Consider the following 57671-nt stretch of genomic DNA (forward strand, 5'->3'; position numbering starts at 1 on the left):
TTCTTAATCCGGCTCATATAGTATAAGGACAAGGCAGAGTGGGTTGTCTGCATGCACCGTTCTCTGAGCGGGGAATGGTGACCTGTAATTTTGCAGGTAGAAAGGAACGATGTGTTATGGCGGTAACGGGCATATTCTCATCCTTGGGCCGATTGAGTGTAGATGGCTTCGGAGGTTTTGATGATATGAGTGGTGTACCGGGATTTGAGGGCAATCAGAGCGGTTTTTTTTCGGGCTTTAATGAATTTGGAGCCATGGGTGCATTTGTTCAAATTGTTATCGCCATTGTGTTTCTGGTGGTGGCGGGCGGCATTGTTTATGCTATTTTTTCCAGTGTGCGAACCTGGTCCTCCAACAATGCGGCTGCGGTGCTGACGCTGCATTCCAGAGTGGTGACCAAACGAACCGAGGTTAGTGGGGGAAGCGGAGACAGCAGCGCCACAACGATGTATTATGCAACCTTTGAGTTTGATAACGGGGAACGGGTGGAGCTGAATGTTGGCGGGCAGATGTACGGTATGCTTGTGGAGCAGGATCGTGGCATGCTGACGTATCAGGGCACCCGCTTCAAACATTTTGAACGGGATATCCAGCCGCAGTCCGGGCAAACCGAAACCAGAAGTGGGCAATTTTATATGTAGAAGCATGCAGCGGCTCCTCCCGAACAGGGAGCGGGCCGTTTTGTTGTGGGAGCAAAAAAGCGAATTCATGGGTATTCAAACGCTTACAAAGATGATATACTCAAAAAATAAAACTAAACAGTATTAAACAAACATAAACAAACAATGTTTTAAGGTGGAAGTAAAGAGTTACGGGCGTTGATGCTTGAAACTATAACGTGCCGAAAAGGTGGGAAAAGCAGTGAGTGTACTTGCTTATGATTTAGGTGCAGGCAGCGGCAGAGCCATACTCGGGCATCTGAACGATCGAGGCATGGAAACCCGCGAAATTCATCGTTTCAAAAATGAACCGGTGAAGGTTGGCGAGCGTATGCATTGGGATATTTTGCGGCTGCACCATGAAGTGCTTCAGGGATTGACGATTGTAAAACAGCACGGTGAAATGCCTGAGAGTCTGGGAATCGACTCATGGGGTGTGGATTTTGGTTTGCTGGGCAGCAACGGCGAACTGCTTGGCAACCCCTATCATTATCGTGATACACAGTTTAATGGCATGATGGATCAGATCTGTCAAGAATTATCGGCAAAACGTATTTTTGAACGTACAGGCATACAGTTTCTTCCCTTTAACACCTTATATCAGCTGGCGGTGCTGAAGCGCAATGCTTCTCCACTGCTGCGTGAAGCTGAGCGTTTTCTGATGATTCCTGATCTGCTGCGTTATTTCATCACTGGAGAAGCGGTGAATGAGTTCACCAATGCTACCACCACCCAGCTCTACAATCCGGTGCTTGCCGAGTGGGATGGAGAATTGCTTGATCATATCGGTGTCTCCAGGCAATGCTTCGGCGAAGTTGTAATGCCGGGTACTTCGGTTGGACAGCTGCGCAGCAGCATACGCCATGAACTTGGTCTTGCATCTATTCCTGTCATTGCGGTAGCAGAGCATGATACCGGCTCGGCTGTCGTGGCGGTTCCGGCGACGGAACGTGCGTTTGCTTACCTTAGCTGCGGAACATGGTCACTGATGGGCACCGAACTGGATCAGCCTGCGATAAGTGCCGAGAGTCTTGCGCTGAACTTTACGAATGAAGGTGGGGCGGGAGGCACGTATCGCCTGCTCAAAAATATTATGGGGCTCTGGATTTTGCAGGAAAGCATGCGTCAGTGGGAGCGCGAAGGAAAAGGCATCAGTTATGCAGCTTTGCTGGCGAAGGCAGAGGCCGCGCCTCCGTTTGCAAGCTTGTTTGACCCGGATGATGATCTGTTTCTGCCTGCAGGAGATATGACGGAGCGCATTCGTCAGTATTGCCGCAGCACTGGGCAGGTGGTACCCGAGGATCAAGGTAGTATAGCTCGTGCCATACTGGAGAGTCTTGCGCTCAAATACCGCAGAGTCCTGGCATGGACAGAACAGCTGTCAGGTCAGTCTTTCAATGGTTTACACATGGTGGGTGGAGGCATCCAGAACCAGCTGTTGTGCCAGTGGACGGCAAACTCGATCGGCAAGCCGGTATGGGCCGGGCCAGCGGAGGGGAGTGCCATCGGCAATATGGCCGTGCAATGGATGGCGAGTGGGGCATTCAAGGATATATGGGAAGCACGCCGCGTCATTCGCGATTCATTTCCGGTAGCGGAATATGAGCCACAGGACAGATCGGTATGGGCGGAAGCTTATGAGCGATTTATGCGAATCACGGCTGCCGCATCCCCTGTATCGCCGGGTTCAGACGGCGGGAATGAGGTGTAGGGATGCTGGCAGCAGAGCGATATGATCGAATTGTGGAACTTGTGAATATCAAGGGCAGCATGCGTGTATCAGAGCTTAGCGAGCGCTGCCGTGTAACGGAAGAAACCATTCGCAGAGATCTGGACCGGCTGGAGCAGGCCGGGCGACTGCGCAGGTCACACGGCGGGGCCGTCAGTGTGAAGGAGGATCAGCCGGAGATTCCTTATCGAATTCGGGAAACGACACATGCGCTGGAGAAAAAACGGATTGCTGATGCAGCCTTGGCCTTCATTGCAGCGGGAGATCGTATTTTGCTGGATGCCAGCACGACGGCAGGGTACATGGCAGCCAATATGCCGGATATATCGCTGACGGTGCTGACCAATTCCATTCAAGTCGCTACGGAGCTAAGCAGCCGGGACAACATCGAGGTCATCTCCACTGGAGGACAGCTGGCGGCTCGCTCTTTATCCTTTGTTGGCCCGCTGGCAGAGCGTTCACTGGAAACCTACCATGTTGACAAACTGTTCTTGTCCTGCAAGGGGGTTCATGTTGAGAGCGGCGTCATCAGTGAATCAAGTGAACTCCAGGCCAGATTGAAACAGAAGATGGTGGGAATCGCGGATCAGGTGATTCTGCTGGCGGATGCAAGCAAGTTTGGTATTCGGGCTTTCGCACGTGTGACGGGACTGGAGGCGGTGCACACCATCATTACGGATCAGCCTTTGAGTGAAGAGCAGAAGTCCTTGTATAGTGCCTATCATCTGGAGGTCCATACGGTGTAACGGAAACAGGATGCGGCTGGCTTGATTCCGACATTCGTTGATGTCAATAAAGCAATGAGCGGCTGCTTTTCAGTATAAGCGGCATGAACAATATATTGGTTAAGTTGGAGGTGGGATGATGAAGGTTGTGGAGCGTGGGATGATAAATGTTTCGGAGCAGGAGATGATGAAGGTTTCCTTGTTTATAACCTGTCTCAGCGATGCCATCTATCCCCGAGTGGGAGAGGCGATGGTCCGTTTGCTGGCGGCCTACGGTGTTCGCCTGGAATTTCCGCAGGTGCAGACCTGCTGCGGGCAGCCCTCATATAACAGTGGATACTGGGACGAGACAAGAACAGCGGCCAAGACCATACTTGAAGCGTTTGATGACAGTGATTTTGTTGTCTGTCCGTCAGGCTCATGCACCTATATGATTCACCATTATCCCGAGTTGTTTGCAGAGGAGCCGATCTGGCTGGAAAAAGCGAAACGGCTTCAGGCCAAGGCGTATGAATTTACGCAGTTTCTTGTGCAGGTGCTGGGCATTACCGATATCGGTGCTTCCTTTCCCCATAAAGTGACATACCATCCTTCCTGTCATGGCAGTCGTCTGCTCGGCGTGAAGGATGAGCCGCTCGCCTTGCTTGCCAATGTCAAGGGACTGGAATTGGTTCCACTGCCTCACGCTGAAGATTGCTGCGGATTCGGAGGTACGTTTGCTATCAAAATGTCTGATATCTCTGGGGCGATGGTGACCGAGAAGGTGGATCATGTCAAAGAAACACAAGCGGAGGTGCTCGTCGGACTGGATATGGCCTGTCTGATGAATATTGCGGGCAATCTCAGGCATAGAAATGAGCCTGTGCGCGTGATGCATCTGGCTGAGCTGTTATATGAAGGGGTGCAGACAAGATGAGTGTACCTGGTGTTATGGCTGAAACGGTCAAATCCCGAGCGGAATTGGCGCTGAATGATGATTTTCTTCGCAAAGCTGTGAAGTTTACAACAGAACGTTTGCGTAACGGCAAGAAGGCCGCTTCGGAAGAGCATGGCAACTGGGAAGAGTGGCGGGAGCGAGGACGTCAGATTCGGCTGCATACGATCGCACATCTCGATTATTATTTGAATGAATTTGTGAACAACGCACGTGCGAACGGTGTGCATATTCATTTTGCAGACACTTCTGCAGAAGCGGCGGCCATTGCGCTGGATATTGCCGAGCACAAGCAGGCTTCAAGCGTGGTCAAATCCAAATCCATGGTTTCCGAGGAAGTGCATCTTAACCATGTGCTGGAGGAGGCTGGCATTGAAGCGATCGAAACTGATCTTGGCGAATATATCATTCAGCTTGCGGGTGAAGCCCCGTCTCATATCGTTATTCCAGCCATTCACAAAAACCGGTATCAGATCGCAGAGCTATTGTCCAAAGAAGCCGGTGAAGTGCTGGAGCCGGATACAACCGTGCTTGCCGGGTTTGTTCGCAAGAAGCTGCGCGAGAAATTTCTGGAGGCCGACATCGGCTTGACGGGCTGCAATTTTGCTATAGCAGAGACGGGTTCGATGGTTTTATTTGAAAATGAAGGCAATGCCCGTATGGTTTCTACCGTTCCTCGGACACAGATTACACTTATGGGCATGGAGCGCATCATCCCGTCCTGGGCAGACCTGGAGGTGATGGCCACTTTGCTGCCACGTTCGGCTACCGGACAAAAGCTTACGATGTACATGTCGGGCATTACAGGTCCTCGCCGCACGGCAGATGGAGACGGACCTGACGAGATGCACATCATTATCGTGGACAACGGCCGTTCGCTGCAGCTTGGTGATCCCGAGTTCCAGGAGCTGCTGAATTGTATACGCTGCGGAGCCTGTCTTAATGCCTGTCCAGTGTATCGCCATATTGGCGGCCATGCTTACGGCGGGACCTACAGCGGACCTATTGGGGCAGTGCTGACCCCGGCATTAAACGGCAACATTGATGAATGGAATGATATCGCGAGTGCATCCAGTCTGTGCGGGGCCTGTTATGAAGCGTGCCCTGTCAAAATTCCACTGCATGACATGCTCGTCTATTTGCGCAGGCGCAAGGTGGAGGACGGCCATGGAAACAAGCTGGAAACGATGGGCATGAAGGGCTTCGCTGCTGTAGCGGCGAACTCCAAACGTTTCGCTGCTGCGATCCGGCTGGGACAGCTGGGACAGAAGGCTGTGGTGCTGAACGGGGGCATTACGTTAAAGCTTGGGCCGCTGAAAGGCTGGAACACCTACAGAGTGGCTCCAAGTCTGGCGAAAAAGTCCTTCCGGCAGCAGTGGAGCAAGCTGGAGCAGGAACTGAGTCAGCAGCCTACGGTTATGGATTCCGCTGTACATGAGCGAATGCAGCAGATCATCCGCGAGCGCGGGGAAGGGGGCGGGAAGCATGGAAAGTGAGCATCGGCAATGGCTGGAAGCCATGGAGGTAAAATCAAGGCGCAGGCAGGAGCAGTTCATGGACGACATCGCCGCTAAGCTGAGAAGACCCAGACAGCGCAGCGCACCAACTCATGCCTTTCGAGGAGCCCCGGACTTCTGGAACGAGCTGGAGTGGGATGTAGAGAAGCGAATTCAGGCGTTTACAGATAACTTTGTCAGTGTGGGTGCTTATATTGCGAGGGTTCAGAGCATGGACGAGGTTGCACAATTTATCACCAACAAAGCACATGAATTAAGTGCCAGATATCTGATTCGTCAGAATGAGCAGGCACTGACCGCTCTGGGACTGGAGGAAAAGCTTTCGCATGTACAGGTCTCTGTCTGGAACAGTGAGCCTGATGTGAACTGGAGAGCACGGGCGGCAGAAGCGGATATTGGTGTAGTGATGGCTGATTATGCCACAGCCTATACAGGCTCGGTTACCGTGCTTTCTTCCCCGGAGAAAGGCCGCTCCGTCAGCTTGCTGCCAACGGTGCTGATTCTGATCATTCCGGTCGAGAGGCTGCACACCAGATTGGGCGAGACACTAGATCGCTTTGACGAGGCGGGAAGAGAGCAGCTGCCTGCGGGCATTCACTTTATATCAGGTCCCAGCCGTTCTTCCGATATCGAAAATGATCTGACCATCGGAGTTCACGGCCCCGGAATTGTATACGGTCTAATTGTAGGATAGCAGGGCTGAGCAGCATGTAAATGTTGAATTGCATGACTGTCCCGATGGCGTTTTATCACCCGGGACAGTTTTTGCATTTTTTTACATATATCAAAACAAGCCTCAGGACCTACGACTTTGGTGGAGTTGAAGATTGGAACAGTAGATGCTATTGTAAAGATACATAAAGAGAAACGCCCATTTTTTTTACTCGAAAATGACTGGATTACGAATTTGGTCAATCGGTACTGTCTGTAATATTTTAGAAATAAGATTGATCATGAATCAAGTGAAATGGGAGTCACCATGCTATAAGCCGAAGGGGAAATGCAAGCAAGGTTGCTATGTCGCAGCACTCATCATTTACATTTTTTGAAAAAAAGAAGGAGTGAGAGTTATGCCATCCGTTTCTGTGCCTCAGCCCAAAAAGTACGGTCCACTGGGTAATCTGCCCCATCTGGATCTGGATAAGCCAACGCAATCTCTGGTCAAATTAGCAGAAGAATACGGTCCTATTTTTCGAATGGAGTATGCCGCGCGGAGTGAGCTGTACATTTCAAGCGAGAAGTATGTAGCCGAAGTTTCCGATGAAACCAGATTTGATAAAAGAGTATGGGCACCGCTTGCCAAGGTACGTGCTTTTGCAGGAGATGGGCTGTTCACGAGCCGTACAGATGAACCTAACTGGAAAAAAGCGCATAATGTGCTGCTCCCCAGCTTTAGCCAGCGGGCAATGCAGGGTTATCATACGAAAATGGTGGACCTTGCCGTGCAGCTTGTCCAGAAGTGGGCAAGACTGAATCCGGATGAAACGGTCAATGTGCCTGAGGACATGACTCGGCTTACGCTGGATACGATCGGTTTGTGCGGATTCAATTATCGTTTTAACAGTTTTTATCGGGAAGAGCCGCATCCCTTTATTGGAAGCATGGTCCGTGCGCTTGATGAATCGATGAGCTCGCTGCAGCGTTTGCCTTTGCAGGATAAGCTGATGTTCGCCAAAAAGAAGCAATTTGAACAGGACATTCGCTCTATGTTCGAACTGGTGGATCACATCATTGCAGAGCGCAAGGCGCATCCGCAGGAAGATGCAGACGATCTGCTATCCCACATGCTCAGTGGTAAAGACCCGGAAACCGGGGAAACGCTGGATGATGAGAACATCCGTTATCAGATCATTACGTTCCTGATTGCAGGACATGAGACGACAAGCGGTTTGTTATCCTTTGCGGTATATTATTTGATGAAAAATCCCGATAAGCTGGCAAAGACTCAGGCCGAAGCGGATCGGATTCTGAAAGATCCGGTTCCTACCTATAATCAGGTTCGGCAGTTAAAGTATGTACGCATGGTACTGAATGAAGCGCTGCGTCTGTGGCCAACAGCCCCGGCATTTTCTCTGTATGCGAAGGAAGATACAGTGCTCGGAGGTCAATATCCGCTGCAGAAGGGCGACAGCGTTAACGTGTTGATCCCCAGATTGCACCGGGACAAGGAAGCCTGGGGGGACGATGTGGAGGAATTCCGGCCTGAGCGCTTCGAAGACCCGAGCAAAGTACCGCATAACGCCTACAAGCCGTTTGGCAACGGACAGCGTGCATGTATCGGACAGCAGTTTGCCCTTCAGGAAGCAGCGCTTGTGCTGGGCATGGTACTGAAGCATTTTGATTTCATTGACCACATGAATTATCAGCTCGATGTCAAGGAATCTTTGACGCTTAAACCGGATCATTTCATCATTCGTGTGCGCGCTCGTGGAGGGCAGCCAGTGATGGCTGTGCCTGGTGGTGGTGGTGGTGGTGCGGTGCAAGAATCGACTTCAGCAGCCAAAAAGAGTGAAATGCAGGCTGTGGACTCACACGATACACCCTTGCTTGTATTGTACGGTTCCAATCTGGGTACGGCGGAAGGCATTGCTCGTGAGATCGCTGATACTGCCACGTATCAGGGCTTCCGCAGCGAAGTGGCTGCTCTGGATGAACGGGTAGGCACACTTCCAAAAGAAGGGGCTGTCGTTATTGTCAGTGCATCGTATAATGGTCAGCCGCCAAGCAATGCGAAAAAGTTCGTAGAATGGATCGAACAGGCAGATGGCGACGCCTTTAAGGGTGTGAAGTATACAGTGCTGGGGTGTGGTGACCATAACTGGGCCAGCACGTATCAGCGCATTCCACGTCTGATTGATGAGCAGCTGTCCTCACGCGGGGCGAAGCGGCTTTCCTCCCTTGGTGAATCGGATGCCAGTGGTGATTTTGAGAAACAGGTGGAGGATTGGACAGAACAATTATGGCCAGACCTTGCGCGTACGCTGGAGCTGAAGCTGAATACCCGGTCCAATAATGAACGCAGCTCCCTGTCCGTGCAATTTGTTACCGGGATGGCTGTTACGCCACTGGTGGATACGTATAATGCTCATACAGCTTCCATCGTGGAGAACAGAGAGCTTCATGACGAGGGCAGTGAACGCAGTACAAGACATCTTGAGATTCAGCTGCCAGAGGGCATCACATACAAGGAAGGGGATCATCTGGGCATACTGCCGAAAAATTCACCTGAGCTTGTGGAACGAGTGCTTCGCCGCTACGGATTTACGGGCGCGGAACATCTGGTGCTGGATGCATCAGGCCGAAGTGCAGCTCATCTTCCGATACAGCAGCCAGTGAATCTGTACGATCTGCTCAGTCATAGCGTGGAACTGCAGGAAGCTGCAACGCGTGCACAGCTGCGAGAGCTTGCCGCCTACACCGTTTGTCCTCCGCACAAGAAGGAGCTTGAAGCGCTGCTGGATGAATCGTTGTATATGGAGGAAGTACGTAACAAACGTATATCCATGCTTGATTTTTTGGAAAAGTATGAAGCCTGTGAATTGCCGTTTGAACGTTTCCTTGAATTGCTGCCTTCATTAAAGGCCAGATATTATTCCATCTCCAGTTCACCGCGGGTACAGTCGACGCAGGCGAGTATCACGGTAAGTGTTGTGCAGGCACCTGCATGGAATGGGAAAGGCATTTATAAAGGCGTAGCATCCAATTATCTGGCGGGTTTGAAGGCTGGTGATGAGGTTGTGATGTTTGTCCGCACCCCTGAATCCGGCTTCCAGCTGCCAGAGCGCTCAGAGGTACCGATCATTATGGTAGGCCCTGGAACCGGTGTGGCGCCATTCCGTGGTTTCCTGCAGGCCCGATATGTAATGAAGCAGCAGGGGCAGAAGATTGGCGAGGCTCATCTCTACTTTGGCTGCCGCAATCCCGAACATGATTATCTGTACAAAAACGAGCTCGAAGCTGCAGAGCAAGAGGGACTTGTCCAGCTTCATACGGCATTCTCCCGCATTGACGGGCAAGAGAAGTGTTATGTACAGCATCGAATGAAGCAGGATGCTCAACTGCTGATCCCTTTGCTGGAGAGCGGTGCACACCTCTATATTTGTGGAGATGGCAGCCATATGGCTCCTGATGTAGAAGCAACACTGAAACAAGCTTATGCCGATGTTCGAGGCAAAACTTCCGAAGAGGCGCAGGTCTGGTTTGAGCAGCTGGAGGAGCAGTGCCGTTATGCCAAGGATGTGTGGGCAGGCAACTGAGTGGAGATAAGGGTGTGTTGGGAAGTAACTGACGGAAGTTAGGTGGTTTGCAGGTGACATGCCACGCGGTGGGAACTGGAATGAACCGGTTCTCACCGCTTTTTGCTGGAGCCGTTTCAATTGAGCTTGGAAAAGGATACCTGCTCTAACGTCGCCGGATACAAGTACGTTTCAGCTTATAGCTTTGTCGGTGGGGACGATAGATTGACTCCACACTGGAGAGTGGAAACAGAATGCGGGACGGAAATCTGCCCTTGCCCTGCAGTTCGATATAGTCAATCCCTACACCAACCAGTTTCATATTTCGGAACGCATTGCGGGAAGGGAAGGTCGTACGAATCCCTACTCTTACACCTCTCCGTGTGCGTGGTATATCGAATACACGAATGGAATTCAGGCTCAGCGGAATAAATAACTGATGATTTACTTTGATAAAATTACGCGGGAATACCTGCCGAATGCGTCCAGGCTCCAGACCGGATCGCGGGGTGTTCAGTTCAGCGACATGCCCCTGGAATTGGGCCAAGCGCTGTTGAAGGGTTTTGCCTGTACGAAGATGATGCCAGCTCATAAGTCATCCTCCGTTCATCATTTATAGCTAGTATATGAATGAACAGGGGAGGAAGGTGAGCAATTGAGAGCCCATGTTCGTAGTGCTCTGTTTATATAGAACATGGAAAAAGTTAATAAGGAAAAGTGAATAACAAAAGGTGCAAGCTAGAGATCAAACGTCTCTCTCTAGCTTGCACCTTTTGTTTAGGTTGAGATGATCCAGTCTCGAAGACAAGTAACGACACTAAAATTGAACGAGCGTATCTACCTTGACCGGAAGGCCGGTTGCAATCGCACGATTGGCTGCAATGCCTGTCAGAATCGAACGGGCGCCGTCCACATGATCCGCCGCGCGATGGAATGGATCTTCTGCCGGCTCACCAAACAGGTCGTTCAGCAGCACAGGGTCACCGCCGCCGTGACCGCCTTCCTTTTCCTCCACTTCAACTTCATAAGGGGCACCGAACATGGGAAGCACGCGCAGTGTTTTGCCGATTAATGCGCCTTCCTTGCTCTTGTCACCCAACGAGTTGACGTAGGACTGTTCTACAATGTTCATCTCCATCCGGCCTTTTGTGCCGTTGATGGCGATGCGATAACCTTCCCATGGCTGGTAAGCGACAAGGGAGTAAGTCAGAATGGCTTTGTTGCGATATTTGACGAGAACACCCATCGTATCTTCAATGTTGATGCCATCTCCGAATACACTTTGATCCCGCTGATATCCGTCCTCGGTTTCGGCATCCAGATACATCGATTTCAGATGTGCATCCGAATCCAGATGCAGGGCGAACGGGTCTTCCTGCGCAAGCGGGTTGCCTGTTGCACGATTATAAAATTGAGTCACGCCGCGATCCTCGGCGTTTTCTCTGCCGTAGAACATCAGGTCTCCAAATGCAAATACCGTCTCCGGCTGCGAACCGATCCAGAAGTTCACCAGGTCAAAGTGGTGAGTGGATTTGTGCACCAGCAGACCGCCGCTATTTCGCTTGTCCCGATGCCAGCGCCGGAAATAATCTGCACCGTGGCGGGTGTTCAGCAGCCACTCGAAGTGCACGGAGGTTACTTTTCCAATCGTATCGTTCAGAATAAGCTCCCGGATTTTGGTGTGATGCGGTGCATAACGATAGTTAAAGGTTACGCGTACATGCTGTCCTGTACGTTTAACGGCGTCCAGAATCTCCTGGCATTTCTCTTCGTCAATGGTCATCGGTTTCTCGGTAACAACGTCACAGCCCAGTTCCATCGCACGAATAATGTACTTGTGATGCGTCCGGTCTACGCTGGTAACAATGACGTAGTCGGGCTTCTCTTGTTCAATCATCTGATCGAACTGATCTGCCGTGTATGTTGGCACTTCAGGGTAGTTATACTTTTCTCGCAGCAGCTGATTGGCATAATTCATACGAACCTGATTAATATCGCAAAAGCCGACGAGCTCGGAAGTTTCGCTGAAATCCCGGGTCAAGGCTCCATAGAAAAATTCAGCCCGGCCGCCAGTACCGACCAATACATATCGTTTCTTGTTACCCACGCATATCGCCTCCTTGAATATAGGTCTAGCCTATAACAAAGGAACACTTCTTTCGCCGCATTTTTTGCGTAATCGCTTTCAAACACCGCATATTTTGCTATAATTGTGAAAAAGGAGAGACCGAATATGACGGAAGCCATTCGTGCCGAATACCGGGATGAAACGGGTTATTTACATATGGAATACGATCGTCGAATCGGGTATTTTTCCATGACGGACGATCATTTTCATGACTATTATGAGCTTTATTACTTGCTGTCTGGTGAACGTATTTATTTTATCAAAGATCGCTCGTATCGGGTGAAGGCAGGTGATCTGGTGTTTGTCGATCGCAACACGGTGCATAAAACACTGGAAAGCGGCATGCCCGACCATGAACGGATTGTTTTGTATGTGAAGCCTGAGCTGTTTGCCGCTATGGCCGTTGCATCAGCATTGACAGATGCGCTGACAGAGCCGTTTCGCTGGGACGTGCCGATTGTCAGGCTGCCCGCTCAGAGCGCGAAGGTAACTGAGGGGATTGTGACTGAAATACTGAAGGAGATGCGTCATCCTGATGAGGGCACGGGCGTGGTGCTTCGTCACCGGGCGCTGGAGCTGCTGCTTCATACGTATCGTTACCGTCACTTGGGCCGTATACATATGAGTGAGCAGGACCCTGTTCTTCACCCGAAGATCCAGACCGTAGTCCGCTATCTGAATGACCATTATGCTTCAGCATTGACATTGCCGGAGACCGCAGCCCGGTTTCGAATCAGTCCACATTATCTCAGCCGGCTGTTCAAACAAACGACGGGTTTCACCTTCAGTGATTATTTGAATTTGCTGCGGGTGAAAGAGGCTCAGCGTCTGCTGCGTGAAACGGAGCAGTCTGTCACAGATATCGCCCTGCTTGCGGGATTCGGGAATTTTTCACATTTTGGCAAGATGTTTAAGCGTATCGTGCAGTTGTCCCCTAGAGCATACAGGCAGGAGTTCAAGAGCGGGGTGGAGTCAAGGAAATAAAATTAAAATCAGGGGCATATCCAGTTTTGGTGCATTGCCCAAACAACTTCCATGTTTTACATCGCATTATATAATCATGTCAGGATGTATTTTATTTAATTGTACATAAAGGAGATGGAATTCTGTTTATGAGTAGAATCGATGCCAGACTGCAGGAATTAGGAATTACCCTTCCGCGCTCCAGTGCTCCTGTCGGGAAATATGCCAATGCCGTCATTGTGAATGGAATGATGTTTATTGATTCTGTTTTTCATGTGGAGGCGTAAGTTCTGATGACAGATAAAGGGGCAATTAATCCGATAATGCTGGACTTTCCCGAGAGTTTTCAGACGGAAAGGATGACCATTCGTGCTCCGCGGTGGGGAGACGGTAAAGAGATGAACGAAGCCATTTGGGAAAGCGCCGAGCAGCTGCGGCCCTGGATGCCTTTTGCCGAGAATATCCCATCCATAGAAGAGTCCGAAATCGTTGTACGCAAAGCCAGATTGAAATTTATGGACCGCAGTGACCTGATGCTCCATTTGCGTGATCAAGCTTCGGATGAGTTTATAGGCTGCAGTGGTTTGCACCGGATTGACTGGAATGTGCGCTGCTTTGAGATTGGCTACTGGATTCGGACCTCAAGGTCAGGGGAAGGTTTGGTGACAGAGGCTGTGCAAGGCATTGAGCAGTTTGCCATCACACATCTGCAGGCCAATCGGCTCGAAATTCGCTGTGATTCCCGAAATGTCCGCAGTGCAAAGGTGGCTGAACGGGCAGGGTACACGCTGGAAGGGATTTTGCGTAAGGTTCAGCAGGACCGCACAGGTTCATGGGTGGATATGATGGTTTTTGCCAAAGTCAGAGGCAGTGAGTTTAAAAAGGAAGAGGTATAGAGAGAAATTCAAGTTGGTGTGATATTGTGACCATGCAGAATAAACAGATCAAGAGTATAGGTTCTTACTCTGGGGGAATCCATTGACTGGAATGTCAGGAGGAAAATGAATGGAATGCATGGGTCAAGGAAGAACAGCGGAGATTTATCCGTATGCGGACAATCTGCTGCTGAAGTTATATCGTCCAGGTTTTTCTAGGGAAGCCGTAGAAACTGAATTTCGTATCAGTGAACGGGTCTATGAGAAGGGGCTCCCTGTACCTCGTGCAGTGCAGCTGCTGGAAAAAGAGTCACGTCTGGGCGTTGTGTTCGAACGTTTCGAAGGCTCAACGCTGTTATCCTTAATGATGCAGCAGCCCGAAGAGCTGGAGCAGCTCTCATCCCGCATGGCGGGCTATCATTACCGACTCCACAGGTTACAGGATGAGAGCAGTACAATGCCTGCGCAGAAAAATATGCTGAAGCATGCCATCCAGCGGGTGTCCAGCTTCTCTGAACGTGAACGGGATTACCTGATCAACTACTTGTCCCGCTTGCCTGAAATGAGTTATATCTGTCATGGTGACTATCATCCCGATAATATCATGCTTGCCAGAGACGGTGAGCAGTATTGTATCATTGATTGGATGACAGGTATGACGGGTGATCCTGCGGGTGATGTGGCCCGAACGTGGGTAATATTAATGAGCGGCAATCTACCGGATGATGAAGCACCAGCAATTCGGGAAGCATTCGATCGGGCCCGTAGCATCATGCTGCAGCATTATTTAGAGCGGTATGTTGCTCTTTCAGGAATCACTCGTGAACAGATTGAAGCCTGGATGCTGCCTGTAGCAGCGGCACGGCTGGATGAAGATCTGCCGCCCTCGGAAGCAGCGCAATTGCTTGAATTTGTGCGAACCCGATTACGGCTGCTGCCCGAATCAATATAAACAACTCCAATCTAAACAACATCATGAGATAAAGAGGTGAGGCTTCATGCTGCACGCGCTAAAAGCAATCCGAATGTACAAATCTAAATCAAAAGATACACATCAGCATATAACAGCCGAGCCGCAGTGGCTGCAGCTGCTGGCAGCGGCAGAGAAGCCGCGCATCAATCTGGAGCGTGTTCACTCGATGGCTGAGCTTGAGCACACCAATGCGGTCATGGATTACACGGAGCGCACACTTCAGGTACTGGAGGGACTTCGGCTTTCCTTTTGGATCCGTGAGCTGCTCGAGGAGGTGCTGGCCTGGTCGGAGGCAGCGAAGGGTGGTTCGTTGGAACAGCGCAGAGCGTGGCAGCAGCAGGGCATTAACCTGTTTGTACATAATATTGGCTCAGCCCAGTTATACGAGCTGTATGCAGCATCTGCGATCCGGACACCAAGACATGAGATCATTTGCATCTTGATTGCAACGCATGGACTTATTGGACAGTATATTCGAGGCGAGATTCCTTTTGTGGAGAACCTGCCTCTGCGCTCACTGACTGCCGAAGGCTGGGTTACCGATGGTGAACTGCGTGAAATATTGATGGCCTTGAACGAATGTATCATTGCAGGGGTGCATGAGGAGCTGTGGAGCCAGGTTCGGGACGAGGTGCAGCAAATCATAGGCTGGATTGTGGATGGAACGGAGCACAGGGATTGGACTGTGAAGGAGCGTTTGTCCCGTCTGAGAAGCGGTTCGATCCGGCATGGTGAAGCTATGGATAAAACGTATGCAGAGCTAGGAAAGCAGATTGCTGTAGAGCAGCAGTTAGCCCCCCTTGCTTCGCGTACCTTATGGTACGTCGAGTCAGCCATGCGGGATTTTTCGCTGGAAGAGATGGTCAAAGTGTTCATGCTCGCACTTCATAGTGAAGAATGGAACCAGGGAAATATGAAGCACACGATTACTACGGGGAACGCGAAGAGCGCGGAAATCACGGAGAGCAAACAGATAGAGCAGCAAGATGAAGGTTGTTCTGCGACTTCAATTCATCATATCAGCTTTGAGCCGTTAATGAACACGATGTATTACGACTACAAAGGTGTCAAAAAGCTGAATATTTACAAGAAACGCATGATTGAAAAATATCTGGAGCAGTATTCGTGGGAGCAGCTCATTACGGGGCAGCAGCTGCCTTATCCGCATCTCGGACATCGCATTGAACGATACCCGGACGTTCCGGATACGCTGTTTGTGACGTTTAAATTCTCACCTGCCGCAGAAAAACTGATTGCGTTCTGTATCGAAGCTGAGAAATCTCCATTGTATGAGCAGGCAGTGCTGTTGTTATTTGACCTGTTCGGGCTGCGACGGGATGCATATGACCGTTTCCACAACGAAGAAACCTATCTTGCAGACATGAACAGCTCGGGGGATTACAAGAAGGTGCTGCTGGACTATATTGTTGGCAAACGCGTGCTGGACATCGGCCCAGGCGGGGGTGTTCTGCTGGATCTGATTGAACAGGAAAAGCCGGAGGTGGAGCCGATCGGCATTGATATTTCGTCCAATGTAATTGAAGCGCTGGAGCGTAAGAAGCAGCTGGAATCCCATCGCTGGCATGTAATGAAAGGGGACGCCCTGCAACTGGATCAATATGTCGAGGTTGGTACGGTAGATACGGTCATTTTTTCCTCGATTCTGCATGAGTTATATTCATATATTGAGCGGGACGGACACAGATTTAATACAGATACGGTGGCCGCTGCGCTGCGCAGTGCTTTTCAAGTGCTTTCTCCGGGGGGAAGAATTCTTATTCGGGACGGCATTATGAGTGAGCCGGAGTCATTGAAACGGCGTATTCGTTTTCTGGAGCCGGATGGCATGCAATGGCTGGAGCGTTATGCTGCGGATTTCAAAGGCCGTGTGATTACGTATGAACGTCTGTCGGATCATGAGGTTATGCTCCCGATAAATGATGCGATGGAGTTCCTGTACACGTATACCTGGGGCGAAGAAGCTTATGTGCATGAGATTCAGGAGCAGTTCGGCATATTTACACCACAGGCTTATGAGCAGTGCATCCGGGAGACGCTGGGGGAAGAAGCAGATATTTTGATGTTGCGTCATTTTCTGCAAGATGGTTATACCGAAGCGTTGGCAGAGCGGATTATGATCATGGATGAGCACGGTGAGCCTGTGACCTTGCCCGACAGCACCTGTCTGATTGTGATTGAAAAAAAGGGAAGGATACGTGCATGAGCAAGGAAGCTCACACACGTCTATATTTTGTAAGACATGCGGAATCCCGATATGTCGAGGGCAGGGAGCGTGAGCGTGGGCTCACGGAACAGGGCTGTCTGGATGCCCGGAAAATTGCCAATCTCATGCAGCAAGAGGCTGTAGACATTTTTTACTCGAGTCCATATCTCAGAGCTGTGCAGACCATCCAGATTTGGGCTGAGTTCTGCGGGAAATCGGTGTGCATGGAGGAGGATTTACGTGAGCGAACGCTGTCTGGTCCTCATGTGAAACATGAGCATTTTCATGAAGCCAAACGGCGTTTGTACCTTGACGCTTCGTTTGCTTTTCCAGGTGGAGAATCCGGGCAACAAGCAAGGACAAGAGCCTTAGGTGTGATAGAACGGATTGTGAAGAAGCATGCAGGCCAGAGCATTGTGATCGGTACGCATGGGGATGTGATGACCCTTATTTTTCAGCATTTTGACCCGGCTTACGGGTTCGAATTCTGGGAAAGCACAACGATGCCGGATATTTACAGACTTGATCTGGATAGGAATCACCACATGCTGCGGATTGCTCGAATGTGGAAGTAATCCATAACGGACAAGATGCAACGACTATCTGACTGTGTACGCAAGGGTACATGACAACAGAATGGAGCAGCTCATATGAAAATTACGTTTGAATCGGATACATATACAGTCGAAGGCTTTAGTGTAACACCGCTTCAAGACAGGACGTACTGTATATTTGATCTGGAAGGAACCGGGATCGATACAGCTGTGGAGAGTGTGACGCAGTTTGGTGCGATGTATTACAAAAGAGGAGAAGGGGCCGATAAGGCAAGCTTTGCTTCTCTGGTTCGGGCGTGCAAACCGATACCGGAAGCAGTAGAGAAGCTTACAGGCATCAAGAACGCAGCGATGCTGCAGGCGCCGCATTTTGAACAGGTATATAAGCAATTTTGCAGTTTTATCGGGGATCAGGTGCTGGTGACTCATGCGGGGTATGAATATGATCTGCCCATGCTGGAGCGTCATTGCAAGCAGTTTGGATTAACGATGTTCACGAATAAAGTGCTGGATACGAAAGCGATGTTCACTTATATTCATCCAGAGGTAACGGATGTGGTATCGACAGATTTTCTTATTCATTATTACAACCTCAATACAGAAGGCATTCATAGACATGATGCACTGGAGGATTGCGGGATCATTGCCCGAATTTTCGAATGTGTACTGGAGGAATATGAGCAGCGTGGTGTAGATCATTTTACAGCGGATTCAGGAAAACGAATGAAACGTTTTGTCATACCGGAGATGTATTTGACAAAAGAGAAAGGAGATTGAACAGCATGGACAGAGATGATGTGCACACCCTGCTCGCGGATTTGAAGGATGGACATCTGCTTGATGATCAGAATTTCAAAGGGCTGGATGTAGATGCGTATCTGGATGAACGTGATGAACCCTCCTTTGCAGACGAATGGATGCAGGCTTATGAACGATACGCGGGTGATTCGGCTGTGGCCGAGCAAGAGGTGCTGCGGAGTATTCGAGAAACAGCATTTAAACGCACGATTACGTTGACAGGTGAGCCGGAGCTGGCGGGGTATGTTAGTGATGACTTTGGGCTGATCGGCTGTTATTTGCTGCAGAAGCACGAACAGAATGATTTTGTGAGGCAATTGTTAGGATGTTATCGTCAAGGAAAACTGCCCCTGGGTTGATTACCAGGGGTTGTTTTGTTTCATCCGTCTGCTTTATTTGTATAAAAAAGAGGCTTCATATGTGTATTGTGTGCTGATGCCAACTTCATGTACAATTCACCTATCATGTTATATGAGAATGATTATCATTATAAATTAAAACATTCTCATAAGCACAAAAACAGATTAGATTTAGGGGGAAGGGCATTATGGCAAGGCTCAGTTACAATATTCAAGGGTGGATACTTCTGCTGCTGATCGCAGGATTGGTGTTATCCGGGTGCGGAGTAAATACAGCTTCCCCTGCTGCTCAGCAGGGGAATGGCAGCAACAGCAGTGAGGAAGCGCAACCGACGAATGCGGACACTCGCGTGGTTCAGGATGAATACGGGGAAGTTACAATTCCGGTCCATCCGCAGCGAATTGCAGGCATATACGTAGAGGACTATCTCAAAGCTCTGGATATCACTCCGATTGTGCAGTGGTATCATCCCACATGGGGTGTGCAAGAATATCTGAACCTGGATGTGCCTCAGTTTGATATCACAGGAAGTGTTGAAGCACTGCTGGAATACAATCCAGACCTGATCATTGTGGATGGCGGGGTAGATGCTGCACAATACGAACAATATAAAAAGGTAGCACCGACCTATCGTATACCCGACAAGGTTCTTCAAGACTCTAATCAAGTCCTGGCAACCGTTGCCGATGTCGTTGGACAGCCAGAGAAGGGTAAAGCATTTAGCGAGCAGTTTAAACAAAAAATTGCAGATGCCAAAGCTTCACTGCATAATTCCATTGGCAATGAAACGGTTGCTGTTGTAAGGCTCAATGTTGCGGATAAAGGACTGGCATTATTCGGAGTCAAAAACAGGTATACAGGTTTCATCTATTCTGATCTTGGACTGACACCTCATCCGCTGGCTCGTGATATGCAGGAATATCAGGAGATTCTGTCCGAAGAAGCCATCCCGAGTCTCGATGCCGATCATATTATTGTGTTTCCTTCCAATGGAACCTGGGATTCCAAAGAAAATCAGGAGGCTGTTCATATTTTGGACGGAAAACTGTGGCAGTCCCTTCCTGCAGTCAAAAACAAACATGTGTATTTCATGGAAAGATCCCACTGGCAGTCAGGAGCAGTTATTGCAAACTCGATGAAGATCGATGATCTGTTGAGTAAGATGACACCATAAAAGAAACGTTCTGGCTAAGGAAGTTCTTCAGTTTATATTGAAGAGCTTTCTTTTTTCGTTTACACTCATCTAAATGATAACTATTCTCAAATAAGGAAGATGAATAAACATGCACTCGCCATTGTTACACATGACAAACACACCTTGGCTCTTTTCCCTACAAGCGATACAACATATTGAATTTTCATCGAATATGTATGCAAAGTATGCCTGGAATGCAGACGACGTATATTCGTTTATCGTTGTCATTCAAGGAAAAGGCGTTCTGGAGTACAAGGATGATAAAACAAGCATAGAGCCGGGTTCTGTCTATATGGCAGCGGGGCCAGAAGATGTAAAGTTCTCTGTAAGAGCTGATTCTGGGGCAGAGTTGGCATTGAAATTGTACAAGATCGATATGCAAAACATGGCTGACAAGCATCGTAAACATCCAGATCCGGGTGAGAATGCTTGGGAACAACATAATGTTGTTAAGCCCAATGTTAATGTCCAGGTTGATTCCGATGCCGGTCCCAGATTGAGCACTGCAAGCATTCCAATGGTCAAGACGTTTGCTTATGTGCCATGGAGTGCATGTCTGGAGTATATAGAGCAGCTATATCGTCAGCAATTCTCCGCAGATTGTTATGAAAAATGGGATGTACAGATTCGGTTTCAACAGTGGTTCAGGGACATGGTTCGTCAAAATGATGCCAGGCTTGAGCTGCATAACAATCGCCTTTCTCTACAGGAAACCGTTCATTACATAGATACACACTATGATCAAATGATTACAGTGGATGAACTGGCTTCACGCGCTGGTCTTTCCAGAGCAAGTTATACACGCCATTTCAAGAGATCGACGGGACAGCTTCCACTCGACTATGTGAACAGGGTTCGACTGGAGCGATCCAAGCAGCTTTTACATGTAACCGATGATCGCTTGCATGAGATTGCGAGTCGTGTGGGCTTCAGCAATGAATATTATTTCAGCCGTCGTTTCAAACAGTACACGGGTGTTTCACCTGGTGTATACCGCCGCAATCATCGGCAGGAAGTGCGTGTGTTTGCTCCTTATCTGGAGGATTTTCTGCTGGCGTTGGGAATCAAGCCGATCATTCAGGGCTCACATCGTGCTTGGGGAAGACAGCGTTACCTGCAGCTGGATGATGTACCTGAATTTGACGTAAGTCAGCTGGATGCTGGTTTTCATACAGAACATACCCCCGAATTCATTATGCTGGATATGGGATATAAGACGTGGAATCTGGATCGCCTTGAACAAGTTGCCCCCGTTTATTATGTAAGTCATGACGGAGAGGACTGGCGCATGATCCTGAAATCAACGGCGGACATCCTTGGCAGAAATAACCGGGTGCAGGACGTTATTGATACGTATGAACACAAGGTTTCAAGAGCGAGAAGACATCTGCATGACCGACTGCGTCAGGAAACGGTTGCTTTCCTTCGAGTCTCTGCTTCCGAGATCACGCTGTATGGTGATGAATGCGGTTATATTGGGCCAATCATCTATCAAGACCTTGGCCTCCGTCCGCATCCATATGTGCCGAAGTGGACACAGGGGAAGCGCGGAGTGAGCATTGGGCTGGAGCAGTTAAATCAGCTGGATGCGGATCATCTTTTAATCACCTTTGATACACGTAATTCCTGTAATTTCGGAGAGGAGCGCCAAATGCTGAACACACAGGAATGGAAGCAGCTTCCGGCAGTGAGGCATGGCAAGGTGTATGAGGTAGACTTTATGACGTGGATGAATTACGGTGTTCTCTCACACAACAAGAAAATCGACGATATTCTGCGGTTTATGGGGTAGAAAGTACCAAGATTGCCAGGGCGTGTCTTGAAACCTGCTGAAGTGCATCTTTTACCCCCTTTTCGCCCCCTGAAATATTTAGGTGAAAAAGAGTATGCTGATTATGTAAAAGACAACCGTATATCTATTGCGAATTTCTTAGAAGAGACTGAACTGGTGGTTGAAAAGAACTTGGTGATAAAGGTGGGAATGAAGTGAATGTAGATGATCAACTTGAGCTCTTGAAATATCAAATAAAGCTCATCAGAACAGTGGTTGCCTCGGACGAACATCCATATTTCATGTTCCTGCTGGATCATGATTTTAATGAAAAACAAACACGATCTTTAAATGACGTATTGTACATATTTAACCGTCGATTAGGTCGTCACTCTGCTAAAAGTGATAAGCAGTCCAAGCTCTTTCACAGTGAGAAGGTAAAGGATATCATGGAACGAAATAAATTCTTTGGAGTTCCAGATGATTTTCTATTAAGTGATTCGCCTCCAACATATAAAGAATTCGTTTCAATCATAAAGTTGATTGCGCCGGTAGATGTTAATCCGTCATATCTTTTAAAATCTCTCAAAATGCAAGAAATGTATGTTGATCTTTGTGAATATTTACTGGGTCAAGAATGAATCGCGCCGTGAGGCACTTCCAGGCTCTTTCAGCATTGGCTGAGGGAGCTTTTTGCTTGTTCTTTTCAAGGATGATCTAATTTTAACAAAAATAATGAATTACGCAAACAAAAACCTGAACCGATAGTCCTTGACGCTGGCAGTGCAACATAACATTAGAGAGAAGGCAGATATGCATAAGTGAAGCTGCCAATCAATCACAGCCACGGACGGCAGACGGGAGTGCTGCAATGATAAAACGGGTAATGCTGTTAGAGGACGGTACGGCAGAGATGAAAGGGATAACTCCTAGTATCGGAGCTGCTCTTGCAGCGCTAAGGGAAGCAGGATGGTCTGTTCCCACGGGAATGGTCGTGACGACAGATAGCTGTTGTGCATGCTGTGCCCGTCCTGGGGAGCTTTCGGATGAGATGAACGAGGAAATAGGCAATGCTATCGGGCAATTGGAGCAGCAAACGGGCAAGCTTTTTGGCCATGCAGACCATCCGATGCTGCTTCATGTACAGGCAGATTCATTGGTTGCTCCAGCTACGGCTGAAGCATGCATTATACCTTATGTCGGCTTGAATGACGATACGGTGGAAGGTTTTGCCCGTCAGACAGGCAATCGGGTGTATGCGCTTCAATGTTACCTGACTGAAATACAGCACTACGGGCACATCAAGTATGGCATCGCCTATCCAGCCACAGTGCAGCCTATTGATGTCCAGCGTTCTTCTGGAGAAGCGGAGCTTGAATATTCCATTGCCGAGTGGAAACAGTTGATTCAGAAGAAGAGTGGCCATCCGTTTCCGCAGGATGTGCGGCTTCAGCTTCAAGCAGCGATCCATGGGGTGTCTTTTTCCAATCCCAAGGAAAATTCCGTAGAGACTTTAACATCACAACAGGAGACTACAGCTTGGCCTGTGTTTATACATGCAGTCAGTCAAGGTAAATATAGCGATTTGAAGGGTAAAGGCAGCGTATACACACGTAACCTGGCAACGGGAGAAAAGGGCATAATAGGAGACTACTTGCCAGCTCAAAGCCAGTCGGGCATGCTGCATGCGCTCTCTTATTTGAAACGGCATGATTCAGAACGGTATGCAGAGCTTGAAGCGATCTGTACGGAATTGGAGAAGCGAACAGGGACAGTGCTGGAGCTCACCTATACGGTAGACTCGGCATCCATCTGTTTAGAGCATATTCGGTCCGCGTGGTTAAGTCCGGCAGCTGCGATCAAGAGTGCAGTAGACCTTGTGCTGGAAGGTGTAATTCAACCAGAACATGCCCTTCTGCGAATGGATTCAGAGATTTTAGCAGAGAGCAGGAAACAGGAAATACCGGAAATGAAACGGCTGCTGGAATGGGCTGATGAAATAAAAGATATATCGATTCTCGCAAAAGTGGAAGAAACGGCTGATGCCTTGCAGGCCAAGGCCTGGGGGGCCGACGGAATTGGCTTGTGTGTAACCGATGCGATGTTCATGTCTCCACACAGAAAACCTTTTGTGCAGAAGATGATGATGGCAAATACGGAAGAAGAACGCAGGCGTGGTCTGGAACGATTGCTGCCGATGCAGCAGTCTGACCTGGAAGTTCTTTTTGAAGCCATGAACGGTCGTCCGGCAGCGATTCGATTGTTTGATTTTGCTCGCTATGAGTTCGTTCCAGGGCGAGGTGAGGAAGATCAGCATGGTGACCAGCTGAACATTGATCTATTTGAATTGTATGAAATGCAGCTTGAAGCTGTTTTCCGGGCGGCTGTACGATGCATTCGTGAAGGGTTATGGGTACGTCCCGAGATTCTCATTCCGCATGTCGAGCATGCACAGGAGATGCAGGACATAAGAGAGCTGGCAGATCATGTGGCTGCACAGGTGCTTGGTGAAGAGAGGAGGCACTGCATATATAAGGTAGGCGCTGTAATTTCCTCACCAAGAGCGGCATTGACAGCGTCACAGATTGCGAGATACGCGGATCTTATTTTGTTTGCCGGAGATGAGTTGAGCGAAACGACTCCGGGCTACATGCCTGAGGGAGCGGAGCAGCAGCAGGAGGATTACGCAACGATGTTGCAGACGGAGCCCGCCCCTTTACGGAAACTTGATATCGAAGGCGTTGGTCGTTTGGTTGAACACGCGGTGGCTCAGAGCCGATTGCGCAAGCCGCATCTGAAAACGGTCATATCAGGTGAGCATAGCAGAGACGTGCAGTCGATGGCATTGATTCAGCAAATCGGACTTGACGCAGTATGCGTCAGACCAGAGCACATACCATGGGCCCGGGTTGCAGCAGCACAGGCGGTGATCCGACATGTAAAGGAGAAACAAAATACTAGCGAGGATGAGGATATATCAACCATTGCCTAAATCTTCATTTTAAAAAACACTGATCCAGTGTGGACCTCAATGGAACAGTAACCCGAAAACTGTTATACTGAAATATGCGTTTTGTAAAATGAACGTAAAATATTTCAGATAAGGGTTGAAATTGACCATGTTTACATCGACTAAAAAAAGCGGGCAGACGTCATCACGGGCCTTATTCGCTGTCTTGTTTATTTTAATGCTGCTGAAGTTATCGCTTCTGCGGTATTTCTTTTTCAACGGACTGTCGGGTCTGGGGCTGTTAACGGATGCCCTTGCTGCGCTCACCATTGTGTGTGTGCTTGACCTCATTGTGCCGCTCAGCTGGAAACGCACGGTGTATGCGATATTTAACGTGTTCTTTTCGCTAATCCTGTTTGCAGCGACACTTTATAACGCACATTTCAGTTCGGTTCCTACCTATACCGCGCTTAGTGAGCTGGGGCAGGTTGCGCAGGTGAGAGGAAGTATAGGGCCGTTGGTTCGGCCGACACACTTTTTATTTTTTGCAGATATCATTCTTGCTGTGCCGATCTGGTGGATCAGACGCCGACGCATTAGACGCAGCAATGCATATCGCAGCAGTTATAGCGACAGCCATCTGACATTTGGCAGAAAACGCAGCAGCTATTGGGGCAAGCTTGGAGTTGCACTTACCGCGGCCTTCTGTATCATCTGCTCAGGCAGCTTTATCGTCAAAGGAGAAACGATTGACAACGAGCTGGTGCGAGCCGAAAATCTCGGTTTTCTGAACTACCAGGTATCCTCTGCTATTCTGACAAGCAAGGAAAATGAAGCCATCGCTAACGGTAACATTAACGAAACGATTGCCAAAATCAACGAACTGGTAAGCAAGTACCCATATCAGGATAAAGCAAAGAATGGTGCAGCCGTAAAAGCAAAATATTTCGGTCAGGCCAAAGGCAGTAATCTGATTGTGCTTCAGCTGGAGTCCTTTCAGAACTTTCCGATTAATGCTTCGCTGAATGGTCAGGCATTAACGCCAGTTTTAAACAATCTTGCGAAAGAAAGCTATTATTTTAATCATTTCTTCCAACAGATCGGGCAAGGCAATACATCGGATGCGGAGTTCATGTCGAACACATCGATCTATCCTACGGGGGTTGTGCCGATGTCAGCGGGGTATAGTGACCGTGATCTTCCTAGCTTGCCCAAGCTGCTTGCCAAGGAAGGGTATGAATCCGAGACGTTTCACGTAAACGACGTGACCTTCTGGAATCGTAACAAAATGTATCCTGCCCTTGGTTTTACACGTTACTTTGATAAACCAAGCTTCACCAATGACAAATTTAACGATTTTGGTCCATCGGACGAAGAGTTATATCGGGTTGGTGTGGAAAAAATGACTGCGCATCAGGCTGCGAGCCAGCCGTTCTATGCCCAGTTTATTACGGCCTCGAGCCATTCGCCGTTTACCGTGCCAGCAGACCGCGCGCGAATTGAAATTCCCGCGACGATTACCAATAAACTTCTGCATGATTATCTGCAAGCGATCAATTATACCGATTATGCGGTTGGTCAGCTCATTCAGGAATTGAAAGCAAATGGTTTGTGGGACAACACAACTCTTGTCCTATACGGAGATCACTTCGGCTTACCTGAAGAGGAGGAAATTACGCAACAGATTCAGGCTAATCTCAATATCCCGTATGACGGTAAAGTAAGCCGCTTCAACATTCCGCTGATGATTCACACTCCTAAGCAAACGAAGGGGCAAGTGATAGAGCAGCCGGGTGGTCAGCTGGATATCTTACCCACAGTAATGAACCTGATGGGCGTCTCGCTGAAGCAGGAAAACTTCACTGCATTCGGGCATGACCTGCTGAATATGGATCATAATGCATTTGGTATTCGTTATTACTTGCCAACAGGCTCTTTTGTCAACAATGACATCATGTTTATCCCTGGTGCAGGCTTTGATGACGGGACAGCTTACTCGCTTAAAACGTTTGAGCAGGTGACAGATCTGGAGCCATACCGTTCAGACTATGAACATGTGCTGAATCTGATGAAGCTCTCTGACGAGTATGTGAAGCTGCTGCCGAAACGAACACCATAAGGGAATGAACGGTAGGATCAACAAGCGAACGTTTCGAACGCTGCCAGCATGAACGCTGGCAGCGTTTTTTATGTTTTTAGCACAAAGGAATGCAGGTATTCTTTCATCGAAATGTTCGAACCTCTCTCTTTTTTTCAACGTGTAAGAAGAGCCATAACATTTGAAACTGTAATTTTTAATGTTACAATGAACAAGTAAGAAAGATAAAGACGACATACTTCACGAGCGAGAGGAATGAATATATATGAAATTGAGCGTATTGGAGCATGGACATATCAGTGAGGGGCGTCAGGTACAGGATGCCTTGCAGGAGGCTGTTACGTTGGCACGACATGCCGAGCAGCTGGGATATTCCCGGTTCTGGATGTCAGAGCATCACGGCGGCGGGGCATTGTCCTTCTCCAGCCCGGAGGTTATGATCGCACATGTGGCTGCTCATACGGAACGTATTCGGGTAGGCTCGGGAGGCGTGATGCTGCCGCATTACAGTGCGTATAAGGTAGCCGAGAATTTCCGTCTGCTGGAAGCCCTGCATCCGGGCCGGATTGATCTGGGCATTGGACGGGCGCCGGGAGGCATGCCGATTGCCAGTCGGGCGCTGAATGAAGGCAAAGCCTCCAATATACACCTTTTCCCGCAGCAGATTGCAGACCTTGGTGCTTATTTCCATGAGCAGTTACCCGAAGACCATCGGTTTGCTTCCCTTGTAGCCGGGCCTTCCGTTACCACCGTTCCCGAGGTATGGCTCCTCGGTTCCAGCTCGGAAGGGGCAAGAATTGCTGCGGCACAAGGTACAGCGTATGCTTTTGCCCAGTTTTTTGGAACTCCGGGTGGAGAGGAAGCGATGAAGCATTATCGCCGTCACTTCAAACCTTCGATTCTGAACGACAAGCCGCATAGTATGATTGCGGTATCGGCCTTCTGTGCAGAAACCGAAGAAGAGGCGGCCGAGCTGGCCCGCAGCAATGAACTGTTTTTCTTGCGCCTTGGGCGGGGACTGGAGCAGCGCTCGTTCCCTTCGCTGGAGACGGTGAAAAATTATCCATATACAGCGATGGAGCTGGAGCAGATTCGGCAGCGCCGTTCCTCCTCCATCATTGGTACACCGGATCAGGTGAAGGACAAAATTATCGCTATGGCTGAACGCCATGAAGCCGATGAAGTCATTATTGCATCGGCCATTCATTCGTTTGAAGCACGTCTGCGCTCGTTCAGCCTGATTGCAGAAGCGTTCGGGCTCAAGCAGGAGTAACCGGGTCAGAGCGGGAATGGTATATTAATGATAGAATGGAATGCTGCTTGTTTGTCCTGGGCAGATCGGCAGCATTCCCGTTTTTATTTTGTGGCTGCTTCTGAGAGAGAGGAGATTACCTTGCGCAGATGTGTTATAAGTGACATTCACGGCTGTTATGATGAATTTAATGCATTGCTTGAGCAGGCTGGTTATGATCCTTCGCAGGATGAGTTGATTTTACTGGGTGACTATGTGGATCGAGGTCCAAAGAGCAAGCAGGTCATTGAGCAGATTATGCAGCTGAGGCAGGAGCACGGAGTCGTTGTACTTAAAGGCAATCATGATGCCATGATGGTTAAGGCTCTGCAGCATGACGTGCAGGAGTATGATCTGCACTGGATTCGTAATGGAGGCTTGCAAACGCTGGCCAGTTATCTGCAGGTGTCTTACGACCCGGAACAGATGGATTGGCAGGCTTATGCTCAGGATAAAGAATGGATGCGCTCACATTACAGTGAACATCTGCATTTTCTGGACAAGCTTCCGCTGTCGTATGAAATCCCGGGTTACATTTTTGTACATGCCGGGATTAACCCGGATGAAGCCGATTGGAGAAGCCAGTCTGAACGGGATTTTATCTGGATTCGCGAACCTTTTTACACTAGGCCGACAAATCTTCAGGAAGTGGTTATCTTTGGACATACGCCTGTCATGAACCTGCATGATGAGCATGGAGTGTGGATGGACCCGCGAGGTGACAAAATAGGGATCGACGGCGGTTGTGCCTATGGCGCACAGTTAAATCTGCTGCAGATTGACGAAGAGGGCAGGATCGAGACGTTTTATGTGAAAAAAGGACAACAGGCTCCAAAGCCTGAAAATGAACTGTAAATATCATTGCACGAACCTGGATTAATGTGCTAATTTATAGTGTTGTACATGTTGTCGGTGTAATTTTTCAGGATACATACTATATTTGATGTGAGGGGAATGAAGCAAGCTTGGCTATCTATAATCTGGATCACTTGCAGCACCATATTTTACTCTGTAATGGCGGAACATGCATGCGTAATGAGGGAGAAGAGGTTACTCAGGCGGTGCGGGACGAAATCGCGAAACAGCAGGCTGGAGGATTTATTCATACAACGCGCACCAAATGTAATGGCCGTTGTGACGACGGGTGTGTGACGATCGTATATCCGCAGGGAGACTGGTATGGTAAAATGACGCCGGAATCAGGCCGGGAACTCGTGCAGGCTCTGTGCAATGGGGAGAAACTGGACAAACATCTGATTGCTAACGTAGCCAAAACCTCTGCTAACTAGAGCTGGCATGGTGCATTTTGATTATAAGGCCGCCCTTTGCATGACATGTAATTAATTCGCTGTAAAGGGATTGGAATTAAGACGTATAAGCGCTATAATCAGTAAGGTATGATTTAATATAGACTAGAATTGAACTTAAATTCGAATTGACGGAGGGCAATGAATATGGAAAAAGCATTAATTTTCGGCCACAAAAACCCGGATACAGACACGATCTGTTCAGCGATTGCTTATGCAGACCTGAAAAGCAAATTGGGACAGGACGTTGAAGCTGTTCGTCTGGGCGAAGTGAACGGTGAAACCCAATATGCGCTGGATCAATTCAAGGTTGCGGCACCACGTTTGATCAAAACAGCAGCGAACGAAGTAAACAAAGTCATTCTGGTGGACCACAACGAACGTCAGCAAAGCGTAAGTGATATTGAAGACGTAACGGTTGTTGAGGTTATCGACCATCACCGTATTGCGAATTTTGAGACAAGCCAGCCTTTGTATTTCCGTGCAGAGCCTGTAGGCTGTACGGCAACGATTCTGAATAAAATGTACAAAGAAAACGGCGTGGAAATCAGCGCGCCAATCGCGGGCCTGATGCTGTCGGCTATCATCTCCGATTCCTTGCTGTTCAAATCCCCGACTTGCACAGAGCAGGACGTTGCAGCGGCGCGTGAGCTGGCAGCTATTGCTGGTGTAGATGCAGACAGCTACGGTCTGGACATGCTGAAAGCCGGAGCGGACCTGAGCCAGAAAACAATTGCTGAATTGATCTCTCTGGATGCGAAGGAATTCGCTATGGGTACAGCTAAAGTTGAAATCGCGCAGGTGAATGCGGTTGACGTCAATGACGTGCTTGTAAAACAACCAGAGCTTCAAGCGGCCATTGAAGCGATCATCTCCAGCAAAGGACTTGACCTGTTCTTGTTTGTTGTAACAGATATCCTGAACAATGATTCTGTAGCCTTGGCTTACGGTGCATCTACCCAAGCAGTAGAGAAAGCATACAACGTAACACTGGCAGACAACAAAGCACTGCTGAAAGGTGTTGTATCCCGCAAATCGCAGATTGTACCTGTGCTGACGGAAGCGTTCAACACACTGTAATTCGAAGAAGCGGTATAATTGATAACAAGCAGCACAATAATGAAGCCTGCTCTGATCTTTCATGGATCAGGACAGGCTTTTCATGTCAGGGAGGAAACAACTATGGCTCAGATCATTAAAAATGAAAAAATCAAGGCAGCCGAGGTACAGCTCACGGGTCTGAATGGGGAAGATCTGGGGATCATGTCCACACGGGAGGCACTGGCGCTGGCTAAACAACATAAAGTAGATCTCGTATGCACGTCTCTGATGAGCAGCCCGCCGCCCTGCAAGCTAATTGGAGCCGGTGCGGCGCGTGAGGAAGCACAGCAGGCGAAGAAACAGGCGAGCAAATCACCGGACAAACGCAAAGTAAAGGAAATTCGGCTGCAGCTTCAGATGGAGGACCATGACCGTGATGTCAAGCAGTCACAGGCAGAGCGCATTCTGAAAAAGGGCGATTCCGTGAAGTTGGTTATTCAGGTTCATGGTGCGAAAGAAGGCGAAGCAGGCAAAGCCTGGGCTGAAGAGCTTTGCAAAGCACTTAAAGATGTTGGAAGCAAGACGACGGGTATTCAGGTCAGCGGAAAACAAGTGGTTGTGCAGCTTGATCCGGTTAGCTGAGGGTTACTCGATATAAACGGCGATTAAAACGCTAAACGCTTGTAAAAGGGCCCGAACTCGGGACACGCAAATACCGACGACCGCCTACTCTCACATATAGTTGACCTGGCAGCACGGGAGAAGAGGCATTTGGATTGTCAGCTGAGTTGTTTTTGGCATAGCGGGATAAATACAGAAAGTCGGGATAAATAACCATATCCATTAGATATGCAGATACCTGGCTGCCCGGAAAGCGGAACTGATTCAAGGTTTGAATAATCTGCTCACCGCTTGCAATGCCGATTCCATGTCCGTAATACCAGTTCTCCCGCAGCATAATCGTATTTTCACCCTGCCATTCAGGTGTTGCGGGAGATACGTCGGGATTTTTGAAATACAGCACATCTCCAGGCAGGGCCGATTCCTTGCCATTTTTTTCGATCAAACGAAGATCACTGTCATAATGCCAGTCAAACAGCAGCAGGTTGCGAAATAAGGAATTAAAGGCATCCTCACGTATGCTTCCAAGCACTCCTCCATACAGTACAATAACGGCAGCGGTTGCACACTCGAAGGCATATAAATGTCCGTTTTTCCATATATCCCGGATGCCGTCGGCAGGCGTTACATCGGGACGAAGTTCAAATCCTCCCTCGGCATTCCGGTTCCAGCAGGCAGGGTTGCAGCGCGAATTCTCAAATGATGCAAAGCTTACTCCGCTTCGATCCAGTCCTTTGGCTGCATCCACGAGAGATTCCCTTAAATCCCATTCAAAGTGCAGATGCTCCATCGATTGATATACATATCGTTCAGGCCGGTTCTGAAGCTGCTGTAACCACTGCCAAGCAAATGCAGACCATTCGGAGGGCGACAGTTGAACTGGTTGATTAGCAACAATAATCATGGGGCAATAACCTCCATTCTTAACTTGCTTTTGTGAATATGGCAGGAGTGAGGCTAATGTGAACATGTCGAGTGCTGCCAGAGATTTTTTACATCGATTTCGGTTTAATGTTCGTGGTAATTGGGGTACTACTCTTTTATAGATAAAGTTATGTTCAGATTGATCTGTTCATACGAATAACATTTCATCTTCTTATTAAAGGAGGATATGTAGTGTCGAACTCCATCACACAGAGTCGCTCTCTGTTCGAACAATTATATACACATGCGCCAATCGGCATTGCTGTCGCTTCTCACGTAAACGGATTGTGGGTGCAGCTAAATCCGGCTTTTTGCGAGATGATCGGATCGACGGAAGAGGAATTGCTGGATACCTCAATTGTACATATGATTTATGAAGAAGATCTCAGGTACGAGGAGTTTCGCAATAACTTCTGGAACATGACCAATCATGGACAGCCGATGTATGAGACGGAAGTACGTCTGAAACGGAAAGACGGTACACTGGTGTGGACTACAATCAGAGCCTGCATCGTTCGGGACGAGAAAAGCGGTGAACCGTTATATCTATTAGTACAAGCTGCGGACATCAGCAAGCAAAAGGAAGCGGAGCAAAGGCTGCTTGAACAGCGGAGAGAGCTGGAGGAGAGCAGTCGTATTTCACGTATTCTGGCCGAATCCTCCATGGATCTGATTGCGATTCATCAAGCAGATGCCGAGCGCACGTTTAAATATGTATCCGATGCCAGCAGAAGCATGCTTGGTTACGAACCGGAAGAAATGGTGGGACAGTCCGGCATGTTCTGCATATATCCTGATGATGTTCCAACCGTGCAGGCATACATCCGTGAACAGATGAAGGGACTCGCACCGGAGCGGTTCAGTTATCGGCTGCAGCACAAAAATGGTTCCATTGTATGGGCAGACACGCTGACCCATTATGTGTATGATGCATCCGGAGCGGTGCAGGAGATGGTTGCCGTTACACGTGATATTACCGAAAGCAAACAGCAGCAGCTGAGTTTACAGGAATATAAATCGTTATTTGATTGCAATCCGCTTGGGGTTGCATCTCTTGACAGGGAAGGAAACCTGCTGAAAGCAAACATCGGGCAAGAGCAATTGACCGGTCATACACGGGAAGAGCTGTTAAGCCGTCCTTTTGATCATCTCATCGATCCGGTGGATCTGGAGAAGACACGGTATCATTTTGAAGAGACGGTGAAAGGAACAGCGCAGAGCTACGAGATTGGTTTGATTCACAAAAATGGTCAGCGCATTGAAACCAGTGTTATTAACGTTCCGATTTTGCTGGAAGACAAAGTGGTTGGGGTGTATGGCATCACAAGTGATGTAACTGCAGCGAAGCGTTATGTAGAGGAAATCGAAAATTTAAGTTATGAGCGGGCTCTGATTCTCAATAGTATGTCTGAAGGTGTCATCGGGCTTGATCTGGATGGAAACGTGAACTTTGCCAATCCGGCGGCAGCGGAGATGATGCATATTTGTCCAAACGAGATGAACGGCCAGCCTTTGGAAAAGATGATGATTCAGATGCAGAGCGAGGGGATTCCTTTTCCAGGAAAAGGTACACCGATGCTTCAGGCCGTGCGTGAAGGAAGAGCGCTGCCGCGTACAGAATCGGTATTCTGGCGACAGGATGGGTCCAGCTTTCTTGCAGAATTTCAATTGAAACCTATTATGGATCAGGGGCAGACACGAGGGGCTGTACTCGTATTCCGGGATATGACGTCTGTCAAAGAAATTATAAGAGCCAAGGAAGCAGCCGAGCATGCCGATCGTGCGAAATCCGAATTTCTGGCTGTGATGAGTCACGAGCTGCGTACACCGCTAAACGGTATGATGGGCATGGCCCATTTGTTGATGGATACCGAGCTGGACGAGGAACAGCGAGGATTCGCCGAGATCATGATCGACAGCGGGGAATCGCTGTTATGTATCCTGAATGAAATATTGGACTTTAGCAAAATTGAAGCAGGTAAAATGGATCTGGACCATGGACCCGTGGATATTCGCGATACGCTGAACAGTGTAATTGAATTGTTTTCTGTCAAAACTGCGGAGAAAAATATTGACCTTCACAGTGAGATCACGGGTGAGATTCCTGAGCGTGTCTGTGGAGATGAGACGAGAATTCGTCAGATTCTGATTAATCTGGTCGGCAATGCCGTTAAATTTACCGAGCAAGGGAGCATCACGGTTAGCGTCGAGGCGGTTCATTCGCCAGAATACGGACCTGATCATCTCATGCTGTCGTTCAAGGTGAAGGATACGGGCATTGGCATTGCTCTGGACAAGCAGCACCAGTTATTCCAATCATTCTCGCAGCTGGACCCATCCATCAATCGCAAGTTCGGTGGAACAGGGCTGGGGCTTGCGATCAGCAAAAAACTGGTGGAGCTCATGGGCGGAGCTATCGGTGTTCAGAGTGAGATTGGCAAAGGAGCAGAGTTCCAGTTTACCCTTGTGCTGGAGAAGTGGAGAGACGTGGTGGTTACAGGTGCGGCAGCGGAAATTGCAGCAGGCAGTGCGGTGCTGGACCGCAGCCATCTCGCTCAAGGCATTCGCATATTGATTGCCGAGGATCAGGCCGTGAACAGTCATCTGCTGGAGGAGATGCTGCGTAAATTCGGCGGTGTATGTGATATTGTAGCTAACGGTGCCCAAGCTGTGGAATCGCTGGCAAAAAGGTCGTATGATCTGATCTTTATGGATATTCAAATGCCGGTTATGGACGGGATTGAAGCCACTTGCGAGATTAGAAAAAAACATCCTGAAATCCCGGTGATCGCTGCGATTACCGCCTTTGCAGAAGAACGTGACCGGGAGGCCTGTCTGCGATGCGGCATGCAGGATTTCATAAGCAAGCCGTTCCATTCAGCAGAGATCATTCGGGTACTCCAAACGTGGGTGCCATACATTCAGACCAAACTCATCAGATGATACCGATTGGACATGTTATAGTATGCCCTGAACTGATAAGTGCTTCAGACCCCAAAAAAACCTGTATCTCCAGCGGAGGTACAGGTTTTAAAGTTGGGAACAGCAGTAACGCTTGAATTATTCCGCAGTTCGAATCCACCGTGAAGTGTTTCGAAATGTGGTCAAGATCAAGACCATCCTCCGATTAAACCGGAGAGTGTTACACATTCATCATCTTCCAATTCTGCAATCAGCGTAAGCTCTTCTTCATCCAACGGATTCACCGAATATAATTCACGGCGTCCGTCCTCATGTTTGATAATAACGAGCTGGTTGCCGCCTTTTGTATGGAACTGGTACTTCACCCCGATACCAGGCAGGGCGCATTCCCGGATATTCATGAAACTTGTTCACCTCTTTAACTTTTGCTTGGCCAAAATGTTAACCGTTCACACAGTACGGATGTATTCTACTATCCATAACAGCGTTTGGCAAGTTACAAATTAGACGGGTTAGTTGCACTATGCATTACCCGTTATTGCTGCCTCGTTCGTCTGCGACGAATGAAGAACCAGATGAGCAGCGCCAGAATCAGCACCAGACCCGGAATGGCCACCAGCAGAATATTCCGGATATTCGGAATTTGTACGGTTAAATCCAGCGTATTCTTTTGCAGGGGGGAGATGTTCCAGATTAACGTTTTACCGCCATCCTGCACCTCGTCTGCGTTGGAATCGTCAGCTTTGATTGGTAGAGTCAGCTTGAAATCAAATTTCATATCTTTCAACAGCAGACGTTTGAGAAAGCCTGGAACTTTATTGATCTGTTCTTTAATATCGCCATCCGGCATGGATTCCATAAGGTCTGCATCGGCAGTAATATGCATTTTGGACGTGAAAAAGCCTGGAACCGTCGATTGTTCGATATGAATGCCTGTTGGCAGCTTGGAGGCATCAAAGCCGGTCATGTTGCTTTTTTCATAACGGGTAGTTGCTCTCAGCACGTTCTGATCACCCTGTTTGGTGACTTCAGCTTTGAAATTGTTTCGTTCCAGAGCTTCTGCCAGCAAAGGCATCGCATTCTCCTGTCCTATTTTGCCAAGAGCGGAGTCTGATACACTAAGGTCCAGCGCCAGATCGGCCGATCCATCCGTATTTACGGTAACATGGGCTTCTCCATTCGCACAGGCGGATAACAAAACAAGCATGAAGATTAACAACCAAGTAAATAATAATTGACGTATCGTATTGCGAGTTGACATGTGCTCCTGCCTTTCTGTTTATGTCCTATTGCGTAATATGCAAATTCGTCCAATCTAGAAATCTAGTATACAACGGATTGTTTACAGATGCGAATACCATGTATCCCTAGGCAAACCTTGCGGTAAGATAAGAGAAAATATAATTTTGCAGAGATAATATTCTTAAAGTGACATATGAGGTTGACTAAAATTAAAGATTTCGTATTTTTGTCAATGTTCCGTCAATTCAAACAGTGGTTCCGCGTGTAAACTGGTATAGAGATGAATATACGGGCAGGGGGGTTACATTCATGACTTATATTATTATTCTGGCTGCTGTTATGGTTGTGGGCATGATCGGAATGGGATGGTTCTATCAGATCGTTGATAAGGACCAGCATTAATTCGGCGTACTGTGGGCTTCGGCCATATTTGGACAAAGACAAGCCTGTAAGCTGGCTTCGCTGATGCGAGGCTGGCTTATTTGTGTTTTAGATCGCTTATCGATGAAAATACCTCACGCCATGATGTGAGCGCTTTGCTTTTTTATATAAAAACATTTGACCGATGGACAAATATTTTTCGTAAAGTTGGGATTTTTAGGCTTCTCTTTTGTATAATAGGGGATAAGCTTCTTCTCGGGTTTCTCCCGAAATTTGCCAAACAGGAAAGGGTGTACATAAATGAAGTTTAGTGAATACACGTATACACGTCCCGATCTGGAACATATCAAAACCTCTTTCGGTGAGCTGCTGAAGGGATTTGAAGCAGCGGCTACGGTGGAAGAACAAACTGAATTCATGGACAAGATCAATGCGATGCGCAGTGATTTTGAAACCCAGGCACAACTGGTCTACATCCGCCATTCTATTGATACGAACGATGAGTTCTATAAAGCAGAGAATGAGTTTCTGGATGAAAATCAGCCGGTGGTGCAGGAGTACATTACTGATTTTTACCGTGCACTCGTAAACTCCAAGTTTCGTGCGGCACTGGAAGAGAAGCTGGGCTCACAGCTGTTCCAGCTGGCAGAGCTTTCGCTGAAAACATTCAGCCCGGAAGTGATTGAGGAACTGCAAAAGGAAAACAAACTTTCTACTGAATATAACCAGCTGATTGCTTCAGCCAAAATTCCGTTTGAAGGCGAAGAGCGTACACTGCCACAGCTGCATCCATTTGAATTGTCAACAGACCGCGCTATGCGGGAACGTGCTTCCGCCGCTCGATATGCTTTCATGGCTGAGCATGAAGCTGAATTTGACCGCATCTATGATGAACTGGTCAAGGTGCGCACACAGATTGCGAAGAAGCTCGGATATGCAAGCTATGTGGAGCTGGGTTATGACCGTATGAATCGTACGGATTATAATGCGGAGATGGTAGCTAATTTCCGTGCACAGGTTCGCGATTATATCGTGCCCGTAGCCACTAAGCTCAGAGAACGTCAGCGCAGCCGGATCGATGTAGACACGCTCTATTTTTACGATCAAGGCTTCAGCTTCAAGACGGGCAACCCAACACCGAAAGGTGATGCAGACTGGATTGTGGAGAACGGCAAAAAGATGTATGCCGAGCTGTCCCCGGAAACCGATGTGTTCTTCCAGATGATGACGGATAATGAACTGATGGATCTGGTCAGCAAAAAAGGTAAACAGGGCGGGGGATACTGTACCTTCCTGAACGATTATAAAGTTCCGTTTATTTTCTCCAACTTCAACGGCACGTCGGGTGATATTGATGTGTTGACACATGAAGCGGGACATGCGTTCCAAGTGTACCAAAGCCGTAACTTTGCTGTGCCGGAATATAACTGGCCGACGTATGAATCTGCCGAGATTCATTCGATGAGCATGGAATTTTTCACCTGGCCGTGGATGGAGCTGTTCTTCAAGGAAGACACGGACAAGTACAAGTTTGATCATCTCTCCTCTGCACTGCTGTTTATTCCGTACGGCGTAGCTGTAGATGAATTCCAGCACTTTGTGTATGCGAATCCGGATGCTACGCCAACAGAGCGTAAGCAGGCATGGCGCAATATCGAGAAAATTTATCTGCCGCATATCAACTACAAGGATAATACGTATCTGGAGCAAGGTGGATTCTGGCATAAGCAAGGGCACATTTTCTCATCACCATTTTATTATATCGACTACACGCTGGCGCAAATCTGTGCATTCCAGTTCTGGAAACGCAGCAATGAGGATATGAAATCGGCATGGGCGGATTATCTGACATTGTGTAAGGCCGGCGGCAGTCTGTCCTTCACCGGACTGGTCGAGCTGGCTGGATTAAACTCACCATTTGAGGATGGCTGTGTATCCTCCGTCATCGGTGACATTGAGGCATGGCTTGATGGTGTGAACGACAAGGCGCTATAGTTATGTTAAGGAGGCGGCTAACGATCCCCACAGAGCTTATTTCGCCGTTTTGAAGTGATTTTGTGATCTAACGATTCGTAGTAACGTTATTTACGGGTTTTTGCCCGTTTCGTCCTGTTTTTATCTCAAAATAGGCGAAATAGCGTCGCTGGGAATCGTTAGATTTTTTTTATGCGTAAATGAGTGGAAATAAGGCTTCTGGAGATCGTTAGACCTTCTACCTCGATCTTCGTACTTCGTTCAGGCGGCTTGCACCCTCGGGTGTCCAGGTCGCTTTTTTCTGTATAAAGGAAGAATGTAACATTTATCAGTTGATTGTGATTTAATTCACTATGACTGCAAACGGATTCAGTTACAATAAAAATAGTAAATCAGGTTGCAGGAGGCTGATTCAGATGGCAACACATGCATATTATGTCCCACCCGTGAATTTAATGGGAATAGGCTGTTTGCAGGATGCAGCTCCATTGATTGAACAGATGGCTATACGCAAGGCGCTGGTGGTTACGGATCACACACTGGTCACATCCGGTGTAGCCGAGCGTGTAATGTCTATGCTGCGGACCGCAGGGGTAGACTACGTCGTATATGATGAGGTACAGCCCAATCCAACATGTCATCAGGTGCATGAAGGATTACACATTTTCCAGAAACATGGCTGTGACGCCATTATATCGATAGGCGGAGGTTCACCGCAGGATGCGGCTAAAGCGATAGGCATCGTTGCTGCGAATGGTGGACACATCCGTGAATATGAAGGATTGCATCAATCAAAATATAAATCTGTACCGCTTGTAGCTATAAACACAACAGCAGGCACTTCAAGCGAGGTTACGATGAATTATGTCATTACAGATGAGGAGCGAAAAGTGAAAATGGTAATGGTGGATAGGAACTGTCTTGTTGATCTGTCGGTAAATGATCCCGAGCTTATGCTGAATAAACCTGCCAGTCTGACCGCGGCAACCGGGATGGATGCGTTAACCCATGCGGTAGAAGCCATGGTATCCCCTGGTGGTTTTACGGTAACGAGTGCAACAGCTGCGGCGGCGGTGAAGTTAATCTTTGAATATTTGCCACGCGCGGTGAAGGATGGCACGGATCTGGAAGCCAGGGAGTATATGACCTATGCGTGTTTCCTGGGAGGTATTGCTTTTAACAATGCAGGCTTGGGTTACGTTCATGCTATGGCGCATCAATTAGGCGGTGTATACGATCTGCCACATGGCGTATGCAACGCGATGCTGCTGCCTTATGTAGAAGAGTTGAATGCAAAGCATGTGCCGGACAAATTCCGTCATATTGCCAAGGCGATTGGATTGGATGTGAAGGAACACACGGATGAGGAATGTGCCGACTATGTGATTACAGCGATTCGCGAGCTCGCGAGAGAAGTAGGTATTCCTGAAAAATTGTCTGAGCTCGGCGTGCATAACCCTGATGTGGAGCTGCTGGCGAGCAATGCGATGAAGGATGCCTGCGCACCAGGCAATCCGTACCAGCCATCCAAGGATGAAGTCATAGACTTGTTCCGCAAAATAATCTAATCACGCTGTTATTCATTTATTTGAATCGTGCTTTCATTGAAGTCGCCAGCCTTGGCGGCTTTTTTGACCTGATCGGGTTTACGATAACATAATTCGAAGTGAAGCCTGTATGATAAAAAAGTTAACGTAAGCTGCATTCCATATTATGATAGAGGTTCGAAGGAAATCATTGTGGGATGGAGGCTGTTATGAAACAGGATTTGTTACATCTAAAAGCACCAGGCAACTGGATGAATGACCCGAACGGCTTTATATTTTATCGCGGTGAATATCACCTGTTCTATCAATACTTTCCGTATGGTTTGCATTGGGGTACGATGCATTGGGGGCATGCGACCAGCCCGGATCTGGTTCATTGGACGCATCATAAGATCGCTTTGTTTCCCAGCAAAGGGTATGATCGGAACGGTTGCTTCTCGGGCACAGCGTTAGATGTGCAGGGGAAGCTGGTTTTATTTTATACAGCCGTCAGGTATGAAGTCTTCAATGAAGAGAACGTTCATGTTATCGTAAATGATCAATTCGAGTCCAGTCAGGCTTTGATTCTCTCGGAGGATGGGTATACGTTTGACAATCTGGCTTCGAAGAAACAGATTATTCCGCCAATAACGGATGCCGCATTGGGGGACCGCACACACACGCGTGATCCGAAAGTATGGAAGTTCCGGGACCAGTATTACTTGATAATGGGCACGAAGACAGCGGATAAGCAGGGAAAGCTGCTGTTTTATACAAGCAAGGACTTGATAAACTGGTCGATCGTTAATACCTACACCAAGCCAGGCTTAGGGTACATGTGGGAATGCCCGGATGTTTTCAATCTGACGGATCGGATAAGTGGGGAACAGCGAAATGTGCTGCTGATGTCGCCAGAGGGTATTCAACCGGGGTTGTTATACCATAGTCATGCGATGTGCAGTCTGGTTTCCTTTCAGGAGGAAAGCTGTGATATCGTAATTCCAGACCAGCTACATATGGTAGATTACGGTCAGGATTTGTATGCCCCGCAGACTAATCTGGATGAGGCAGGACGCCGAGTCATGGTGGCCTGGATGCGAATGCCAGAGCCTGTAGAGAAGCCGGGAGAAGAGTCGTGGATTGGCATGATGGCACTACCGCGTGTCATCGAGGTGGAGCAGGAGCATATTTATTTCCGTGTGCATCCTGAGGTGCAGCAATATTTCCAAAGAAATATCTCCTTGGAGCAGCTCGATTATGCTCAGCCATTCCAACTGAGAACTGTACTTCAAGAGCATCACGTTCTGGATATTGGCGGTTATCGCATATGGCTGGAGGATGGCAAATTGCGTACGGATCGTTCGGACGTATTCCGGGGTCTTCAGCAGTACAATCTTCACTTTCAAACGCCTGAATGGCATGGAGAGTGGCAGCTTGATATTTTTGTGGACCCCAACTTGATCGAGATTTTTGTGAATCAGGGGCAGTATGTGCTGAGCAATGTTGTATATGATCTGAAGGCGTATGTACGTTATGATGGCGAATTGGAATGTAAAATAGGCGAGGTTTGAGCCGGAGAAATCCGGCTTTTTTGACGTGCAGCAATCTGGCAAGACAGCAGATATATTTTTACCAGAATATTACCAAAAGGATTTTAATTCATGTTTAGCGAATACATTAAAATAACAGCGGCCGGGCCAGAAAAAGGTAGAAAAATGCTTGTTCTCCAGCCTGGACAGCACAATTTTTTCTAACGCCGCAGTTACAGCACGTTTCCTCGATTACATTCCTGTTTAATGGGTATTAGGACTATTTTTCGATACCTGTCTGTGTAACATCTTCAACGCAAGTAAAGTCGTATTCTACATTGAGCAACGTTTTCCGAATGATCAGCACAAACATCACCAACATCAACATCTTCGTTATCTCAAACAAAGACTTCCCGTTACATAGGAGCGATGTCTTGTTTTTGTTACACATCTGTACAGCACGCTCCTAATCATAACAGCCGTGTTATCACAACTGAATATTACGATTATGGGCTCTGAAATGAATCAGAATGAATGCATGTGGAGGAGGCTGTAATGATGGCAAAAAAAGAGGTTGTCGCAATGCTTCTGGCCGGAGGGCAGGGCAAACGGTTGAAAGGGTTGACAAAATCACTCGCGAAACCCGCGGTTTATTTTGGAGGAACGTACCGTATTATTGATTTTCCCCTGAGCAACTGCTCGAATTCGGGAATTGACACGGTGGGGGTTCTGACGCAGTATGAACCGCTCGTGCTGCATTCCTATATTGGGATTGGCAGTGACTGGGACCTGGACCGCAAAAATGGCGGGGTCTTCGTGCTTCCTCCCCATGAACGGGAGGATGGAAGCAATTGGTACCGGGGCACGGCAGATGCGATTTATCGCAACCTGAACTTCATTGAACAATTTGATCCCGAGCATGTGCTGATTCTATCTGGCGATCATATTTATAAGATGGACTACGACAAGATGCTTCAGTATCACAAGGAAAAAAATGCCGACTGCACCATTTCAGTTATTGATGTACCGCTGGAGGAAGCAAGCCGTTTTGGCATTTTGAATACCAATGAAGACTACAGTATCTATGAATTCGAGGAAAAACCTTCTCAGCCTCGAAGCACCCTTGCTTCTATGGGCATTTATCTCTTCAAATGGGATGTGCTGAAACGCTTCCTGATCCAGGATGAACAGCAGCCGTCCACCTCCTATGACTTTGGTAAAGATATCATTCCTTTGCTGCTTGAAAATGACAAATCATTATTCGCCTATCCGTTTGAAGGCTACTGGAAAGACGTTGGAACGATTCGCAGTCTGTGGGAATCCAATATGGACCTGCTGGATGAGGAAACGCCGCTGAATCTGAATGATCCGAACTGGCGTATTTTTACCCGCAACCCGAATCAGCCTGCTCAATATATATCACCTGCCGCCAAGGTGCGTAACTGCATTATCAGCGAGGGCAGCATTGTGCACGGAGAGGTGAGGCATTCTGTCCTGTTCTATGGCACCGAGGTGGGAGAGAATAGTGCCGTTATTGATTCAGTAGTTATGCCGAGAGTTCGCATTGGCCGGAATGTATCCATCCACAAAGCGATTATTTCCGAAGGGTTAGTGATACCTGACGGTACCCGCATTGCGCCTGCACCTGGAGACGAGAGTGATATTCTGCTGGTGGATCAGGAGGAGCTGGAGCGTCAGCTGCGCCAAGGCATTACACCCTGATCCGTTGATGAGAGCAATGTGTGGATACAAGACGTTGTATTTTACCAATTTGTTTCAAAAAGGACGGTGCGCGCGATGAAATCATTGATCGGAGTTATTAACCTGGACCATGAACTTGAAGAGTTGAAGGAATTGACGTATTTTCGCTGCGGAGCTGCGGTGCCTTATGCGGGGCGTTATCGTCTGATTGATTTTGTCTTGTCCAACATGATGAATGCGGGTATTGAGAGCATTGGTGTGTTTGTCCGCCGTAAATATCGTTCGCTGATGGACCATCTGGGAGATGGCAAGCCGTGGGACCTGGACCGCAAGCACGGCGGCATGTTTATTCTTCCCCCGGATTGGAACGATCCGACCGATACTTCGCAGGGAGATCTGCAGCATTTTCATAATAATCTGGATTTTTTCCACAGAGGTGCCGGGCAGTACGTCGTTCACGCGGGCAGCCGGCATGTGACTAAAGCCGATCTTCAGGATGTCTATCAGCATCATATCCGTTCGGGAGCGGACGTAACACTCGTTTGCAAAAAAGTAGACCAGCTGCTGCCTGAGCATGAAGCCTGCATCAAAGTCGATCACGATGAAGACGGCAATGTGGTGGACATTCACCAATGTGCGGACCATACGAATATATATACGGAGATTTTTATTATGGAAAAAGGGCTGTTCCTCAAGCAGGTGCAGCGCTGCATTGAGCATGGTGAGACACATTTCTTCCGTGACGCGATTCAGAAAAATCCGAGCGGTCTGAAGATCGCGGCTTATGCCTACGAAGGATATCATGCCGTTATTAATTCCATCGACAGCTACTATCGCAACAGTATGGACCTGCTGAATACAGGGCAGTACGACCAGCTGTTCAAGGAAGATCCGGTGCAAACCAAGATCAAATATGAAGCTCCTGCCAAATATCTGGAGTCGGCTGATGTGAAACACTCTTTGCTTGCCAACGGCTGCATCGTAGGCGGCGAGGTAGAGGACAGCATCCTGTTCCGGGGTGTGCATGTTGCCAAAGGAGCGAGGATCAAGGGCTCGATCATTATGCAGAAATGTTACATCGGCGAGGGCACTGTGCTGGAAAACGTCATTCTGGATAAAGATGTGAAGCTGACGGGCGGGCAGACGTTAATCGGTGACCCGTCGAAGCCGTATATTTTGGCAAAAAGCACTATTATATAAAACAAAACCTTATCCGATATCATCTATAACTATATATAAAAATAAAATCCTGCGGGTAAATTTTCAGGTTCTTGCCTTTTTGAACGCATGAAGCCACCGTTAAAGTTGCTATGTTGGTGCAGACGCAGTGGAGGGAACGAAATCGATTCTGAAGAAGCGAAGCGCTCGCCTTTGTCTCTCCATTTCAACCGTTTAAAAGGTAATTTAAGAAATGGAGAGACAACAGCGATCGAAAGAACGATTCGTGACCGAAACGGGTGCTCGGCGCCAACGTCCAGCATTTTAAAGCTGCCGCCTCATGTCTGATAAACAAGCCATGAACCGCTCTAAACTCGCAGGATTTCACCGGGAGGAACCTACTTTTGTTTGACAACAAGGAAACGTTCAAGTCGATCTTTCAACGGAATCTCGTCAGCAAACTGGGCAAACCGATTGAAGAAGCTACGAAGGAAGACGTGTACCACGTGCTTGGCAGCATGATTCGCGAATATGCAGGCCAGGACTGGGCAGCCTCGAATCAGGGATTCAAGAAACGTCAGGATAAACAGGTGTATTACTTCTCGCTGGAATTTCTGATTGGACGTCTGCTCGGCAACAATCTGCTAAACGTGAATGAACTGGAGCTGGTCCGTGACAGTCTGGCTGAGCTGGGCTTTTCACTGGAATGTATTGAGGAGCAGGAGTCGGATGCAGGTTTGGGTAACGGTGGTCTTGGGCGACTCGCAGCCTGTTTTCTTGATTCCCTGGCCTCACTTGGTTATGCGGGACATGGATGCGGTATCCGGTACAAATACGGGTTATTTGAGCAGAAAATTATTAATGGCAACCAGGTAGAGCTGCCGGATAACTGGCTGGAAAAGGGCAATGAGTGGGAAGTCCGGCGTGCAGACAAGAAGGTAGAGGTGCAGTTCTGGGGCCGGGTCGAGACTTATGAACAGGATGGACGGTACCATTTTGTAACGAAGGATGCCGAATCGGTCATTGCTGTGCCTTACGATGTGCCTGTCATCGGTTATGGTCATCCTCATGTCAACACATTACGCCTCTGGAGCGCTGAACCGAAGCGTGAAACCTCGATGGATACACCGTCGAATTATTATGGATATCTCGATTACAGCCGTTCGGTAGAATCTATCTCCGAATTTTTGTACCCGGATGATTCCCAGTATGAAGGCAAGCTGCTGCGTTTGAAGCAGCAATATTTTATGTGCTCGGCTGGTGTGCAGAGTGCACTTCGTACATTTAACAAGCTGGGGCTGCCTTACGACCGTCTGCCAGACAAAGCGGCGTTTCATATCAATGACACCCATCCGACACTGGTCATTCCTGAACTGATGCGGATTCTGATGGACGAGAAGGGTTATGGCTGGGATGAGGCATGGGATATTACCACACGAACCGTGTCTTATACAAATCATACAACGCTTAGTGAGGCGCTGGAAAAATGGCCTGTGTCCATGGTCAGCAAGCTGCTTCCACGGATTTATATGATTATTGAAGAGATCAATAAACGCTTCTGCGGCATGCTGCTGGATCGCTATCCAGGCGATTCGGATCGGGTTGAGCATATGGCAATTATTGCGAATGATCAGGTTCGCATGGCTCACCTCGCCATCGTGGGCAGTCATAGCGTGAACGGTGTAGCCGCACTGCACACGGAAATTCTGAAGGAGCGCGAGATGGCGCCTTTTTACGCCTTGTACCCGGAGCGCTTTAACAACAAAACCAATGGCATTACACACCGCCGCTGGTTAATGCATGCCAATCCGAAGCTGGCGAGTCTCATTACAGAAACGATCGGCAATGAATGGGTTACCGAGCCGGGCAGACTGGAGCAGCTGGCAGGTTTTGCGAATCAGGCCTCCTTCCAGGAGCAGTTCCGTGCGATCAAACGTGATAATAAAAATCGTCTGGCGGCATACATTCTCGATCATACCGGAACGACCGTTGACCCGGATTCGGTGTTTGACGTACAGGTAAAAAGGCTGCATGGATACAAAAGACAGCTGCTGAACATTTTGCATGTGATGCATCTGTATAACAAGCTGAAGCGAGACGCTTCGTTTGATATGGTGCCGCGAACCTTTATCTTTGGAGCCAAGGCAGCGCCGAGTTATTATTTTGTCAAAAAAATTATCAAGCTGATTAACACGGTGGCGGATACGGTGAACCGCGATGCAGCGGTGAATGATCGATTAAAGGTCTTTTTCCTCGAAAATTATTCCGTTTCACTGGCCGAGAAGATTATTCCGGCGGCTGATGTGAGTGAACAGATCTCGACGGCGGGCAAGGAAGCGTCGGGTACAGGCAACATGAAGTTCATGATGAACGGTGCGTTAACGATCGGCACGATGGATGGCGCGAATGTAGAGATGGCAGAGCAGGTGGGCGAAGAAAATATGTTCATCTATGGTCTGCGCGCGGATGAAGTGCTGGAGTATTATCGCACGGGCAGCTATCGGCCAAGCGAGATTGTCGAGCAGGATGAGCGCATCCGTGAGGTCGTGGAGCAGCTGGTGCACCCGGGCGCATTCTGTTATCGGGATGGGGAGTTCTGGGATATTTATGATTCGCTGCTTGCCCATGGGGATGAATATTTTGTGCTGCGTGATTTTGCAGCCTATGCGGATGCACATGCCGCCATTGATCTGGCCTACCGGGATGTTCCGGGCTGGACCCGCAAGGCCGTGTTAAATACAGCACATTCAGGCATTTTCTCCAGTGACCGCACGATTAGCGAGTATGCTACAGACATATGGGGCATTCAGCCAGTGTCGGGGTATTGGAAAGGTTAGCAGTAAAAGTTTCAAAGGAATCTGTTCTCTCTTGTTCAATGTTTGCCTCCTGTGGTTAGCCAAGTCTGCCGCAGGATGCAGCGGCGGACAAGGGATTTTTTGCTATGTTTATAGAGAATGTGATAAGGTCCCTGCGACTTGCTCTGGTCATCATTTGAACAATCCAAGAGTCGCCCCCATACAGGGAGCAAGTTCGCATTCAGCATCAAAAAAAGCTCGGGTACTCCAGTCATACTAAGTGAAGGAACAGACCAGTAAAGTACATATTCTATTTAGGAACAGGAGAGGTAAATGTTATGGATCATTACTCACGTATTCAGCTTGCCATTGAACATCTGGAAGCACATCTGCATGAACCTTTTAATATGAAGGAGGCTGCTGCAGTAACGAGCTTTTCGGCTTTTCATTTTCAGCGACTGTTTCAGGCGATTACCGGTTTTACTGTGCTGGAATATGTGCGCAAACGCAGGTTAACAGAGGCGGCTTCTGCGCTGCGGCATACGGCGATGGGGGTGCTGGAGATTGCTTTGAATCATGGGTATCAGTCTCAGGAAGCTTTTACCCGGGCATTTGATGCTCACTTTGGAACGACACCCGCCCGTTTTCGAAAATCGGAAGAACTTGCTGCCGATGGACAGATGCAGTGCAGCATCGATTTTAACGAATTCCGTTCACAGCTCGGCACTGCGTTCCATATGAACCCGCCACGTCTAGTTACATTGGAGCCAATCCGCATCACAGGTTACGAATATCAGACACATCTGAACGGTGAGCAGCATTACGGAGAAATTCCCGGATTCTATCATGAGTTTGGTCGTGAGCAAAGGTTCATGAGCATTCCTGATCGGCTTCGCCCGGATATGGCGTACGGGGTTGCGACTCATTTTCAGGAGGATGGCGCATTTTCGTTTATTGTAGGGGAGGAGAGCGGTGGAAGGAAGGAATCTCTGGAATCTTTCCCTCTTGAACCCGGATATACCAGCCTGGAGATTCCGGGCGGCTTGTATGCCGAGTTTATTACCGAAGGCGCCGAGCAGGACGTGCGCAGAATGATCTATGGCAGCTGGCTGCCTGCATCCAAATACGAGCGCCGCGAAGGGCCGGATTTTGAAGTGACGGATGTGTGGAAATCAACACCGGAGCGGCTGGATATGAAGATATATATTCCGTTAAAATAGATGTTCCGGGAGTTAAGATTCGAAGCGGATCGCTTGATGCGATCAGGTTTCGGGTCTTTTTTGCGTATGAACCGAGTTCGGGTGTTTACAAGGGTTTCTTTTCGGATAAAACATAGTAACGGGTGAATTACTTCACAAGAGACGAAAGCGAGGTGGGCATTATCGTTTGGTGGAAGGAAAGTGTGGTATATCAGATTTACCCGAGCAGCTTCAAGGATACTGACGGCGATGGTTACGGCGATTTACAGGGAATCTGTGAGAAGCTGGATTATCTGGAGAAGCTCGGGGTGGATGTAATCTGGATTTGTCCGATATACGATTCACCAGGTCATGATAACGGTTACGATATCCGTGATTATTATGCTATTTTACGAAAATACGGCACGATGGAAGATTTCGATCGTCTGCTTGCCGAGGCACATCGGCGCGGGCTCAAAATTATGATGGATCTTGTGCTTAATCACACGTCGGATGAACATGCCTGGTTTGCCGAATCTCGTTCCTCGAAAACCAACGCGAGGCGTGACTATTACATCTGGCGTTCAGGTAAAAACGGACAGGTGCCAAACAACTGGGAGTCTTATTTTGGAGGCTCGGTGTGGAAGCATGACCCGGAAACCAATGAATATTATCTGCATCTGTACTCGGAGCATCAGCCCGATCTGAACTGGAACAACCCGGAGATGGCGGAAGAGATGTACGAGATGGTGCATTGGTGGCTGGAAAAAGGGGTGGACGGCTTCCGCTTCGATGCAGTGGCTCATATCGCCAAGGCAGATGGTTTGCCAAGTGCCCACAACCCGAACAATCTGCCTGTGGTGCAGGCGTATGAGCTGTTTTCCAATCTGGAGCAAGTGCACTCCATCCTGCGCAAGCTGAACAACATGATTCTCAAGCCGTATGGCCCGATGACAGTAGGAGAAACCTCGGGGCTTGGACCTGAGCAGGCTTTGGCTTATGTGGGTACAGATCGGGATGAGTTAAATATGGTGTTTCAGTTCGAGCATATGTTCATTGATGCCCGTTCTTCCGGCATTGGCAAATGGAATTACAAGCCGTGGAAGCTGACCGAGTTAAAAGAAATTATGAGTCGTTGGCAGACGGTACTCCATGGCCGGGGCTGGAATGCCAATTATATGGGCAATCATGATCAGCCGCGCCCGGTGTCGCGTTTTGGAGATGATGGAAAATACAGAGTACGCTCGGCTCAGATGCTGGCAACATGGATGTTAACCCTGGAAGGCACACCATACATCTATCAGGGGGAAGAGATTGGCATGACCAATGTGGCTTTCCCGGATATCGAGCAGTACCGGGATATCGAAACGAAAAATTATTACAATCACTATATCGGGCAAGGGAAATCCAAACATGAAGTCATGGAGGCCATCTGGCTGAAAAGTCGGGACAATGCCCGTACACCCATGCAGTGGGATGACTCGAAACACGCAGGTTTTACGACAGGCGAGCCGTGGATCGAAGTAAACGGCAATTATGCCGGGATCAATGTCGCGGAAGCGGAAAGTGATCCGCATTCCATTTTGCATTATTACCGCAAATTGATTGCACTGCGCAAACAGCATCATGTTCTGATTTATGGAGCCTACGAATTGCTGCTGCCTGATCACCCGGAGATTTATGCGTATACGCGTACTCTGGAGGAGGAAGAGTGGCTGATTGTGATGAACTTTAGTGCTAACGAGCCCGAAATGGCCTGGCCGGAGGGCTGGAATGCAGAAGAGGCCAAATGTATGATGTGTAACGTCAGCAGGCGTTATTCGACCGACGAAGGAGCTATGTTGCTGCAGCCATATGAAGCGAGGGTGTACTGTAAGAAGCGTAAGGGCGGCGAGTAAGCAACTTGCAAGCAGTGTATAAATATCGTGTGTAAGTATCCAGATCGCAGGTTATTCTGACAACATGGCAGTATACAGAAAGAACCATAACATATGCGTTACAAGATTGGATGCGTTCAAACCGTTTCATCTTACATGTATATAAGTATGTTATTGTGTGTGGTTGGCTGTCGTACGTAACAAAGATGACAGTTTTGCACTCGCAGTGTGTACTGAATTATAATTAATTTAAAAATATATTCGAATATAAGTTGAAATTTTTGTTCAAACGGATACGGAGAGGACAGATAAAATCTGGAAAAGCGGAGCTTAAAGCTTTCTGAAAGAAAGCTACATCGGAAGCATGCGCTTCGCCTTTATCACCGGATTTTTCCCTTTAGAAAAGGGAATCCAAAAAATCTGGGGATAACCGCTACTCTTCAGGTTATTCTGTCATCGAAGTAGAAGCTGTGAACAACGTTAATTCAACTTATATAGATGTCAGGAGGAACCTGAATTGTTGAACATTACGTATCACGGACACTCCAGTGTGCAGCTGGGCACAGAAGAAAAGTCGCTCATTATTGATCCTTTCCTGCGTGGTAATGAGCTTGCGGTGGTTAAACCGGAAGATATCAAGACAGATGTGGTGCTGTTAACCCATGCACATATGGATCACATTCTGGATGCTGAACCGATTGCCAAAGCCAATGATGCCAAAGTGGTGGCGATTGTGGAATTAGCTACATATATGTCGTGGAAAGGGCTGGATACCATTGGCATGAATATGGGCGGCACGGTCGATCTTGACTTTGCCAAAGCAAAAATGATCCAGGCCTTCCATACATCCGGCATTGTGCTGGAAGAGGAGCAGCGGATTATGTATGCGGGATTACCTGCCGGATTTATTATTGATATTGATGGCAAAACGGTGCTGCATGCCGGAGATACAAGTCTCTTCGGTGATATGAAAATGATCGGGGACCGTCACAACATTGATGTTGCTTTTCTGCCGATTGGCGGGCATTATACGATGGGACCCGAGGATGCACTGCAGGCGGCAGAATGGTTTAATGCCAAGCTGACTATTCCTGTTCACTATGACACCTTCCCTGCCATTCGTCAGGACGCAGAGCAATTTGTGCAGCAGCTCGCTGCCAGAGGGCTCGAGGGGCGTGTGATGGCACCAGGGGACTCCATTTCTTTGTAAGAAGGAAGCCGATTTGAGGCTAGTTTCATAATCATAAAATTATAAAAGGCGAATGATGCGTCAAGAAAGATGATGCGTCATTCGCTTTTTTTTGTGCTTAGCACTCAATTTTGAGGGTGATTCTTGGTCATCATCACAAAATGAACGAAATGACATTGTAGCTTGGAAGACGGTAATGATATAAAAAGTTACACGGAAACCAACCGGAGATCCGAAACGATTGCAAACGGGGGAGCGCTCATGACATTTGTGAAATCTTTATTTTTTCAGATCATTGCAGCAGTAATAATCGGTATTGGAGTAGGTATTCTGTGGCCCGATCTGGGAAGTCTTTTGCAACCCTTGGGTACAGGCTTTATCAAATTAATCAAGATGCTGATTGCACCGTTAATTTTTATGGTCATCGTTACAGGTATCGCCAAAATGGGCGATCTGAAGTCTGTTGGTCGAATCGGGCTTAAAGCGATTCTATGGTTCGAGCTTGCCACAACGGTTGCACTTGTGCTTGGTTTATGCACAGCCAACCTGCTTCGTCCGGGGGCGGGAATGAATGTAGATCCGGCCACCATTGACGCCAGCGGAATTGAAGCCAAAACGAAGGGGTCTGAGCTTCCGCATACGGTTGATTTTATTATGAACATTATTCCAACAAGTGTCGTGGATGCCTTTGCCCAGAATGCTCTGCTTCAAGTGCTGCTTGTTGCCTGTATGTTCGGGGTTGCCTTGGCAGCCACAGAGAGTAAGGCCAAAGAGAATGTATTGAACCTGGTAGAGCAGCTGCTTGGGATCGTGTTCCGGATGATCGGTTACATTATGAAGCTGGCCCCGGTAGGCGCTTTTGGCGCAATGGCCTATACCGTAGGTGCGTATGGGGCCTCAACCCTTTCATCCTTTGGACTGTTAATATTGGCTTGTTACGGTGCTGCCCTGTTGTTCCTGTTGCTGTTAGCGCTGGCTGCATGGTGGATTACGGGGCTGAACTTTATGCAGTTTGTCCGGTACACTCGTTCGGAAGTGATGCTTGCGATTGGAACAGGCTCTTCGGAAGTGGTGATGCCGCGTATGATGGACAAACTGACGAAGGCGGGGTGTGACCGTGCAGTGGTTGGACTCGTGGTACCTACGGGATACTCCTTTAATCTGGATGGGGCTTCCATCTATCTATCGTTAGCGACGGTTTTTGTTGCTCAGGCTGTCGGTATTGATCTGACATTGGGTCAGGAGATCACCATTCTGTTGGTACTGATGCTGAGTTCCAAAGGCATGGCGGGTGTTCCCGGTTCAGCGTTTCTTGCTCTGTCCGCTACGGCGGCAGCAGTGAATGCTTTCCCGGTTGCAGCAGTGGCTCTGCTGCTTGGAGCAGACCGCTTTATGGATACGATGCGTGTTTTCACGAACCTGATGGGCAACTGTGTAGCGACATTTGTAGTTGCCAGATGGGAAGGACTGCTGGATCAGAAACGGATGCGTGCTGTGCTCTCCGGCGAGATTAGCGCCGCTGAACTGGAAGCAGAAGAAAAGGCAGCACGATCTGCTTTAAAGCTGAATCTTCGAGAGAAGCAGGGCCAATCTCTGGCGGCACCCGAGGTGCTGTAAGTGTTAAAATAGATTGGACTTATAGAAGCAGATGTTAGAAGCAAAAGTAAAAAATCCACAGCAATAAAATCAAAAAAAATGAAAACCAAGATAATACAATAAAGAATGGATATTTTTCAACCGTCTGAATAACCGGAATTAATCCGGGGAAACAGGCGGTTTTTTGCGATGTAATACACATATCATGGAGTTTGCGAAACGAATTACCGAAAAAATGTTACAGCCAAAACATTAATGGGGAATGAGTAGAAGAGAAGAAGAACAATCATATTTACGATTCAACTTGTATATACATGTTTACTTATGTAATATAGATGATGAAAATAGCCGAGTAATCTGGTTAGAGCAATACAACATATTGGAGGCGTTAACATGAGTTCGAAGAATACAGAGCCATCATCGTGGTGGAAGCGGTCTACGGTGTATCAGGTGTATCCGAAGAGCTTCAACGATACAACAGGATCAGGGACTGGCGACATTCGCGGTTTGACCGAGAAGCTGGATTATTTGCAGCATCTGGGGATTGACATTGTCTGGCTTCAGCCAGTCTATGTATCTCCGCAACGGGATAACGGATATGACGTTGCGGACTACTATCGAATTAATCCGGACTATGGCACGATGGAGGATTTCGATGAATTACTGGCAGCATTAAAGGCACGTGATATGAAGCTGATGATTGATATCGTGGTGAATCATTCCTCTACAGATCATGAATGGTTCAAGCAGTCACGGTCATCCAGGGACAATGCTTATCGGGATTATTACATTTGGAGAGACCCTGCACCGGACGGCGGTGTACCGAACAACTGGCAATCCAAATTCGGTGGACCCGCCTGGCAGTATGATGAGCAGACCGGACAGTATTTTCTGACCTTGTTCGATCAAACGCAGGCAGACCTTAACTGGGAAAATGAAGAGGTTCGCCGGGCTGTGCGCGATATGATCAAATTCTGGGCGGAAAAAGGAGTAGATGGCTTCCGAATGGATGTCATCAACCTGATCTCCAAAGATCAGCGTTTCCCTGATGACGATGGAAGCGTGCCACCAGGGGATGGTCGCAGGTTCTATACGGATGGACCACGTGTGCATGAGTATATTACGGAAATGTACGAGGATGTGTTTGGGCCTTATAACATGGTGACCGTAGGGGAGATGTCTTCAACGACGCTGGAGCACTGTATACGTTATTCCAACCCGGCTTCAAGAGAATTTTCGATGACCTTTAACTTCCATCATCTCAAGGTGGATTATCCGAACGGGCAGAAATGGGAGCTGATGCCTTACGATTTCGAGGCGATGAAGCAGCTGTTCAGTGAATGGCAGACAGGCATGCAGGCGGGTGGTGGCTGGAACGCTTTATTTTTGAACAATCATGATCAGCCACGTGCGTTGTCCCGATTCGCAGATGATGGGGAATACCGTGCCGAGAGTGCCAAAATGCTGGCAACAACGCTGCATGGTCTGCAAGGTACGCCATATGTCTATCAGGGCGAAGAGATTGGTATGCCCAACCCGGTCTGGAAAGATATTGACGAGTTCCGCGATATTGAATCCACGAATATGATTCGTTTGCTTCAGGAAGAGCGGGGTAAATCAGCCGAAGAAGCTTTTCAGATCGTGAAGGAGCGATCCCGGGATAATTCGCGGACGCCGATGCAGTGGGATAATAGCGCTAATGCCGGTTTCACAACAGGCACACCATGGCTCAAGGTGGATGAGAGATATCCATTCATTAACGTGAAGGATCAGATGGCCGACCCGAATTCCGTTTATCATCACTACCGGAAGCTGATTACGCTGCGCAAAGAAATTGATGTTCTGACGGATGGGCTGTACGAACGGCTTGATGATGCTCACCCGGAGGTATTTGCTTACGCCCGTACAAACGGAAAAGAATCGTTAATTGTTGTCTCGAATTTTCGTAAACAGGATACCGTTTTCCGACTGCCTGATGCCGTCTGGACTGATCATATTGCGGGGAAACGTCCCGAACTGCTTGTCGGGAATACCAAGGCAAAGCCTCGGTTGACTCAGGACATTGCGCTCAGCCCGTATGCTTCTTATATGTGGCTGGTACAGCAGTAACATGAGCACGTCAGCAGCAATACATCCCATTTTATAAAATAGGAAGTGACACTATGGCAATGGATAAAAAACAGGTCGAAGAGATCGTGCGTGCCGTTGGTGGCAAAGAAAACATTGAGGCGGCAACCCATTGTGTAACACGACTTCGGTTTGCTTTGTACGACGAGAATAAGGTAGATACAGAACTGCTTGATCAGAATGAGCTGGTCAAAGGGCAGTTCTCTTCCCAAGGTCAATTTCAGGTCGTTATCGGCCCAGGACTCGTGGATAAAGTGTATGATGAGATGATTCAGATTACGGGCGGGGAGCGTTCCTCCAAGGATGAAGTGAAGGCGGCTGCTGGCAAAAAGCAAAATCCGCTGCAGCGTGCGATCAAAACGCTTTCGGACATTTTCATTCCGATCCTGCCGGCCATTATCACCGCGGGTCTGCTGCTTGGAATAAACAACATTTTGACAGGTCCAGGCATTTTCTTTGATGGCAAATCTCTGGTGGATGTGTATCCGGCCTGGAAAGACTTTGCCTCCATGATTAACACGATTGCAAGCACAGCCTTTACGTTCCTGCCAGCTCTGATCGGCTGGTCAGCTGTGACACGGTTCGGCGGCAGTCCGCTGCTCGGGATCGTGCTGGGTCTCATCCTGGTTCATCCCGATCTGCTGAGTGCTTATGGCTACGCTAATGCGGTGAACGAAGGTACGGTTCCGACCTGGAATCTGTTTGGCTGGGAGATTGAAAAGATCGGTTATCAGGGTCAGGTGCTGCCTGTACTGGTATCGGCCTATTTGCTGGCCAAGCTGGAGATTTTCCTGAACAAAAGGGTGCATGATTCGATCAAACTGCTGGTTGTCGCACCCGTGACTTTGCTGGTTACCGGATTTTTGGCTTTTACGATTATAGGCCCGGTTACATTTGCCATTGCAAACGCGATCACATCTGGCCTGATCTACATCTATGACTCGTATGCTGCGCTCGGTGGTCTGATCTATGGTGGTCTGTATGCACTGCTTGTTATTACAGGGATGCACCATACGTTCCTTGCCGTCGATGTGCAGCTGATTGGCAGTCAGGGCGGTACATTTCTGTGGCCGATGCTGGCTTTGTCCAATATCGCACAAGGCTCGGCGGCACTTGCGATGATGCTGGTGCTGCGTGAGAAAAAAATGAGAGGGCTTGCGGCAACCTCTTCCGTATCCGCTTTCCTTGGGGTTACGGAGCCAGCGATCTTTGGTGTGAATATTCGTTATCGCTATCCGTTTATCTTTGGTATGGTCGGTTCGGCAATCGGCGGGGTACTGCTGACAATGAACAACGTTCAGGCCACATCGATCGGTGTAGGGGGTGTGCCTGGTTTCCTGTCCATTTTCCCGGATAAATGGGGTGTCTTCTTCATCGGCATGGCGATTGTTCTGGTCGTGCCATTCCTGCTGACAGTTGTTTTTGGACGGGCGAGGCTGAGAAAAGAAGACCGACTTGCTGCGAACGGAGAAACTGCCGAAGTACAAGGAAAGAACGCTGTGTCCGCAGAGACAGCAGCTGGAACAGAGACGGCTGAGCGCAATCATACAACTACGCGAGCAGGGAATGAACCCGTGAACACGCTTGAAATCATCGCGCCTTTGACAGGTAGAGCCGTACCGCTTGCAGAGGTCCCTGATCCGGCATTTGCCGAGAAACAGATGGGCGAGGGAATAGCGATTGTACCTTCGGGTAATCAGGTGGTTGCGCCGTTTGATGCACAGGTCGCCCATGTCATTAAAAGCAAACATGCAGTCATTCTGGAGCATGCCAGCGGTCTGCAAATTTTGATTCATGTCGGCATTAATACCGTATCTCTGAAAGGTGAAGGCTTTATTATGCATGTGGAGACAGGCGATCGCGTGAGAGCAGGGCAGAAGCTGCTTGAATTTGATCGTAAAGTTATTGAAGATGCAGGATATCCACTGATTACACCTGTGATTGTTCCAGACGGTCAGGATATGGTGGAACGGGTTGAGACTTTGACAGGGGATGTCACTTCCGGCCAGAGTGATGTATTGAAGGTGCATTTGAAAGGGTAAGCATTGTCTATCTTTTATCGAAAAGGAAAAGGAAAAGGAGCTGTGATCATTCACAGTTCCTTTTGTTGTTTGAGTGTTATTTTCCAAAGATATCATGATAAAATAGTTATATCTTCAAATAAATTCAATTTTAAATAGTGTTCCTAGTCGATCGATAAGGAGGAAAGCCATGACTCGGGTAGCGGTGATGGTCATTCATGGACTGGGTATGCAAAAAGAGGATTATGCCGATAAGCTGATCACTTGTTTGAGCAAACAAATGGATCGGGTTATGGTGCAGCCAGGCGCTGCCGAACAGCTGCTGGATATTGAACCCGTCTTCTGGGCCGACGTGTTCGAGGAACGGGAAGAGGCTTTGTTTCAACAGCTGGTTCGCTCGCCGGGACTGAACTATCAGGCTTTGCGCCGTTTTGTAATTCACTATCTCGCAGATGCCGTGGCGTATCAGCCCGTGGAGAAGCAGGGACATAATTATGATGCGGTACATCGAACGTTGAGCCGGGCCATGCATGCACTCGCACAGCGGAACGGACCGGAAGCTCCGCTCTGTGTAATTGCTCAT

At 48.4% G+C, this 57671-nt stretch carries 46 protein-coding genes (2 of these 46 only partly in view); 41 read left to right on the forward strand and 5 right to left on the reverse strand.

What is annotated here, in order from left to right:
• From pepF to ACQSGY_RS09870, 8 genes are all read left to right on the forward strand, one after another.
• Positions 1 to 7: the 3' end of an oligoendopeptidase F gene (gene pepF, locus ACQSGY_RS09835; protein WP_427051730.1), read on the forward strand. Its footprint begins 1796 nt before the window's first position; 7 of the gene's 1803 nt are visible here — the last part of the coding sequence; the start codon falls outside the window, past its left edge; its stop codon occupies positions 5 to 7.
• A 67-nt stretch (positions 8 to 74) separates the two neighbouring features.
• Positions 75 to 641: a DUF2500 domain-containing protein gene (locus tag ACQSGY_RS09840; RefSeq protein ID WP_427051731.1), complete on the forward strand. Its 567-nt coding sequence runs from the start codon at positions 75 to 77 to the stop codon at positions 639 to 641.
• Between the two features lie 220 nt (positions 642 to 861).
• Positions 862 to 2370 (forward strand): rhamnulokinase, encoded by a 1509-nt coding sequence (locus tag ACQSGY_RS09845; RefSeq protein ID WP_427051732.1) that lies wholly within the window; start codon positions 862 to 864, stop codon positions 2368 to 2370.
• A gap of 2 nt (positions 2371 to 2372) precedes the next feature.
• A complete protein-coding gene (locus tag ACQSGY_RS09850) occupies positions 2373 to 3134 on the forward strand; it encodes a DeoR/GlpR family DNA-binding transcription regulator (RefSeq protein ID WP_427051733.1) in 762 nt (253 codons plus the stop codon).
• Between the two features lie 166 nt (positions 3135 to 3300).
• Positions 3301 to 4029 carry a (Fe-S)-binding protein gene (locus ACQSGY_RS09855; protein WP_427051811.1) on the forward strand — a complete coding sequence of 243 codons (729 nt, stop codon included), beginning with the start codon at positions 3301 to 3303 and terminating at the stop codon, positions 4027 to 4029.
• Positions 4026 to 5543, forward strand: coding sequence for a LutB/LldF family L-lactate oxidation iron-sulfur protein (locus ACQSGY_RS09860; protein WP_427051734.1), 1518 nt, complete (start codon positions 4026 to 4028; stop codon positions 5541 to 5543). The genes ACQSGY_RS09855 and ACQSGY_RS09860 overlap by 4 nt, the downstream gene beginning before the upstream one ends.
• Positions 5533 to 6258, forward strand: coding sequence for a LutC/YkgG family protein (locus ACQSGY_RS09865; RefSeq protein WP_427051735.1), 726 nt, complete (start codon positions 5533 to 5535; stop codon positions 6256 to 6258). Before ACQSGY_RS09860 ends, ACQSGY_RS09865 begins: the two co-directional genes overlap by 11 nt.
• Before the next feature lie 376 nt (positions 6259 to 6634).
• Positions 6635 to 9820 carry a bifunctional cytochrome P450/NADPH--P450 reductase gene (locus ACQSGY_RS09870; RefSeq protein WP_427051736.1) on the forward strand — a complete coding sequence of 1062 codons (3186 nt, stop codon included), beginning with the start codon at positions 6635 to 6637 and terminating at the stop codon, positions 9818 to 9820.
• A 145-nt stretch (positions 9821 to 9965) separates the two neighbouring features.
• Here ACQSGY_RS09870 and ACQSGY_RS09875 read toward each other — a convergent pair whose 3' ends face one another.
• Positions 9966 to 10391 (reverse strand): hypothetical protein, encoded by a 426-nt coding sequence (locus ACQSGY_RS09875; RefSeq protein WP_427051738.1) that lies wholly within the window; start codon positions 10389 to 10391, stop codon positions 9966 to 9968.
• A 225-nt stretch (positions 10392 to 10616) separates the two neighbouring features.
• The gene (locus tag ACQSGY_RS09880; RefSeq protein ID WP_427051740.1) at positions 10617 to 11906 is read right to left on the reverse strand and encodes a Gfo/Idh/MocA family oxidoreductase; all 1290 of its coding nucleotides are present in this window, start codon (positions 11904 to 11906) and stop codon (positions 10617 to 10619) included.
• 126 nt (positions 11907 to 12032) lie between these two features.
• Here ACQSGY_RS09880 and ACQSGY_RS09885 point away from each other — a divergent pair, with 126 nt between their 5' ends.
• From ACQSGY_RS09885 to infC, 19 genes are all read left to right on the forward strand, one after another.
• Entirely contained in the window at positions 12033 to 12911 is an 879-nt protein-coding gene (locus tag ACQSGY_RS09885; RefSeq protein ID WP_427051742.1) for a helix-turn-helix domain-containing protein, read from the forward strand.
• A 128-nt stretch (positions 12912 to 13039) separates the two neighbouring features.
• Positions 13040 to 13177 carry a hypothetical protein gene (locus ACQSGY_RS09890; RefSeq protein WP_427051744.1) on the forward strand — a complete coding sequence of 46 codons (138 nt, stop codon included), beginning with the start codon at positions 13040 to 13042 and terminating at the stop codon, positions 13175 to 13177.
• Between the two features lie 6 nt (positions 13178 to 13183).
• Complete coding sequence (locus tag ACQSGY_RS09895; protein ID WP_427051746.1) at positions 13184 to 13786, forward strand: GNAT family N-acetyltransferase; 603 nt, start codon at positions 13184 to 13186, stop codon at positions 13784 to 13786.
• Between the two features lie 109 nt (positions 13787 to 13895).
• Positions 13896 to 14717 (forward strand): phosphotransferase family protein, encoded by an 822-nt coding sequence (locus ACQSGY_RS09900; RefSeq protein WP_427051748.1) that lies wholly within the window; start codon positions 13896 to 13898, stop codon positions 14715 to 14717.
• A gap of 46 nt (positions 14718 to 14763) precedes the next feature.
• Complete coding sequence (locus tag ACQSGY_RS09905; protein ID WP_427051750.1) at positions 14764 to 16962, forward strand: class I SAM-dependent methyltransferase; 2199 nt, start codon at positions 14764 to 14766, stop codon at positions 16960 to 16962.
• On the forward strand, positions 16959 to 17537 hold the full coding sequence (locus tag ACQSGY_RS09910) for a histidine phosphatase family protein (protein ID WP_427051752.1): 579 nt from the start codon (positions 16959 to 16961) through the stop codon (positions 17535 to 17537). Before ACQSGY_RS09905 ends, ACQSGY_RS09910 begins: the two co-directional genes overlap by 4 nt.
• A gap of 75 nt (positions 17538 to 17612) precedes the next feature.
• Positions 17613 to 18293 (forward strand): 3'-5' exonuclease, encoded by a 681-nt coding sequence (locus ACQSGY_RS09915; protein WP_427051753.1) that lies wholly within the window; start codon positions 17613 to 17615, stop codon positions 18291 to 18293.
• A 5-nt stretch (positions 18294 to 18298) separates the two neighbouring features.
• Entirely contained in the window at positions 18299 to 18673 is a 375-nt protein-coding gene (locus ACQSGY_RS09920; protein ID WP_427051754.1) for a hypothetical protein, read from the forward strand.
• A gap of 188 nt (positions 18674 to 18861) precedes the next feature.
• Positions 18862 to 19848, forward strand: coding sequence for an ABC transporter substrate-binding protein (locus tag ACQSGY_RS09925; protein WP_427051755.1), 987 nt, complete (start codon positions 18862 to 18864; stop codon positions 19846 to 19848).
• Between the two features lie 193 nt (positions 19849 to 20041).
• Positions 20042 to 21661, forward strand: coding sequence for a helix-turn-helix domain-containing protein (locus ACQSGY_RS09930; protein WP_427051756.1), 1620 nt, complete (start codon positions 20042 to 20044; stop codon positions 21659 to 21661).
• Between the two features lie 27 nt (positions 21662 to 21688).
• The gene (locus ACQSGY_RS09935) at positions 21689 to 21859 is read left to right on the forward strand and encodes a hypothetical protein (protein ID WP_427051757.1); all 171 of its coding nucleotides are present in this window, start codon (positions 21689 to 21691) and stop codon (positions 21857 to 21859) included.
• Positions 21856 to 22281: a hypothetical protein gene (locus tag ACQSGY_RS09940; protein ID WP_427051759.1), complete on the forward strand. Its 426-nt coding sequence runs from the start codon at positions 21856 to 21858 to the stop codon at positions 22279 to 22281. Before ACQSGY_RS09935 ends, ACQSGY_RS09940 begins: the two co-directional genes overlap by 4 nt.
• A gap of 230 nt (positions 22282 to 22511) precedes the next feature.
• Positions 22512 to 24632, forward strand: a complete 2121-nt coding sequence (locus ACQSGY_RS09945; RefSeq protein ID WP_427051760.1) for a putative PEP-binding protein — start codon at positions 22512 to 22514, stop codon at positions 24630 to 24632.
• Between the two features lie 127 nt (positions 24633 to 24759).
• Positions 24760 to 26709 carry an LTA synthase family protein gene (locus tag ACQSGY_RS09950; protein ID WP_427051762.1) on the forward strand — a complete coding sequence of 650 codons (1950 nt, stop codon included), beginning with the start codon at positions 24760 to 24762 and terminating at the stop codon, positions 26707 to 26709.
• 244 nt (positions 26710 to 26953) lie between these two features.
• Positions 26954 to 27961 carry an LLM class flavin-dependent oxidoreductase gene (locus ACQSGY_RS09955; protein ID WP_427051764.1) on the forward strand — a complete coding sequence of 336 codons (1008 nt, stop codon included), beginning with the start codon at positions 26954 to 26956 and terminating at the stop codon, positions 27959 to 27961.
• Positions 27962 to 27988: 27 nt separating this feature from the next.
• Complete coding sequence (locus tag ACQSGY_RS09960; protein WP_427051765.1) at positions 27989 to 28834, forward strand: metallophosphoesterase family protein; 846 nt, start codon at positions 27989 to 27991, stop codon at positions 28832 to 28834.
• A 110-nt stretch (positions 28835 to 28944) separates the two neighbouring features.
• Positions 28945 to 29268, forward strand: a complete 324-nt coding sequence (locus ACQSGY_RS09965; RefSeq protein ID WP_426334621.1) for a (2Fe-2S) ferredoxin domain-containing protein — start codon at positions 28945 to 28947, stop codon at positions 29266 to 29268.
• 165 nt (positions 29269 to 29433) lie between these two features.
• Entirely contained in the window at positions 29434 to 30366 is a 933-nt protein-coding gene (locus tag ACQSGY_RS09970) for a manganese-dependent inorganic pyrophosphatase (RefSeq protein WP_111270799.1), read from the forward strand.
• 111 nt (positions 30367 to 30477) lie between these two features.
• Positions 30478 to 30969 carry a translation initiation factor IF-3 gene (infC, locus tag ACQSGY_RS09975; RefSeq protein WP_427051812.1) on the forward strand — a complete coding sequence of 164 codons (492 nt, stop codon included), beginning with the start codon at positions 30478 to 30480 and terminating at the stop codon, positions 30967 to 30969.
• Between the two features lie 31 nt (positions 30970 to 31000).
• Here infC and ACQSGY_RS09980 read toward each other — a convergent pair whose 3' ends face one another.
• Complete coding sequence (locus tag ACQSGY_RS09980; protein ID WP_427051766.1) at positions 31001 to 31852, reverse strand: protein-glutamine gamma-glutamyltransferase; 852 nt, start codon at positions 31850 to 31852, stop codon at positions 31001 to 31003.
• Positions 31853 to 32064: 212 nt separating this feature from the next.
• Here ACQSGY_RS09980 and ACQSGY_RS09985 point away from each other — a divergent pair, with 212 nt between their 5' ends.
• The gene (locus ACQSGY_RS09985) at positions 32065 to 34815 is read left to right on the forward strand and encodes a PAS domain S-box protein (protein WP_427051767.1); all 2751 of its coding nucleotides are present in this window, start codon (positions 32065 to 32067) and stop codon (positions 34813 to 34815) included.
• A 167-nt stretch (positions 34816 to 34982) separates the two neighbouring features.
• On the opposite strand, the gene ACQSGY_RS09990 is transcribed toward ACQSGY_RS09985, so the two are convergent.
• Complete coding sequence (locus tag ACQSGY_RS09990) at positions 34983 to 35195, reverse strand: hypothetical protein (protein WP_111270796.1); 213 nt, start codon at positions 35193 to 35195, stop codon at positions 34983 to 34985.
• 134 nt (positions 35196 to 35329) lie between these two features.
• Positions 35330 to 36055 (reverse strand): hypothetical protein, encoded by a 726-nt coding sequence (locus ACQSGY_RS09995; protein WP_427051769.1) that lies wholly within the window; start codon positions 36053 to 36055, stop codon positions 35330 to 35332.
• Positions 36056 to 36717: 662 nt separating this feature from the next.
• On the opposite strand from ACQSGY_RS09995, the gene ACQSGY_RS10000 reads away from it, so the two are divergent.
• From ACQSGY_RS10000 to ACQSGY_RS10060, 13 genes are all read left to right on the forward strand, one after another.
• Positions 36718 to 38412 carry a M3 family oligoendopeptidase gene (locus ACQSGY_RS10000; RefSeq protein WP_184186816.1) on the forward strand — a complete coding sequence of 565 codons (1695 nt, stop codon included), beginning with the start codon at positions 36718 to 36720 and terminating at the stop codon, positions 38410 to 38412.
• Between the two features lie 395 nt (positions 38413 to 38807).
• Positions 38808 to 39959: an iron-containing alcohol dehydrogenase gene (locus ACQSGY_RS10005; protein WP_427051770.1), complete on the forward strand. Its 1152-nt coding sequence runs from the start codon at positions 38808 to 38810 to the stop codon at positions 39957 to 39959.
• A 188-nt stretch (positions 39960 to 40147) separates the two neighbouring features.
• Positions 40148 to 41488, forward strand: coding sequence for a glycoside hydrolase family 32 protein (locus ACQSGY_RS10010; RefSeq protein ID WP_427051771.1), 1341 nt, complete (start codon positions 40148 to 40150; stop codon positions 41486 to 41488).
• A 516-nt stretch (positions 41489 to 42004) separates the two neighbouring features.
• On the forward strand, positions 42005 to 43168 hold the full coding sequence (locus ACQSGY_RS10015; protein ID WP_427051813.1) for a glucose-1-phosphate adenylyltransferase: 1164 nt from the start codon (positions 42005 to 42007) through the stop codon (positions 43166 to 43168).
• Positions 43169 to 43243: 75 nt separating this feature from the next.
• Positions 43244 to 44347 (forward strand): glucose-1-phosphate adenylyltransferase subunit GlgD, encoded by a 1104-nt coding sequence (gene glgD / locus ACQSGY_RS10020; RefSeq protein ID WP_216513654.1) that lies wholly within the window; start codon positions 43244 to 43246, stop codon positions 44345 to 44347.
• 362 nt (positions 44348 to 44709) lie between these two features.
• Entirely contained in the window at positions 44710 to 47142 is a 2433-nt protein-coding gene (locus tag ACQSGY_RS10025; RefSeq protein ID WP_427051772.1) for a glycogen/starch/alpha-glucan phosphorylase, read from the forward strand.
• A 296-nt stretch (positions 47143 to 47438) separates the two neighbouring features.
• A complete protein-coding gene (locus ACQSGY_RS10030; protein ID WP_427051773.1) occupies positions 47439 to 48320 on the forward strand; it encodes an effector binding domain-containing protein in 882 nt (293 codons plus the stop codon).
• A gap of 152 nt (positions 48321 to 48472) precedes the next feature.
• Positions 48473 to 50176, forward strand: a complete 1704-nt coding sequence (locus ACQSGY_RS10035) for a glycoside hydrolase family 13 protein (RefSeq protein ID WP_427051774.1) — start codon at positions 48473 to 48475, stop codon at positions 50174 to 50176.
• Between the two features lie 496 nt (positions 50177 to 50672).
• The gene (locus ACQSGY_RS10040) at positions 50673 to 51365 is read left to right on the forward strand and encodes a metal-dependent hydrolase (RefSeq protein WP_427051775.1); all 693 of its coding nucleotides are present in this window, start codon (positions 50673 to 50675) and stop codon (positions 51363 to 51365) included.
• Between the two features lie 240 nt (positions 51366 to 51605).
• Positions 51606 to 52961, forward strand: coding sequence for a C4-dicarboxylate transporter DctA (gene dctA / locus ACQSGY_RS10045; protein WP_216513658.1), 1356 nt, complete (start codon positions 51606 to 51608; stop codon positions 52959 to 52961).
• A gap of 372 nt (positions 52962 to 53333) precedes the next feature.
• A complete protein-coding gene (gene treC / locus ACQSGY_RS10050) occupies positions 53334 to 55049 on the forward strand; it encodes an alpha,alpha-phosphotrehalase (protein WP_427051776.1) in 1716 nt (571 codons plus the stop codon).
• Between the two features lie 53 nt (positions 55050 to 55102).
• Positions 55103 to 57109, forward strand: a complete 2007-nt coding sequence (gene treP / locus ACQSGY_RS10055) for a PTS system trehalose-specific EIIBC component (protein ID WP_427051777.1) — start codon at positions 55103 to 55105, stop codon at positions 57107 to 57109.
• Between the two features lie 169 nt (positions 57110 to 57278).
• Positions 57279 to 57671: the 5' portion of a chemotaxis protein gene (locus tag ACQSGY_RS10060; protein WP_427051778.1), read on the forward strand. Its footprint extends 456 nt past the window's final position; 393 of the gene's 849 nt are visible here — the first part of the coding sequence; its start codon is at positions 57279 to 57281; the stop codon falls past the right edge of the window.

Origin of the sequence: Paenibacillus sp. TC-CSREp1 (assembly GCF_050171015.1) — a bacterium.
Classification (GTDB): domain Bacteria; phylum Bacillota; class Bacilli; order Paenibacillales; family Paenibacillaceae; genus Paenibacillus; species Paenibacillus silvae.

Excerpts from the sequence above, each read along its gene's own strand:
- ACQSGY_RS09840 (WP_427051731.1), top strand. The coding sequence starts at position 75 with ATGGTGACCTGTAATTTTGCAGGTAGAAAGGAACGATGTGTTATGGCG.
- ACQSGY_RS09850 (WP_427051733.1), top strand. The coding sequence starts at position 2,373 with ATGCTGGCAGCAGAGCGATATGATCGAATTGTGGAACTTGTGAATATC.
- ACQSGY_RS09855 (WP_427051811.1), top strand. The coding sequence starts at position 3,301 with ATGAAGGTTTCCTTGTTTATAACCTGTCTCAGCGATGCCATCTATCCC.
- ACQSGY_RS09860 (WP_427051734.1), top strand. The coding sequence starts at position 4,026 with ATGAGTGTACCTGGTGTTATGGCTGAAACGGTCAAATCCCGAGCGGAA.
- ACQSGY_RS09865 (WP_427051735.1), top strand. The coding sequence starts at position 5,533 with ATGGAAAGTGAGCATCGGCAATGGCTGGAAGCCATGGAGGTAAAATCA.
- ACQSGY_RS09870 (WP_427051736.1), top strand. The coding sequence starts at position 6,635 with ATGCCATCCGTTTCTGTGCCTCAGCCCAAAAAGTACGGTCCACTGGGT.
- ACQSGY_RS09875 (WP_427051738.1), bottom strand. The coding sequence starts at position 10,391 with ATGAGCTGGCATCATCTTCGTACAGGCAAAACCCTTCAACAGCGCTTG.
- ACQSGY_RS09885 (WP_427051742.1), top strand. The coding sequence starts at position 12,033 with ATGACGGAAGCCATTCGTGCCGAATACCGGGATGAAACGGGTTATTTA.
- ACQSGY_RS09890 (WP_427051744.1), top strand. The coding sequence starts at position 13,040 with ATGAGTAGAATCGATGCCAGACTGCAGGAATTAGGAATTACCCTTCCG.
- ACQSGY_RS09895 (WP_427051746.1), top strand. The coding sequence starts at position 13,184 with ATGACAGATAAAGGGGCAATTAATCCGATAATGCTGGACTTTCCCGAG.
- ACQSGY_RS09900 (WP_427051748.1), top strand. The coding sequence starts at position 13,896 with ATGGAATGCATGGGTCAAGGAAGAACAGCGGAGATTTATCCGTATGCG.
- ACQSGY_RS09905 (WP_427051750.1), top strand. The coding sequence starts at position 14,764 with ATGCTGCACGCGCTAAAAGCAATCCGAATGTACAAATCTAAATCAAAA.
- ACQSGY_RS09910 (WP_427051752.1), top strand. The coding sequence starts at position 16,959 with ATGAGCAAGGAAGCTCACACACGTCTATATTTTGTAAGACATGCGGAA.
- ACQSGY_RS09915 (WP_427051753.1), top strand. The coding sequence starts at position 17,613 with ATGAAAATTACGTTTGAATCGGATACATATACAGTCGAAGGCTTTAGT.
- ACQSGY_RS09920 (WP_427051754.1), top strand. The coding sequence starts at position 18,299 with ATGGACAGAGATGATGTGCACACCCTGCTCGCGGATTTGAAGGATGGA.
- ACQSGY_RS09925 (WP_427051755.1), top strand. The coding sequence starts at position 18,862 with ATGGCAAGGCTCAGTTACAATATTCAAGGGTGGATACTTCTGCTGCTG.
- ACQSGY_RS09930 (WP_427051756.1), top strand. The coding sequence starts at position 20,042 with ATGTATGCAAAGTATGCCTGGAATGCAGACGACGTATATTCGTTTATC.
- ACQSGY_RS09945 (WP_427051760.1), top strand. The coding sequence starts at position 22,512 with ATGATAAAACGGGTAATGCTGTTAGAGGACGGTACGGCAGAGATGAAA.
- ACQSGY_RS09950 (WP_427051762.1), top strand. The coding sequence starts at position 24,760 with ATGTTTACATCGACTAAAAAAAGCGGGCAGACGTCATCACGGGCCTTA.
- ACQSGY_RS09955 (WP_427051764.1), top strand. The coding sequence starts at position 26,954 with ATGAAATTGAGCGTATTGGAGCATGGACATATCAGTGAGGGGCGTCAG.
- ACQSGY_RS09960 (WP_427051765.1), top strand. The coding sequence starts at position 27,989 with ATGATAGAATGGAATGCTGCTTGTTTGTCCTGGGCAGATCGGCAGCAT.
- ACQSGY_RS09970 (WP_111270799.1), top strand. The coding sequence starts at position 29,434 with ATGGAAAAAGCATTAATTTTCGGCCACAAAAACCCGGATACAGACACG.
- ACQSGY_RS09980 (WP_427051766.1), bottom strand. The coding sequence starts at position 31,852 with ATGATTATTGTTGCTAATCAACCAGTTCAACTGTCGCCCTCCGAATGG.
- ACQSGY_RS09990 (WP_111270796.1), bottom strand. The coding sequence starts at position 35,195 with ATGAATATCCGGGAATGCGCCCTGCCTGGTATCGGGGTGAAGTACCAG.
- ACQSGY_RS09995 (WP_427051769.1), bottom strand. The coding sequence starts at position 36,055 with ATGTCAACTCGCAATACGATACGTCAATTATTATTTACTTGGTTGTTA.
- ACQSGY_RS10000 (WP_184186816.1), top strand. The coding sequence starts at position 36,718 with ATGAAGTTTAGTGAATACACGTATACACGTCCCGATCTGGAACATATC.
- ACQSGY_RS10005 (WP_427051770.1), top strand. The coding sequence starts at position 38,808 with ATGGCAACACATGCATATTATGTCCCACCCGTGAATTTAATGGGAATA.
- ACQSGY_RS10010 (WP_427051771.1), top strand. The coding sequence starts at position 40,148 with ATGAAACAGGATTTGTTACATCTAAAAGCACCAGGCAACTGGATGAAT.
- ACQSGY_RS10015 (WP_427051813.1), top strand. The coding sequence starts at position 42,005 with ATGGCAAAAAAAGAGGTTGTCGCAATGCTTCTGGCCGGAGGGCAGGGC.
- glgD (WP_216513654.1), top strand. The coding sequence starts at position 43,244 with ATGAAATCATTGATCGGAGTTATTAACCTGGACCATGAACTTGAAGAG.
- ACQSGY_RS10030 (WP_427051773.1), top strand. The coding sequence starts at position 47,439 with ATGGATCATTACTCACGTATTCAGCTTGCCATTGAACATCTGGAAGCA.
- dctA (WP_216513658.1), top strand. The coding sequence starts at position 51,606 with ATGACATTTGTGAAATCTTTATTTTTTCAGATCATTGCAGCAGTAATA.
- treC (WP_427051776.1), top strand. The coding sequence starts at position 53,334 with ATGAGTTCGAAGAATACAGAGCCATCATCGTGGTGGAAGCGGTCTACG.
- treP (WP_427051777.1), top strand. The coding sequence starts at position 55,103 with ATGGCAATGGATAAAAAACAGGTCGAAGAGATCGTGCGTGCCGTTGGT.